This is a genomic window from Catonella massiliensis (assembly GCF_016651435.1).
Classification (GTDB): Bacteria; Bacillota; Clostridia; order Lachnospirales; family Lachnospiraceae; genus Catonella; species Catonella massiliensis.
Genome location: NZ_JAEPRJ010000001.1, coordinates 1,036,756 through 1,094,426, shown reverse-complemented (window position 1 = coordinate 1,094,426; position 57,671 = coordinate 1,036,756). Strand labels below are relative to the sequence as shown.

52 protein-coding genes (2 of these 52 only partly in view) are annotated in these 57,671 nt (G+C 38.5%); 2 read left to right on the top strand and 50 right to left on the bottom strand.

All coding sequences use genetic code 11. The features are described from left to right. The 9 genes from mreC to JJN12_RS04905 form a co-directional block, all read right to left on the bottom strand. A protein-coding gene (gene mreC, locus JJN12_RS04945) for a rod shape-determining protein MreC (protein ID WP_208428640.1) crosses the window boundary here: on the bottom strand, positions 1-589 show its 5' portion. It extends 272 nt beyond the left edge of the window; the window shows 589 of its 861 coding nt (coding positions 1-589); the start codon lies at positions 587-589; the stop codon falls past the left edge of the window. Continuing rightward, complete coding sequence (gene mreB, locus JJN12_RS04940; protein ID WP_208428639.1) at positions 567-1,631, bottom strand: rod shape-determining protein; 1,065 nt, start codon at positions 1,629-1,631, stop codon at positions 567-569. Before mreB ends, mreC begins: the two co-directional genes overlap by 23 nt. A 2-nt stretch (positions 1,632-1,633) precedes the next feature. Beyond that, positions 1,634-2,356, bottom strand: a complete 723-nt coding sequence (radC, locus tag JJN12_RS04935; protein ID WP_208428638.1) for a RadC family protein — start codon at positions 2,354-2,356, stop codon at positions 1,634-1,636. A 48-nt stretch (positions 2,357-2,404) separates the two neighbouring features. Next, positions 2,405-3,151 carry a peroxide stress protein YaaA gene (gene yaaA / locus JJN12_RS04930; protein WP_208428637.1) on the bottom strand — a complete coding sequence of 249 codons (747 nt, stop codon included), beginning with the start codon at positions 3,149-3,151 and terminating at the stop codon, positions 2,405-2,407. Further along, complete coding sequence (locus JJN12_RS04925; RefSeq protein ID WP_236013697.1) at positions 3,148-3,654, bottom strand: CYTH domain-containing protein; 507 nt, start codon at positions 3,652-3,654, stop codon at positions 3,148-3,150. Before JJN12_RS04925 ends, yaaA begins: the two co-directional genes overlap by 4 nt. Further along, entirely contained in the window at positions 3,654-4,664 is a 1,011-nt protein-coding gene (locus tag JJN12_RS04920; protein WP_208428636.1) for a GGDEF domain-containing protein, read from the bottom strand. Before JJN12_RS04920 ends, JJN12_RS04925 begins: the two co-directional genes overlap by 1 nt. An 11-nt stretch (positions 4,665-4,675) precedes the next feature. Then, positions 4,676-6,271 (bottom strand): MBL fold metallo-hydrolase RNA specificity domain-containing protein, encoded by a 1,596-nt coding sequence (locus JJN12_RS04915; protein ID WP_208428635.1) that lies wholly within the window; start codon positions 6,269-6,271, stop codon positions 4,676-4,678. A 118-nt stretch (positions 6,272-6,389) separates the two neighbouring features. Further along, positions 6,390-7,316 (bottom strand): tRNA (adenosine(37)-N6)-dimethylallyltransferase MiaA, encoded by a 927-nt coding sequence (gene miaA / locus JJN12_RS04910; protein WP_208428634.1) that lies wholly within the window; start codon positions 7,314-7,316, stop codon positions 6,390-6,392. A gap of 141 nt (positions 7,317-7,457) precedes the next feature. Continuing rightward, the gene (locus tag JJN12_RS04905; protein WP_208428633.1) at positions 7,458-8,456 is read right to left on the bottom strand and encodes a hypothetical protein; all 999 of its coding nucleotides are present in this window, start codon (positions 8,454-8,456) and stop codon (positions 7,458-7,460) included. Positions 8,457-8,630: 174 nt separating this feature from the next. On the opposite strand from JJN12_RS04905, the gene JJN12_RS04900 reads away from it, so the two are divergent. Continuing rightward, positions 8,631-9,050: a hypothetical protein gene (locus JJN12_RS04900; protein WP_208428632.1), complete on the top strand. Its 420-nt coding sequence runs from the start codon at positions 8,631-8,633 to the stop codon at positions 9,048-9,050. 107 nt (positions 9,051-9,157) lie between these two features. Here JJN12_RS04900 and JJN12_RS04895 read toward each other — a convergent pair whose 3' ends face one another. The 16 genes from JJN12_RS04895 to JJN12_RS04820 all read right to left on the bottom strand — a co-directional run bounded on the left by JJN12_RS04895 (position 9,158) and on the right by JJN12_RS04820 (position 29,357). Next, entirely contained in the window at positions 9,158-10,504 is a 1,347-nt protein-coding gene (locus JJN12_RS04895) for a zinc ribbon domain-containing protein (protein WP_208428631.1), read from the bottom strand. 17 nt (positions 10,505-10,521) lie between these two features. Next, positions 10,522-11,322, bottom strand: coding sequence for a YARHG domain-containing protein (locus tag JJN12_RS04890; RefSeq protein WP_208428630.1), 801 nt, complete (start codon positions 11,320-11,322; stop codon positions 10,522-10,524). Positions 11,323-11,428: 106 nt separating this feature from the next. Beyond that, positions 11,429-12,454, bottom strand: a complete 1,026-nt coding sequence (locus tag JJN12_RS04885; RefSeq protein ID WP_208428629.1) for a hypothetical protein — start codon at positions 12,452-12,454, stop codon at positions 11,429-11,431. An 83-nt stretch (positions 12,455-12,537) separates the two neighbouring features. Next, complete coding sequence (locus tag JJN12_RS04880) at positions 12,538-12,822, bottom strand: GNAT family acetyltransferase (protein WP_208428628.1); 285 nt, start codon at positions 12,820-12,822, stop codon at positions 12,538-12,540. Further along, entirely contained in the window at positions 12,815-16,036 is a 3,222-nt protein-coding gene (gene carB / locus JJN12_RS04875) for a carbamoyl-phosphate synthase large subunit (RefSeq protein WP_208428627.1), read from the bottom strand. The genes JJN12_RS04880 and carB overlap by 8 nt, the downstream gene beginning before the upstream one ends. After that, on the bottom strand, positions 16,020-17,171 hold the full coding sequence (locus JJN12_RS04870; RefSeq protein ID WP_208428626.1) for a carbamoyl phosphate synthase small subunit: 1,152 nt from the start codon (positions 17,169-17,171) through the stop codon (positions 16,020-16,022). Before JJN12_RS04870 ends, carB begins: the two co-directional genes overlap by 17 nt. Positions 17,172-17,349: 178 nt before the next feature. Beyond that, positions 17,350-18,468, bottom strand: a complete 1,119-nt coding sequence (locus tag JJN12_RS14460; RefSeq protein ID WP_208428625.1) for a right-handed parallel beta-helix repeat-containing protein — start codon at positions 18,466-18,468, stop codon at positions 17,350-17,352. A 14-nt stretch (positions 18,469-18,482) separates the two neighbouring features. Further along, a complete protein-coding gene (locus JJN12_RS04860; RefSeq protein ID WP_208428624.1) occupies positions 18,483-19,433 on the bottom strand; it encodes a hypothetical protein in 951 nt (316 codons plus the stop codon). A 118-nt stretch (positions 19,434-19,551) separates the two neighbouring features. Continuing rightward, positions 19,552-21,315, bottom strand: coding sequence for a CDP-glycerol glycerophosphotransferase family protein (locus JJN12_RS04855; RefSeq protein WP_208428623.1), 1,764 nt, complete (start codon positions 21,313-21,315; stop codon positions 19,552-19,554). A gap of 38 nt (positions 21,316-21,353) precedes the next feature. Continuing rightward, positions 21,354-22,382, bottom strand: a complete 1,029-nt coding sequence (locus JJN12_RS04850) for an alcohol dehydrogenase catalytic domain-containing protein (RefSeq protein ID WP_208428622.1) — start codon at positions 22,380-22,382, stop codon at positions 21,354-21,356. 3 nt (positions 22,383-22,385) lie between these two features. Beyond that, positions 22,386-23,096, bottom strand: a complete 711-nt coding sequence (locus JJN12_RS04845; protein WP_208428621.1) for an IspD/TarI family cytidylyltransferase — start codon at positions 23,094-23,096, stop codon at positions 22,386-22,388. 9 nt (positions 23,097-23,105) lie between these two features. Then, complete coding sequence (locus JJN12_RS04840) at positions 23,106-24,872, bottom strand: CDP-glycerol glycerophosphotransferase family protein (protein ID WP_208428620.1); 1,767 nt, start codon at positions 24,870-24,872, stop codon at positions 23,106-23,108. Positions 24,873-24,926: 54 nt separating this feature from the next. After that, the gene (locus JJN12_RS04835; protein WP_208428619.1) at positions 24,927-25,520 is read right to left on the bottom strand and encodes an XTP/dITP diphosphatase; all 594 of its coding nucleotides are present in this window, start codon (positions 25,518-25,520) and stop codon (positions 24,927-24,929) included. Beyond that, positions 25,520-26,809: an N-acetylmuramoyl-L-alanine amidase family protein gene (locus tag JJN12_RS04830; RefSeq protein WP_208428618.1), complete on the bottom strand. Its 1,290-nt coding sequence runs from the start codon at positions 26,807-26,809 to the stop codon at positions 25,520-25,522. The genes JJN12_RS04835 and JJN12_RS04830 overlap by 1 nt, the downstream gene beginning before the upstream one ends. Before the next feature lie 106 nt (positions 26,810-26,915). Continuing rightward, positions 26,916-28,073 carry a THUMP domain-containing class I SAM-dependent RNA methyltransferase gene (locus tag JJN12_RS04825; protein ID WP_208428617.1) on the bottom strand — a complete coding sequence of 386 codons (1,158 nt, stop codon included), beginning with the start codon at positions 28,071-28,073 and terminating at the stop codon, positions 26,916-26,918. Between the two features lie 15 nt (positions 28,074-28,088). After that, positions 28,089-29,357, bottom strand: coding sequence for a S1C family serine protease (locus JJN12_RS04820; protein WP_208428616.1), 1,269 nt, complete (start codon positions 29,355-29,357; stop codon positions 28,089-28,091). Positions 29,358-29,513: 156 nt separating this feature from the next. Here JJN12_RS04820 and JJN12_RS04815 point away from each other — a divergent pair, with 156 nt between their 5' ends. After that, the gene (locus JJN12_RS04815) at positions 29,514-30,914 is read left to right on the top strand and encodes an undecaprenyl-phosphate glucose phosphotransferase (RefSeq protein WP_208428615.1); all 1,401 of its coding nucleotides are present in this window, start codon (positions 29,514-29,516) and stop codon (positions 30,912-30,914) included. 108 nt (positions 30,915-31,022) lie between these two features. Here the strand turns inward: JJN12_RS04815 and JJN12_RS04810 are convergent, their stop codons facing one another. From JJN12_RS04810 to JJN12_RS04710, 25 genes are all read right to left on the bottom strand, one after another. Next, positions 31,023-32,174, bottom strand: a complete 1,152-nt coding sequence (locus JJN12_RS04810) for a CDP-glycerol glycerophosphotransferase family protein (RefSeq protein ID WP_208428614.1) — start codon at positions 32,172-32,174, stop codon at positions 31,023-31,025. 20 nt (positions 32,175-32,194) lie between these two features. Continuing rightward, positions 32,195-32,971, bottom strand: coding sequence for an ABC transporter permease (locus JJN12_RS04805; RefSeq protein WP_208428613.1), 777 nt, complete (start codon positions 32,969-32,971; stop codon positions 32,195-32,197). 21 nt (positions 32,972-32,992) lie between these two features. Continuing rightward, positions 32,993-34,381, bottom strand: coding sequence for a CdaR family protein (locus JJN12_RS04800; RefSeq protein WP_208428612.1), 1,389 nt, complete (start codon positions 34,379-34,381; stop codon positions 32,993-32,995). A gap of 2 nt (positions 34,382-34,383) precedes the next feature. Next, positions 34,384-35,277 (bottom strand): diadenylate cyclase CdaA, encoded by an 894-nt coding sequence (gene cdaA, locus JJN12_RS04795; RefSeq protein WP_208428611.1) that lies wholly within the window; start codon positions 35,275-35,277, stop codon positions 34,384-34,386. A 7-nt stretch (positions 35,278-35,284) separates the two neighbouring features. Further along, complete coding sequence (locus JJN12_RS04790) at positions 35,285-36,229, bottom strand: hypothetical protein (RefSeq protein ID WP_208428610.1); 945 nt, start codon at positions 36,227-36,229, stop codon at positions 35,285-35,287. Further along, the gene (locus JJN12_RS04785; RefSeq protein ID WP_208428609.1) at positions 36,226-36,639 is read right to left on the bottom strand and encodes a hypothetical protein; all 414 of its coding nucleotides are present in this window, start codon (positions 36,637-36,639) and stop codon (positions 36,226-36,228) included. The genes JJN12_RS04790 and JJN12_RS04785 overlap by 4 nt, the downstream gene beginning before the upstream one ends. 15 nt (positions 36,640-36,654) lie before the next feature. Then, positions 36,655-37,398: an ABC transporter ATP-binding protein gene (locus tag JJN12_RS04780; protein WP_208428608.1), complete on the bottom strand. Its 744-nt coding sequence runs from the start codon at positions 37,396-37,398 to the stop codon at positions 36,655-36,657. A 90-nt stretch (positions 37,399-37,488) separates the two neighbouring features. Further along, the gene (gene sdaAA / locus JJN12_RS04775) at positions 37,489-38,352 is read right to left on the bottom strand and encodes an L-serine ammonia-lyase, iron-sulfur-dependent, subunit alpha (protein ID WP_208428607.1); all 864 of its coding nucleotides are present in this window, start codon (positions 38,350-38,352) and stop codon (positions 37,489-37,491) included. Beyond that, the gene (sdaAB, locus tag JJN12_RS04770; RefSeq protein ID WP_208428606.1) at positions 38,345-38,995 is read right to left on the bottom strand and encodes an L-serine ammonia-lyase, iron-sulfur-dependent subunit beta; all 651 of its coding nucleotides are present in this window, start codon (positions 38,993-38,995) and stop codon (positions 38,345-38,347) included. Before sdaAB ends, sdaAA begins: the two co-directional genes overlap by 8 nt. 1 nt (position 38,996) lies before the next feature. Beyond that, positions 38,997-39,608: an NUDIX hydrolase gene (locus tag JJN12_RS04765; RefSeq protein ID WP_208428605.1), complete on the bottom strand. Its 612-nt coding sequence runs from the start codon at positions 39,606-39,608 to the stop codon at positions 38,997-38,999. A 106-nt stretch (positions 39,609-39,714) separates the two neighbouring features. Next, positions 39,715-40,464, bottom strand: a complete 750-nt coding sequence (locus JJN12_RS04760) for a phosphotransferase family protein (RefSeq protein WP_208428604.1) — start codon at positions 40,462-40,464, stop codon at positions 39,715-39,717. Positions 40,465-40,486: 22 nt separating this feature from the next. Then, positions 40,487-43,108 (bottom strand): bifunctional acetaldehyde-CoA/alcohol dehydrogenase, encoded by a 2,622-nt coding sequence (gene adhE / locus JJN12_RS04755; protein WP_208428603.1) that lies wholly within the window; start codon positions 43,106-43,108, stop codon positions 40,487-40,489. A 188-nt stretch (positions 43,109-43,296) separates the two neighbouring features. After that, positions 43,297-44,049 (bottom strand): exodeoxyribonuclease III, encoded by a 753-nt coding sequence (locus tag JJN12_RS04750; RefSeq protein WP_208428602.1) that lies wholly within the window; start codon positions 44,047-44,049, stop codon positions 43,297-43,299. 102 nt (positions 44,050-44,151) lie between these two features. Further along, on the bottom strand, positions 44,152-45,699 hold the full coding sequence (rny, locus tag JJN12_RS04745) for a ribonuclease Y (RefSeq protein WP_408610926.1): 1,548 nt from the start codon (positions 45,697-45,699) through the stop codon (positions 44,152-44,154). A gap of 122 nt (positions 45,700-45,821) precedes the next feature. Then, positions 45,822-46,424 carry a regulatory protein RecX gene (locus JJN12_RS04740; protein ID WP_208428600.1) on the bottom strand — a complete coding sequence of 201 codons (603 nt, stop codon included), beginning with the start codon at positions 46,422-46,424 and terminating at the stop codon, positions 45,822-45,824. Positions 46,425-46,444: 20 nt separating this feature from the next. After that, positions 46,445-47,539 (bottom strand): recombinase RecA, encoded by a 1,095-nt coding sequence (gene recA / locus JJN12_RS04735; protein WP_208428599.1) that lies wholly within the window; start codon positions 47,537-47,539, stop codon positions 46,445-46,447. Positions 47,540-47,681: 142 nt separating this feature from the next. Continuing rightward, positions 47,682-48,662: an Rpn family recombination-promoting nuclease/putative transposase gene (locus JJN12_RS04730; protein WP_208428598.1), complete on the bottom strand. Its 981-nt coding sequence runs from the start codon at positions 48,660-48,662 to the stop codon at positions 47,682-47,684. Beyond that, positions 48,641-48,775, bottom strand: coding sequence for a hypothetical protein (locus JJN12_RS14365; RefSeq protein WP_268905553.1), 135 nt, complete (start codon positions 48,773-48,775; stop codon positions 48,641-48,643). Before JJN12_RS14365 ends, JJN12_RS04730 begins: the two co-directional genes overlap by 22 nt. A gap of 397 nt (positions 48,776-49,172) precedes the next feature. Then, positions 49,173-50,129 carry an Rpn family recombination-promoting nuclease/putative transposase gene (locus tag JJN12_RS04725; protein WP_208428597.1) on the bottom strand — a complete coding sequence of 319 codons (957 nt, stop codon included), beginning with the start codon at positions 50,127-50,129 and terminating at the stop codon, positions 49,173-49,175. After that, the gene (locus tag JJN12_RS14360; RefSeq protein ID WP_268905552.1) at positions 50,108-50,242 is read right to left on the bottom strand and encodes a hypothetical protein; all 135 of its coding nucleotides are present in this window, start codon (positions 50,240-50,242) and stop codon (positions 50,108-50,110) included. Before JJN12_RS14360 ends, JJN12_RS04725 begins: the two co-directional genes overlap by 22 nt. After that, positions 50,221-50,355, bottom strand: a complete 135-nt coding sequence (locus tag JJN12_RS14355; protein WP_268905551.1) for a hypothetical protein — start codon at positions 50,353-50,355, stop codon at positions 50,221-50,223. Before JJN12_RS14355 ends, JJN12_RS14360 begins: the two co-directional genes overlap by 22 nt. A gap of 466 nt (positions 50,356-50,821) precedes the next feature. Further along, on the bottom strand, positions 50,822-51,151 hold the full coding sequence (locus tag JJN12_RS04720) for a hypothetical protein (protein ID WP_208428596.1): 330 nt from the start codon (positions 51,149-51,151) through the stop codon (positions 50,822-50,824). Continuing rightward, positions 51,138-52,082, bottom strand: a complete 945-nt coding sequence (locus tag JJN12_RS04715; RefSeq protein WP_208428595.1) for an Rpn family recombination-promoting nuclease/putative transposase — start codon at positions 52,080-52,082, stop codon at positions 51,138-51,140. The genes JJN12_RS04720 and JJN12_RS04715 overlap by 14 nt, the downstream gene beginning before the upstream one ends. After that, positions 52,061-52,195, bottom strand: coding sequence for a hypothetical protein (locus JJN12_RS14350; RefSeq protein ID WP_268905550.1), 135 nt, complete (start codon positions 52,193-52,195; stop codon positions 52,061-52,063). The genes JJN12_RS04715 and JJN12_RS14350 overlap by 22 nt, the downstream gene beginning before the upstream one ends. Positions 52,196-52,644: 449 nt before the next feature. Further along, positions 52,645-57,671, bottom strand: the 3' portion of a protein-coding gene (locus JJN12_RS04710) for a DUF5057 domain-containing protein (protein ID WP_208428594.1). It continues 205 nt past the right edge of the window; the window shows 5,027 of its 5,232 coding nt (coding positions 206-5,232); its start codon lies beyond the right edge, outside the window; its stop codon occupies positions 52,645-52,647.

The following is a 57,671-nucleotide window of genomic DNA, read 5'->3' as shown; positions in this document are numbered from 1 at the left end:
TTTCAGAGTTATCAAGGAACATACCTCTTACATTACTGCTGTCGTCTATAATAGAGCGTACATCAGCATAGTTCTTACCCGTCTTTGTTATTATGCCTACAAGACCATTGCCGGCCATAACATTCATTCCGGGCTTTATGCCGTCATCACTTCCCTTGTCTATCTTAAATTTACTATACCAGTTGTTGGTATCCTTTGATATTACTCTCGCGGCTACCTTCGGATAGTCGGCGTAGGTCTGATCAAGATTATATAGCTTTCTAAAGTTATCAAGCTCATATTTGCCCTGAAGCAATAGCTTATTCTCATAGCTGACCTCATTTAGTTTGTCTGTCAGCTCTTTGTTTTTTGCAATCAGGTCATCTACTTTTTTAAGATAATCAAGCTTTGACGTAAAAAAACTGCCAATCCTGTTGATTCCCACCTGCATAGGTGTAATAACATTACCTGCCACAGATTTTACCGGTCCTAAGCTATCTGAGAAACGATAGGATACAATAAGTAAAACCAAGCAGATAACAATCATTGCAATAAACAGATATCTTGGAACAATTTTTATCTTAATCTTATTTTTTCTTTGTGATGCCATTATTTACATTCCTTAAATTAACTGAATATCCGGGCTGCCTGTAGATATAAGGCTGCGTCTTAAAGTTATCTTCATCAATAAGCTTGCCAAGACCGTTTATTACACTGTCCTGAGGATCTTCAAGTATATTTATTTTAAGGCTTGTCTCAGCATTGAGGAGCTTATCGAAATTGCCTATACGTGCTGAACCACCCGTTACATATATACCCGCATCTATAATATCAGATGATACTTCCGGTGGAATGTGCTCAAGAGTGCTCTTTATGTTCTCTGTGATATTCTTAAGGTCATCCTTTATCGCTTCATATACGAGATCAGACTCAATCTCCATACGCTTAGGAAGTCCTGTAACCACATCTCTACCGTTTACCTGCATGGTAAGAGACTGTCCGGAAACTGCTCCCGCTATACCCATCTTAAGCTGTTCTGCATTACTCTTACCGATGACAAGAGCACATTTTTGTCTGATATAATTGCAAATCGATTCATCAAACTTATTGCCTGCTGTAGGTAAGAGCCTGCTTCTAACTATACCGCCGAGAGCAATGATTGCTATCTCTGTAGTATCAGCACCTACATCCACGGTCATTACACCCTTTGCTTTCATGATATCGAGGCCTGCTGCCATAGCTACGCAGATAGGCTTATCAACCAGAGAGACATTCTTTGGCTTAAGACCGGACTTATGAACTAAGTCTGCAAATGACCTCTTCTCCACCTCAGTAATATCTGTAGGAAGAGCTATAACAAAGTTGGTTCCTGATGCTCTTTTTGCTTTACCGTAGATTCTGTCAAAGGAAGCATTGAAAAGAAGCTCCATAGCACTTACATTGGCAATAACTCCACGGTTTACAGGATAGATTACCTCTATCGTCTCGGGCGTCCTTCCCACCATCTCTGCTGCCTCATCACCTATGGCCCTTATCTCATCCTTGTTTTCTATCGCAATGCAATTTTCCTCATCAAAGATAATTCCATCGCCTTTTCTATAATATTTGATTCTCTTTGTTCCCAAATCTATCCCAATACTTTTTCCAAGCATAACTAAGTCCTTTCAAATATCTGTTTATTTGTTTCAAAGTCCACTAATCCCTTTTCCCTTAGACTCACATGGCAGCAGTCCCCGATAACGATATGATCAACAAGGGGAATACCAATAAGCTTTGACACTTCAAGTATCATGTCGGTAATCTGTATGTCTGCCCTGCTCGGAGTCGGATCTCCACTGGGATGATTGTGAAGAAGAACAATATTGACCGCCTCGTACTTGAGCGCCTGCATAAAGACCTCTCTTGGCCTTAGAAAAGACTGGTTAACTGTTCCAATGCTAATGGTAATTTCTTTAATTAACCTACACTTGATATCAAGGAGGAGTAATACGACATGCTCCTCTTTAAAGTGCCTCATTTCTTCCATATACCGCTTAGCTATCTTATCTGCAGTGTCTAGTGACTCATCATACGTGCGTTTCGTTCTTGCTATTCTTCTTGCAAGCTCACAGATACAAATAATCTTCACTGCCTTAACAGGTCCTACACCCTCGATATCTTGAAGTTCTTTTTCAGTCTTGCCATATAGGCCTGCCAAAGTACCTCCACTAACATCGAGCACCTTCTTACATAAGTCAATACAGTTTAGCTTCTTTGTACCAGTCCTTAGAATAAGCGCCAGAAGTTCAATGTCAGATAGTCTATCTATACCCTGCTTCTGATACTTCTCAAACGGCTTTAATTCATCCGGTAAATCTCCAATTCTTACAGTCTCCATAATCATCGGTTAGTGTAAAAGGAATAGTCGACTTTTATTTTAACACAATTATTTTTTTCTTTCAAATACAAACTTCACATTATTGGATAAATCTTCCCTAAAAATATAGCTAAGCCTGTCAAACTTCTTAATATCCAGAGGATTATCTATTCTTTTTTCAGCCATAAACCTCACCATTTCGCCCCTTGCCATCTTCGCATAGGTTCCCTTGGTGACAAGCTTTCCCTTCACCTCCTCCACAAAATCGCAGGTAATAAACCTATCTTCATCCGTTAAATACTTGTCAATGCACTTATAATATTCTTTCGAAGCAAGATTTATGATGATTCCACTCTCATCCCTTACCTCCTTATAGAGTTTATCTCCCCAAAACTCATATAAATCTTTGCTTCCATTTACATCAGCCTTTGCCTGCATTTCCAGTCTGTAAGGGCTTACACCGTCCATAGGCTTTACTACACCGTAAAATGCAGACAAAATTCTTAGATTACTCTGTATGTAGCTTAGCTGTTCATCATCAAATACAGCCGGAGCCATATACTGATAAGCTATACCCTCATAAGATAAAATTGCAGGGGGTAGATTGCCCGTTAGCTTCATACCTGCAATTCTTTCATAATTTTCATCAGCAATCTTATCGTTGCACTTCCATAATTTCTTTAATTCTTCTCTGTTTTTTCCCTTCAGCCAAGAGAGGATTATCTTCGTATCGTCAAGAAACACAGGCTTTCCGATAACTCCCGAAAAGTCTGTGTCCATCTTCATTTTCTTGGCAGGAGACAATATAATCTTCATACATTCTCCTCAAAATATGCCTTATTATAACCGCTTAGCTTTATTATCTTAGCATTCTTGTATCTTTTATCATCGCTTACATCCTTGCCTAACCAATGGGGCTTAACAAAACTGTTAGAAGCCTCTATGGAAGGAAATTCCACCTCAGCGAATACAAGACCCTCAAACCTTTCCTTAAATACATCAAGCTCCGCAACAAGTCCACCTTCTAAAGGAATGAGGTATCTCATTTTCTTTAAGACATCCCTTTTTAGTTTTTCTTTAAGGTGATTATATTCCTCTTTGGTTATTTCGAACTCGTGCTCATTATTAACTATCGGACCGCCTTCATTCCCGCTGACTCCAAACTTACTTTTGACAGTTAATAAATACTTTTCATTAGCTTTTCTAATCCTTATAGTAGGCTTATTGCTTATATAACCCTGTTCTATCTCTATTTTTTCATAAGCTTCAAGGTCTTTGGGAAGCTCATTTATAAGGAATTTTCTTTCTATCTCCATCATTATCCCTCTTGAAGCGATTTATAATCAATATCATATTTTACAACAATATTGTATTTGTCAGCAAAGAAAGAATAGTTCTTTACCACCCTTTCAACTACGTCCTGAGGCTTAATCTTATTGGCACCTACAAGCATTACCAGATACTGGCAGGAGCTGTACTTGGTGGCCACATCCCCTATTCTAAGAGACACTTTGATTATATTTTCCAGGTCAAACATAGCCTCTGACAAAGTGAGTGGATCTATCATACTTCCGTCTTTTTTTGATATTGTAAAGAGGATGATTTCTATGCCTGTTTCTTTCCTATCAGAATATCTGGAAATAAACCTGAATATATGCTTAAACCCATCATACTCCACCTTATAGGCCCCAAGAGGTTTATCTTTCTCGGATATAAGGTGCTTAACTATGTCCATATCCGCATCAGTATTGATGGATTTATTCTCTGAATAGTTCTCCTCAGCAATCATAAAACCATTTTTACCGCCCTGCTTAGACTTGGTAAGTGCCTCTACAGCCTTTCTGTATAGCGAGAGGAAATCACTTCCATTTGCAGGTGCTTTGGCTATGCCTATGGATATGGTGAAGTCCTTATCTAACTTCATACCCTCAAAGCTCTCCCTTGATACCTTTAAGAGCTTGGCCGCTATGCTGTTGATGTCTTTGTATGTAAGGGTACCTACCAAAAATACGCCAAATTCATCTGCTGATATCCTCGCAGCCACATCTCTTTCGCGGAATGAGCTGCTAAGAACCCCTGCAAGTCTAACAAGGCAGGCATCACCCATAATGTGGCCATATTCATCATTTATCTTTGCGAAATCATCAATTTCAATGATAAATAAGGCTCCTGAATTAACTTCTCCACCAACATAATCATCTACTTTATCAGCGAGGCATTTTTTATTCCACAGGCCTGTAAGTCCGTCTTTAAGTGATATCGTATCTAACTGACTAAGCTTGTTAGCAATCTCATTGTCTAGAACTACCACATTATTATTTTTTCCCATTTTACCCCCCGTTATTTCCACTTGTTACACAGTGATTCAATCTGTTCCGCAAATTTAATCATGTCTTTGTTGGCTAGTCCGCTGTTTGCATTTATGATGTCAAGCAGTTTCTGACCAGCATTTATGAGCTTATCATACTCTGCCTTATGAGTACCCTGTTTAACTTCTTTCTTAATGAATACAGGTTCTGCAATATACTCCCACTTTCCTGAAGAAAGGTCATATACCGAGCCACTGTATGGGGCATAAGCATTATGGTGATACTCTTCTTCTAGAGCCAGTCTAAAGCTCTCTGCAACCCTGTCTTCTCCGTGCACTATGAACACTGCCGCCGGCTTTGGATTAAAGGCTGAAATCCAAGAAATGAGCCCATTTTTATCCGCATGTCCACTAACTCCTGCAAGCACTTTTACTTCAGCATTTACTTCAATTTCTTCTCCAAAAAGCTTAACCCGCTCTGCACCGTCCACAAGTATCCGCCCTAAGGTTCCCACGGCCTGATATCCCACAAATAGTATAGTACATTCTTTCCGCCAGAGATTATGCTTTAAGTGATGCCTTATTCGTCCTGCCTCACACATACCTGATGCTGAGATAATAACCTTAGGCTTCTTGTCAAAGTTAATTGCAATCGAGTCCGTACTCGTCACAGAGGTTCTAAGCCCTTCAAAGCTGATTGGATTGATGCCGGCGTTGATAAGCTCCATAGCTTCTTCATCAAAGCAGTCAGCATAATTCTCCTTGAATATATTAGTAGCCTCTATAGCCAGAGGGCTGTCAACTATTACTTCAAAGTCGTCATAGCCGTATACCAGCCTGTCCTCTTTTATTTTCCTGATAAAATAAAGTATCTCCTGAGTACGTCCAACTGCAAAGGATGGTATAACTACATTGCCTCCCCTGCTAAAGGTATCGTTTAGGATATCAGAAAGCTCAGACACGTAGTCAATCCTATCCCCATGAAGTCTGTCACCATAGGTTGATTCCATCACTACATAGTCGGCTTCAGTTGTGTAAGCAGGATCCTTTATTATAGGCTGATTGATATTACCTATATCACCAGAGAATACTATGGTCTTGGTGACATTATCCTCAGTTATAATAATCTTTATACTTGATGAGCCTAAAAGATGTCCCACATCAGTAAAAGAGATGGTTATACCCTCACATAATGTCAAGTCTTCATTATAGCTTACTTTGTGGAAATGACTAAGAACTCCCTCTACATCTTCCATAGTATAAGCAGGTTCAAAATGCTCCTTACCTGCTCTTTTATTCTTTCTATTCTTCCATTCAGCTTCAAACTCCTGAATATGAGCAGAATCTCTAAGCATAATATCACAAAGCTCACAGGTAGCAGAAGTAGCATATATCTCACCCTTAAACCCATTCTTATAAAGAGCAGGTATCATGCCTGTATGGTCTACGTGAGCGTGTGTAACCAAAAGATAATCAATTTCTGATGGAGATACAGGTAATGCAGCATTTTCAAATACATTTACTCCCTGCTCCATACCATAGTCTACCAATATGTTTTTGCCACAAGCAGACAAAAAATGTGCACTTCCTGTGACCTCGTGATCAGCACCAATAAAATGTAGTTTCATACCTTGTCTCCTGTAACTGCTGGGAAATACATATAATCCGTCATTTTCTTACTAAAATTCCGGTTCACTCGTATTATAGACTTTCCAAAAGTATACTTAACATTATAACATAAACAAACTATGAATTATATACTCTTAGCATTTCTTTTAAACATTTATCTTCTGCATCAAATTCATCTTTGTCGATATAAGTTACCACCTTTTCCCTCTTAAACCAGGTAAGCTGCCTTTTGGCAAAATGCCTGGTATCCCTTTTGATAATATCTATACATTCTTCAAGGCTCGTTTTACCACTTAGATAATCAATCACTTCTTTATAGCCAATACCCTGCATAGACACCAATGACTTATCATATCCTTTTGCCATGAGAGCTTTAACCTCCTCCACAAGCCCCATATCAAACATAAGGTCAACTCTCTTATCAATTCTCTCATAAAGCTTTTTTCTGTCCATGGTCAACACAAAGTAAGCAAAGTCAAAAGGGGAACTCCTCTCTCTCTCCCTCTTATTATGCTCCGATAGCTTTTCTCCTGTCATTTCAAAGAAAGTAAGCGCCCTCACAACCTTTTTTACGTTATTATAAGAAACCGAATCAGCATATTCCCTGTCAACCAGAGCAAGCTTTTTGTGAAGTTCGCTTTTGCCTAAAGTTTCTGCCATAGCCTCATATTTTTTCCTGACCTTGCTGTCATCACCATATTCATTAAAGTTAATATCATAGATGACGGACTGGATATAAAAGCCTGTACCTCCTACTATGATAGGCACCTTCCCTCTGCTTTTTATATCCTCAATGTATCCCATAACCTTATTTTTAAATATGGTTACATTGAATTCCTCATCAGGCTCTAATTCATCTATCAGAAAATGAGGAATACCGCACTTTTCTTCTTCTGTAATTTTAGCAGTTCCTATGTTCAGGTATTTATATACCTGCATGGAGTCTGCGGATATTATCTCTCCGTCCACAGCCTTTGCAAGGGCTATGGACAGAGAAGTTTTACCTACCGCAGTAGGACCTGTTAAAACTATCAAATCTTTCATTTAATAAAGCTCCCAATTCTATTATTTACCTACTCACGTTTTAATTTTTAATCCCGGCATAATCTTATCTAACAAGGTCTATCCGTTAGGAAATACAGTTCTAAACAACAGCATTATGTTTATAATCGTCTCTATGCAGACTTATTCTGCCGGCGTCCAAGAATGAAGCTCCTTAAGTATCTTTCCGCTTTTATCAAGTAGATATACTTTTATTAAAGACTTCTCAGATGTAACATTTACAATCTCCTTTACCATCATATAGTCGCCCTGAACAGAAAAGTTGATAGTTACGCTGTTGGTCAATATCTTTTTATACTTCCATTTTTTATTTTTATATGTTCCAACCTGAATCTCCCCCTCACCGTATTTACCGGCTTTACGGTATAGAAGCTTAGTTTTTACATTGTAGCTGCTGTCAAGACTGAAGGTATCAAGGCGTATTTCTCCTGCATTTATAAACTTTCTTGACTTAACTACATTACCCCTCATATCATAAACTGTCTTGTTATCAGTAGTATAATAAAACCTCTCGCCACTCTTAAATAATTTCAGCAAGCCATTGTATTCAACGCTGACTCCAAACACCTTCTTTTTATTCTTTCCGTTTAAGTCCATACTTGAGATATAGCCGTCACTTTTGAAATCCTTGAATTTCAGGTTTCCTTCATTAACTGTGTATATCTTACCTGAAAAATAATAGATTTTATCACCTATAATTACAGGCTCTTTTCCAACCGCAAGCTTAGTCTTAGTCTTTCCATCCTTTGAAATGCGGTAAATATAGGGTTCTTCATAGCCTGTACCATATCCAAACACCTTATCAAGTACAGCATAGATATAATTACCCTTTATAGATAGGTTGGTATATCCGTTTCCCGTTTTTTTAGCAATACTCTTGCTTTTAAGAGTCTTAGGGTTAAGCTTTATAATGTCCATACGCTTGCCATCACCCTGATAGGCATAATAGATGTATTTTCCGTCTGAGACTACACTTCCGGGATTCTCTATAGCAATCCTTCCGTCTACAGATATGACCGGAGCTTTATCCTTTGCCAGGACAGGAACTGTGCTGAATACCGAAAAAAATAAATTAAAAATTAAAACAATCGAAAATAATACTGTAATACCCTTTGCTTTCATACCCTGCCTCCAATTTTTATTTAGTGTTGCATGTCTCTTTGTCTATTATACCACTTATTTTAGCTATAGCCAATTCAAAGTTTTTGTGATATAATCTTACGATACAGTTGTCAAGTTATTTGACAAAAAATATTTTGTGAAAGGCAGGTGTTTGGTATTAGCGAGTCAAATTTTATGAGAGCTCTAAGACCTTTTAGCGATTTGAAGGATCCTACCAATACTATCTATGACCATTTGCCTTATAGGAAGGATATAAACCTTATCAAAGAAAGTGATATAAGAATGGTATCCGGCAATGTTGTTAAATATACCCAGCTGGTTGTGGAAGAAGCCAAAATTATAGATACAAATGAACTTGCTGAAATTATCATAGAAGAAGCAAACAGCCTGTATGAGGCACAACTTTCCGAGCGTGAACCGGACGAGACTCTAATGGATGATGTTAGTGAAGATGAAATTGTTGCCGCTGCTGATGATGATGATGATGTGGATGATGATGAACTCTTTACAGGAGAGCTTGATATGGACTCTATCAATGCCCTTGCTGAGGCGGATGAAAATGAAGATGACTATTCTTTCTTAAATGATGAATGATGGCTCTTAAGTATTAAGATTTATAAAACAAATGCTGTAAACACTCTCAGAGCTTCTGCCCTACTGTGTTTACAGCATTTTTACTTCAAATAAATCGAGCATAGATATTAAAAAGCATATATACTTGGTTTTTTACAGCCAAGATCTGTCTGAAGCCATTTACCATCAACATACTTAAACTCTGTTCTTATGTACATACTTCCTGTGTTATTGCTGTCCTTCCATTCCGGATCGCCAAACCAAGGCCTGTAGTAATAAGAAAAATATATTTGATAAAACACGGTTTTTGTCACAACAGGCTCTGTCACATCTATCTCAGTATTCGCAGATGTAAAATCAATCTTAGTAACATGTCTGCTGTCATTATTTAAGCCCTGTGCAAGCTCATCGTACTGGGCCTTAATCGAGTTAAGACTATCCGCATCCTGCACAAAGATATCTTTAATCTTGTCAAAAGAATCACCATTTAACGCAGCCAAATATACCGACTTCATATTGTTTATAGCCAGCTCTTCAAGTGCTTCTGCAGTATCCTTAGACAGTCTCATATCGTCAAGTGAGATATTATCATTATTGCCTGTAACTGTCTCGTTTCTTTTCAATGTTTCTAAACCATCTTTAGATACTTCAATTTTGTGATTACCGGTAAATATTATAGGTATTGTATAAGTACTATCCCCCGGTACTTCACCTGTTGTCAAATACTTCTCAGGAATCTCGACATCATCAACCTTTACCTTAGCTCCCTCAGCCACATTTATCTTGACATTAGAAGCAGCAATTCCGACATAATCTATGCTCCAATCATCAAATATATAATACTTCTTGGCTGATTCCTTTACCAGATTTACAGTGAATGTATGCTCCTTACTATCACCTCGGTTGGTGTAGGATATAACAACTTCTTTACGTATCTCATCATCCTTGTCCATTTTCCAAAAAGGAGAATTATCGTTTACCTTATAATTAAGGACATCAGTCAAGCCTGCAGAAGCACGGTACTGCTTTATTCCGTCTTTTTTAAGCAGGAAATTCTTATCATCCTCTGTATTTATATTAAACAAAGAATACACACTGTCATAATCTTCATTTACAAGAGCAACGAAATACTGTTTTGCCTTATGTTCCGCACTGAAATTATCAAAGATATAAGGGACTAAAAAGTATATCATAGCTCCAAGAATGATAATTTCTAAAAATAAAAACTTGATTACTCCAAATATACCCTTCTTACGCTTGCCGTTGTTCTTCTGAGGCTGCATATTATTTACCGCAGGAGAAGGCTGTGCCTGCTGATTGTTTTCTATAGACACAGGCTCTATCGCAGGCTCTAACGCTTTCTGCTCGTCTTTATTGTCATCAAGAGAAGAATCTGTATCAGGCAGTTTGTGGCCACATTTTTCGCAAAATACCTGCTTCCCGAAATATTCTGCTCCGCAATTTTCACAAAACATATAATCCCTCCATTTAATTAATTCGCTTTATCAATCTCATCAAGTACTTCGATATTCTTTTTTTCAAGTGCACTCATTTTAGAAAAAGCCTTGTCCGTACTTACTTTCTTTTTTATCTTCTTGTACCAGCTTTTTTTATTGAAGTATTTCTGAACCTCTTTATCCTTAAACTTTGCTCCATGTTTTGCGTACATCTCATTTATTATCATCCTTGCAACGGATCTGTCACTCGGCATCTTGTAGTCTTTGCTTTCAATCTTATCTACAAGTGCCTCCGCACTCTTCTTATTCAGTTTCTTTTTAGCACTGTCGGCAAAGAGATATTTTGTGCCTGATTTCTTTTCCTCTTCCTTAACCTCTTTTTTGTCTTCTTCTGTTACAGTACCCTCTGTATTGTTGCTGTCTTCGCCATTTTCGCTATTTTCTTTTGATTCACCAGCTTCAATAGCTCCGTTGGTAGTCGTATCATCGCTGTTTTCACTGCTCTCTGTGGATTCACGTGCATCTTCCTTATTCTCGGTAGATTCCTCTTCACCATCCTTCTTGTCACTATCATCATCCTTCTTGTCTTTATCTTCTGATGACGACATAGTGTTGTCTACAGTGAACTGGTCAAAGCTCTTTGTAAGCTGTGTGTCAGCAACATCTTCTGAGGTATATCCACTGTCTGAATTATCATCTGTATTCTCAGCAGTAACTGATGTTTGTTTTATCGCAGGCACTCCATTGGTGTAGGCAAGTGCACCTGCGGATGCTCCAATCGCAATAATTACAAGAGCCAATATAATTGACAAGAAAACTAATCCGCCTTTTTTCATATCTTAACTCCTATCTTTTATGTGTACTTCTTTCCTCCAGGTATCACTAATTCTTATAGAGAGACCACAGATAATAGTACTTCTGTGGCCTTAATAATCTCTATATTTAATAAACGTTACCAAACATATTCATGTAGTTCATATTGCCAAATATGCTTGAATATATGCCGGATAAGATACTTCTTCCTACAATATCAAGCAACAGTATAACTATACAAACAATAATAAGCTGAAGTAAAAGACCAATTCTATAGGTCTTAACAAAGTTCTCTTCAAAAGCTATGTAAGCAATGACTACTGAGGACATAATGTTGTTTACCAGCAAAAATACAAGACAAATTCCGGAAAGCAGGTATAGTGAAAGCGACATAAATATCACTACAAGAAATAGAATTATCATATCTAATATCGTAGTCAGACTGCAAAGTCCAAGTACTGATAAGTATGACACCGGTTTTGTCTGCTTCTTAGCAAAAATGAATACTCCAAATGCATATACTGCCTTTATAGCTACGTAAGATAAGATTAAGAAAAATGCTATCTTAAACTTTGTAAATGCATCAAATACAGGGTAATTAAACATTATTATGAAAAATATAAACATAATAAAGGCCGATATACCACCTGCAACCAGCTGGCTTAGCTTATCTTTCTCTGCAAATGATGATTTTAATGCCTCAAAAGGGTTCATTAAAAATGATTTGGTTACACCTAAGGTATCTTTCAATATCTTAGCTGCATCAATATTTAAGCTCTTTCCCGCAGAACTTCCAGCCTGTCCGGTACTTCCTGCATTCTGCGCAGGAAGAGGTGCGTTGTTAACTGCGCTTGCTACAGGTGTTTGCTGTGTGCTTTCTGTATTATTTACTGCATTGTTGCTTCCCTTGTTCTCTGAATTTGTTTCATTGTTTACATCAGCGTTTACAGCTGTCTCGTTAGCCATTGCCTTGCTATCTTTAGTTACTTCAGGAGCACTGTTAGCATCAGCATTTACAGGTGCCTCCACTACAGGATTTGCTGACTCGCTTACACTTGATGCAGCCTTCTCCTGTCTCTCCTTTACTGCTCCATCGCAGTTACATTCCTGTCCATCCTCTATAGGATTTCCACAAAACTTACAAAACCTTCCCATATCTTTCCTCCAAGAATAATATTCCCAAATTATCTACCAAATGAACCTTATCCAAAGGTAAATAATTTGGGTGTTTAAATCGATTATAGCATTGTTGTATTTATCCAGTCAACCACCTGTTCTAATCCGGAAGGAGTGAAATCAAATTCTTTAGCAAGAATCTCCTCCTCAGGTGTTTTCTCAAAGGCAAGAACATCTTTCCAAAGAAAAGCCTTAAAGACTATCTCCTTTTCAGGCTCAGTCCCTTCTTCTGCCTGTATTTCCTTTTCAAGCCTTACGATTCTGTATCTCTTACCGTTATCACTGCCGGTAAATGGCTTTTTATAGGTATAATAGTTAAAAGAGAGAACATCCTTTATATCAACCATTGGTATTTCCCCTACGTGCAACTGTTGCTATGTCAATCATTTCAAGCTCATCTTTATGAGAGTTTGTTAAGCTCCTAAGAAGGGCTGTCGCTGTATCAAGCGCAGTAATGACAGAAACTCCGGTTTCTATGGCAACTCGTCTGATAAGGAAACCATCCTTAGACTTTCCTGCACCCTTAGAAGGTGTGTCTATAACAAGGTCAATGTTGTGTGCAAGTAAAAGGTCCATAAGTGTAGGCGCTGCCTGTTCAAGCTTGTTTACCTGAGTTACTTCCACACCGTTATTCTTAAGCACTTCTGCAGTCCCTCTTGTTGCATATATCTCATAGCCAAGCTTACTAAAGCCTGCGGCTATAGGCACAATTTCCTTCTTGTCCTCATCACAAACCGTAATTATCATCTTCTTGTGGATAGGAAGGTCAATTCCTGCCCCAAGGAAGGCCTTAAAGAGAGCCTCATCAAAGGTCTTTGCTATACCGAGGCACTCTCCTGTAGACTTCATCTCAGGTCCTAAGGAAATCTCAGCTCCTCTTAGTTTTTCAAAGGAGAATACAGGCATCTTTACTGCCACATATGGAGCTTCCTTCTGAAGTCCAGGCTCAAATCCAAGGTCTCTAATCTTATCTCCCATTATGACCTTGCAGGCAAGCTCTACTATAGGTATGCCTGTGACCTTGCTTATATATGGTACTGTACGGCTTGAACGAGGGTTTACCTCTATGACATATACTTCATTCTCGTAAATGATGAACTGTATATTTACAAGTCCTATTACGTGAAGGCTCTTTGCAAGCTTTCCGGTATAGTCCTCAATCCTTTCTATAAGCTCTGCCGAGATATTCTGTGAAGGATAAACTGATATACTGTCGCCTGAGTGTATGCCTGCTCTTTCAATATGCTGCATAATGCCCGGAATTAAGATATCTTCTCCGTCACAAACCGCATCTACTTCAAGCTCCTCACCCATTAGATACTTGTCTACAAGGATAGGATGCTCCTGAACATTACGATTTATTATGTCTATATACTCCCTTATATCAGAGTCAGATATGGCTATTCTCATGCCGGCACCGCCAAGCACGTAAGAAGGGCGGACAAGCACAGGATATCCTAGTCTACCAGCAACTTCAACCGCTTCATCTGCGGTAAATACTGTACCGCCTGATGCCCTTGGTATGCCTGTTTCATTTAAGATATTGTCAAATAACTCTCTGTCCTCTGCTGCATCCACATCTTCTGCGGATGTTCCCAGTATCTTTACTCCCATTTCCATAAGAGCCTTGGTAAGTCCGATGGCTGTCTGGCCTCCAAACTGAACTACTGCTCCGTAAGGCTTCTCAAGCTCAACTACATTTCTTACATCCTCTGGAGTAAGAGGCTCAAAGTAAAGCTTATCAGCTATATCAAAGTCAGTACTTACGGTTTCAGGGTTGTTGTTTATGATGATGGTCTCATAGCCTGCCTTTGAAAACGCCCACACACAGTGTACTGAGCAGAAGTCAAACTCGATGCCCTGACCGATTCTTATAGGACCTGAACCAAGTACAAGCACCTTTTTCTTATCAGTAACTGAAGTATTCTCATTTTCTCCATCAAAGCAGGAATAATAATAAGGCGTAACAGCCTCAAACTCAGCAGCACAGGTATCTACCATCTTGAAGCCCGCAATGATATTTTCTTTTATTCTACGCTCGTAGATTTCTTTTTCAGTCTTTCCTGTAAGATTTGCAATTACCTTGTCAGGGAATTCCATACGCTTGGCATCAAATAAAAGCTCCCTTGTAAGCTCTTCATTTTTAAGGCGAAGCTCACATCTTACAAGACGCTCTATCTTATCTATGAACCACTCGTCTATCTTGGTTATATCATGTATGTACTCAGGTGTAATTCCTCTTCTGATAGCCTCAGCTATGAGGAAGATTCTTCTGTCATCCACCTTTTGAAGCTCATCCTTTATATCCTCATCAGTAAAGCCCTCATAGTAATTCACTATAAGACTGTCTACGTGCTGCTCCAAGGAGCGTATAGCCTTCATAAGAGCACCTTCAAAGTTGGTACAGATGCTCATAACCTCACCTGTAGCCTTCATCTGAGTAGTAAGGGTCCTCTTTGCTGTAATGAACTTATCAAAAGGAAGTCTTGGTATCTTAACTACCACATAGTCAAGTGCAGGCTCAAAGCTTGCAAATGTTCTTCCTGTAACGGCATTCTTAATCTCATCAAGGGTGTAGCCAAGCGCAATCTTAGCCGCTACCTTAGCTATAGGATAGCCCGTAGCCTTTGAGGCAAGCGCAGATGAACGGCTTACTCTAGGGTTCACCTCTATAACGCAGTATTCAAAGGTATGAGGGTTAAGGGCATACTGCACGTTACAGCCACCTGTGATTCCAAGCTCATCTATTATGTTAAGCGCAGATGTCCTTAGCATCTGGTGCTCTTTATCAGAAAGTGTCTGAGAAGGGGCTACTACTATACTATCACCTGTATGAACTCCAACAGGGTCAAGATTCTCCATGTTGCAGACAGTAATGCAGTTACCTCTGCTATCTCTCATTACCTCATACTCTATCTCTTTCCAGCCTGCGATTGAACGCTCTATAAGACACTGACCTACTCTTGACAGTCTAAGTCCATTCTCACAAATTAAGCGAAGTGAAGCTTCATCATCAGCTATACCACCGCCTGAGCCTCCGAGGGTATAGGCAGGCCTTACCACTATCGGATAGCCTATTTCTTTGGCAAATTCTACAGCAGCTTCAATATCTTCTACTATTGTAGAAGCAGCTACAGGCTCCTTAAGCTTCTCCATGGTATTCTTGAACTCAAGCCTGTCCTCAGCCTTTTTGATAGTCAAAGCTGTGGTACCTATAAGCCTTACATTATTCTCCTTAAGGAAGCCGCTCTCCTCAAGCTCCATAGCAAGGTTAAGTCCTGCCTGTCCTCCAAGTGTTGGAAGGATACTGTCAGGCTGTTCTTCTTTAATGATTTTCTTAACAACATCTACATTAAGAGGCTCTATGTATACCTTATCTGCAATATCCTTATCTGTCATAATTGTAGCAGGGTTTGAGTTAACAAGTACTACTTCTATGCCTTCTTCTTTAAGGGAACGGCAGGCCTGTGTACCTGCGTAGTCAAATTCAGCAGCCTGCCCTATAACGATAGGTCCTGAACCTAAAACCATTACTTTTTTAATATCAGTTATTCTTGGCATCATTAACCTCCCTTAAAAACTCATCAAACAAATATCCTGTATCAAGCGGTCCTGAGCAGGCCTCAGGGTGGAACTGTACGGTAAATATTCTCTTACCTGTGTAGCGTATACCTTCAACAGTTCCGTCATTTACATTTATAAAGCTTGTAGTTGCCACTTCTTCAGGCATACTCTTATCAACTACCATATAGCCATGATTCTGAGTAGATATGTATACTCTTCCTGTAGAGAGATCCTTTACAGGGTGGTTTGCTCCCCTGTGGCCATACTTCATCTTCTCAGTTCTTCCACCCTTTGCAAGAGCCATAAGCTGATGTCCGAGGCAGATACCAAAGATAGGGATGTCTCCATCAAAGAGCTTCTTAAGCTCCTCTATTATATCAGTACATTCTGCAGGGTCTCCAGGTCCGTTACTTAGCATAATCCCATCAGGCTTATCCCTAAATATCTCTTCAGCCTTTGTATTCTGTGGATATACCGTTACCTCACAGCCCCTTCTTAAAAGGGAATCCACTATATTCTTCTTTGCACCAAAGTCCATAAGTGCAATCTTGTATTTTGTTTCTGTTATAAAATCATTCTTGAACTGGAATTCAGGCTTAAATACCTTGTCTGGCCTTCTTGCAAAACGAGGCTCAAATATCTCCTTTTCCTTACAGGATACCCGCTCAACCACTCCTTCAACCCTGTAGCGCTTAATTTTATTTAAAATATTAGCACTTCCAAGTTTTGTTTCGTCAGTTGTTATCATGCCGTTCATGGTACCACTCTCACGAAGAATCCTTGTAAGTGCTCTTGTATCAATGCCATAAATGCCGGTAATACCCTGGTCAACTAAGAATCTGGTCAGAGAATCGTCATTTCTAAAATTAGAGGCTTTTCCTGCTATTTCACGAACTATAAAGCCATCAGGCTGAGCTTTTTTTGACTCCATGTCCTGATAATTAATACCGTAATTACCAATCAAAGGATAGGTCATTGTAACTGCCTGTCCAGCGTAACTAGGATCGGTAAGCACCTCTAGATAGCCTGTCATGGAAGTATTGAATACTATTTCGCTTATGACTTCCGTTCTGGCACCAAAAGATTCTCCCGTAAATACCGTTCCGTCTTCAAGAATCAAATATGCTTTCATCATTTCCTCCAAATCTTACTTTACAAACTTCACTACTTTTGGCAAAAGAAAAAGGAAGAACAAAAGATTTGATTTCGCTCTTCCTCCTCCTTTCTATTTATGCCCAAATTGTTAGAATTGTAGCACATAAATCTAAATTATTCAAGTACAAAATACAAATTAATTCTCCTGATTTTTATTATTTATCCTTATAAGTCTTAGCTGTATTTGAAGACACAGTTAAGAGGTTGGCACTCTTGTGATTAGCATATACCGCGTTCTTCTTTCCTGCTTTACAGAAAAGCTTGTTGCCACTTATGGTAACCACACCATACTTAACACCTGAATGAGAATAAAACATAATTGCCTGTCTTCCACCGTATACAGTATTTCTGCTAAGAGTAATAACGGAATTGTTCATGTCTTTGTTCTTTGAAAAATTAGCTACATGTAAGCCAACAGTATAAGCATCTGCCTTACCCTTTCTAAGGCTCTTGATTTTATTATTTACAACTGAAGCATTCTTAGTATTGAAAAGTACAACTCCCTCACCCTTAAGACCGGTGATTTCATTGTTTTTAAGCACAATATTATCGTGAATGGTTTCAACTGAATTACCATCTTTTGCAGTATAGTTCGCAACCACTCCTCTATTCCCCGTTATTTTACAATCCTTGATTGTAACATTTCTGCAACCTGCATGATTCCAAAGTTCCTCAGTTAAATCAGTTCTAAATGGAACACTTTTTAAGTAAGGGGCTGTGACTGATGAGGCAATGTCAAGCTGAACAGCTTCTTCCGTCTTAGAATCCGACTCACCAATGCAGGCAATGTCGCACTTAATTATGGTTACATTCCGGCAGGCTACAAATTCTAAACTGTGCCCCACTGCATTAGCTGCTCTGATTTTCATATTTTTAAGTGTTATATTGCTTGCGTGAGTGAACTTAAATGATGATCCGGTATAACCACTGTATTCAGACTTCCAGGTTCCACCAATTATGGTTACATTTGACAATGCACTATAATTGGTTGTTTCAGGGATATTGTAAGCAATAGGTCTTTCACAGATTATAGTCGCACCTTCTGCCTTTATAGTCATATTATCTCTTAATATAATGGATTTATTAAGTCTGTAAGTAGAACCTTTTTTTAGTATAGCAACTCCCATTGTATCAAGTTCCTGCTGAATATTTGCAGTGTCATCTACTCCACTTGCTTCAACTACCACTGCCGCCTTTACGCTATCTGTCTTACCAACGCATAAAGCCGCCATAAGTATAATTCCACCACAAAGCAATATATTTTTAATTTTCACTCTGTAATCTCCTTTTACATATATTCATCATCTTTTCTTACATCTTTTAGCTTATAGGCTGTTATAGACATCTTCTCATCTCTAAATGCTCCAAGCATAGCAGGAACAGCACCAATCAAAGTAAATGCAAACAGCTTTATCAGCTCAACAGCATATTTTGGTTCCTTAAATACTGCATCTGCAAAGTATCTTATCATCTCCTCTATATAAGCTACATCGTCAGGACTCTGTCTGATTACATATATACAGGAATCTAAAATAAATGCCGCAAATGTCATACCCACCATGATGATAAGTGAAATAACAGCACCTTTTTTGGATAATCTACCACCGAGAATAGCATAACCCTTCACGGTACAAACACCCATAACAATTCCCGACAGAACTGCAACATAGCCTAACTGGCCTACTAACACTATAACAATAAGTCCTATGATACTTCCCAAAAATGCTCCTACAATACCTGTAACAACATTTTCACCCTTTTCGCTCTTTGTGTAATGTCTTTCCTTTACAGCGATTTCACGTTTACCGTATTCCTCGTCTGTTAACAGTAATACTTCACCGCCAACCACACAGAATAAGAGGTTGTCAGTTCTTCCACTTGCCTCACAGCAGCTTGTAAAACCTGAGCTTCTAAGAGCTTCAGGAACAGCAGAAACTGCAGCAGAAATGTTTTCAAGATAAGCACCTGTCGTAAGAGGTCTTTTAATAAAAAAGGTAACATCATACTGCTTAACTGTTACTCTTCCTACGGCGTTTATCTGCTTACCAAGCTCCGCCATAGTCTGCTTGTCCGGCATACTTCCATTGGTTACGGGAACTACCAGTTCGTAGTTCTTTCCATCATTTGTACGGACAAGTTTCATACTGTAGCCTGAAACTGTACCATACCATGAAGCAGATGTTTCATCATACTCCATCCCTTTTGTCTGCAAAAGTTCCGTAATCTTGCCATCAATCATCTTTTATACCTTCCCTTCATATTCTAAGCACAAATCCTTTGACGCCCGTAATATTATACACGATATATGAAGAATTTTAAAGCACAAATATTCACGAAAGATGATGAAATAAATTGCACTAATTTTTCATAAGTCTTTTTATGAACTCTGATGCTCTCTTTCCGGACTTACCGTCAAGGTCATCAAAGAAGTCTTGCTTAAATTCTTTTATCTTATCTGCTTCAAAGTCCCCCACCATAAGTGCATCTATTATTTCATCCATGTTTTCCACAAGCTTTCCCGGTATAAAGCTAATATATTCGCAGTAGAAGCCTCTTCTTGATATATACTCATCTAAATCGAAAGCATAAAAGAGCATAGGTATGTCTAAGAGCGCCGCCTCAAATATCACGGATGAATAATCCGTAATAAGAATATCAGTGACAAACAAAAGCTCGTTTAGCTCCTCGTTCTTTGATAGGTCAATCACTCTATCCTTGTACTCATCCTCTATAACAAGCTTATTGTTTACGTGAGGATGGTGCTTAATTATAATTCTGTATTCATCACCGAATCTTTCAAATATCTTCTTATAATCAAAGCGGTAATGAGGATAGTGGCCCTCTTTTTTACTTGACCCCCTAAATGTAGGTGCAAAAAGAATAACCTTTTTATCTTTTAACATAGGATATGCAGAAAATATTTTTGCTCTTATTTCCCTCTTATAGGCTTCATCAAAGAAGATATCGGTTCTTGGAACTCCTGTAGCAATAACCCTGTCAACATTCATCCCAAATGCTTCAGCATAATGCTTTGCTACTTTCCTTGAACTTACCAGACAATAATCATAGGTTCTGTGAGAGCGGCTATCCTGTGGCCAACAGCCTTCTCTGCTTAGTCTGCTAAAACCAAAGGCCTTGAATGCTCCACAGGCATGCCACACCTGTATAAGATAGTTATCCTTACGCTTTTTTATCTCATAGACCGAACGGATATAATCATCAATTAAAATGACCTTTGACGATGCAAGGTAATAGCCGTACTTAAAGCAGGATATGAAGCTTTCCTTTGTATCAAGCACAGTCTTTATATCAATATTTTTATCTTTGATAAGCTCTGCATAAATACTTTCATAGTTACCGCTTATACTATTTCTACGGTTTGATATAAGAGTAATTCGGTTTTCCTTTAGCCTAAAAGGCTTAAACAGATAAAAACCAAGCTTAGTCATCAGATTCTTAAACGTACTGAGTCCTATAGTTCTATCCATAATAAGCTCTGTACGCCATCTGACATGTTCTATAACTCCCATTATTTTCTTATATTTTTTGGGAGAAGCTGTTGTTGTAAGTCCTATAGCCTCAAGAATTGCCTCGATGGTAAAAATTGGCATAAAAATGACAGCCAGAATAAAGAGTATAAAGCTCCACGCAAATGAAATCAGCCCATTTAATAAAACAGGAATCACATTTGCACTACCTTTATCACCTGCTGTCCTTATTAACTTAATACTTAATCCATCGTTAGCGAGTGAAACCAAATACTGTCTTGAAGATATAATCTTTAATTCATCAGGTTTATCTAAGATTATATCGGTATATGTATCACCGCCATAGGTAAGTTCAAGCTTTACTTCTATATTTTCAGGCTTATCATAGTCAATGTACAAGTCTTTTATGGAATAGCTGTAGCCCGCCAGAATAAAGAAGCTTTTCAGGTCCGTTTCCGGCAGGTAAGTCTTTATAGGGACGGGGAGTCTTCTGTATTTGCTGCCTGAGGTAAAAATGATGGTAACGATAGGGTTTCTGACCTCTGGATTATATTTACCTCTTACCTTAACATCTATGTTTAATGTAGTTTCCGTTACATTCAACTTAAGTATATTTATCTCAAAGCGTTCCAAAAACTACCTCCTCATCCCTATAATACATACTTAACAGCTTACTTATCCCATTCCATTATAGTCTTTCCGCCGGGCTTTTGTATATCAAGCTCAAATGCCCGATTCATGTCTGTCATATTCCTTATAGGCACTATATTATTTATTATGTTGCTTAAGTAATTAACCATCCAAGGATTTTCACTAAGCATGTTAACAGTCATCTTGAAGTCCTCGCGCCCGCTCCTGCTGCTTCCAAAAAGCTTAAGTCCCTTTTCAAGCACCATTCTGGTATTGATAGGAACAGGATACTCAGATACTCCGAGTAAAGATATAGTACCTTCAGGATTAATAAAATCGATAATCTGCTCAATTGCCTGTCCACTTGCAGCATTTCCCACGCACTCAAAGGCATGGTCAAAGCTTATGTTCTTTAGTTCACCTGCCACGTTATATGTGTTGTCTGCAAATGAAAAGCTCGCTAGCTTATCATCATTTACGCCAAAAATTGTAAGCTTTGAGTCAGGCAGCATTGACTTTAGGAAGATACCTGTAATAAAGCCTAAGTTACCGTCTCCAAAGATAGCAATATTATCTCTCCTGCCATGTGAGAAATTCTTAAACCTAAGAATCGCATGCACACTTACACTCATCAACTCAATAAATGCAGCCACATGGTTATCAATCCCTTCGGGCACCTTTACTACCCTGTCTGCATCAAGAGCAACCAGGTCCTGCATAAATCCATCAAAACCACTTGCTCTAAACTTAGAACTCCTAAGGTAGTTTTCTGCTATATACTCGTCCTTTTCCACAGGTGTATTGGGTATCATAACAACCTTGTCGCCCACTTTTACCTTGTCAGAGCAGGACTGAACCACCACGCCTATAGACTCATGTATAAGCGCCATAGGAAGCTTTTTACTTAGTATGGCCGCAGGACGCAGTCCCTGATAGTATCTCTGGTCTGCGTGACAGATAGAGAGAAACTGAGGCCTTACTATGACCTGATTCTCCTTAAATAACTGGATATCCGAAAATGCCACCTCAAACCTTCTGGGTGCAACCAATCTATATACGGTATTTAGCATATTTTACTCCCTGTCTGTGTTAATCAAAGTTTCAGCTACTGTTAGATCATAAGGATAGGTAATCTTGATATTAAACACTTCTCCCCTTACAAGATGCACAGCCTCACCCTTAAGGAGGTAAATTTTGGCTGCATCAGTTAGTATAGCCTTTTCCTCATCTGTAAGTGATGAGTAAAGCTCCTTTAGGCGCTTCGCCCTAAAGCTCTGAGGAGTCTGTCCCTGATACACCTTAGAGCGGTCAGGTATGCTGCTTATCTTCTCTCCGTCTAAGCTCTCCACTATTGTATCTGTAGCAGGGATAACTGTATCGCAGGCACCTACCTTAACTGCCGCCTCTATATTATCCATAATTATTCTGTGTGTAACAAAAGGTCTAACCGCATCATGAGTTACAATGATGGTATCATCATCAAGAGTAAACTTCTCTTCTATGTAGTTAATGGCATTCATGATAGTTGAATTTCTGTCACTTCCTCCTGCCATAACCTCAACCTTCTCAATCCCCTGAAGATGCTTGTTGATTATATCCTTTGTATAGCTTATCCAGCTTTCAGGAACAAGAACTATAATCTTTTCAAACTCCTCATTTACCACAAACTTCTCAATAGTATGTAGGATAATCGGCTTGCCGCCTACATTAAGATACTGTTTTGGCTTCTCAGCATTTCCCATTCTACTGCCTATACCACCTGCACAAATAACTGCAAATACCATAATAACCTCCTATTTATCAAGTAAACTAACAACTAAATCGGCTACTCTCTGCCCCGCCTTACCGTCTAACTCATCAAAGAACTTGTGCTTAAATGCATCTATCTTCTCGCTCTCAAAGTCCTTCTTGTCTATGGCTTCAATGAGCGAATCCATATTGTAGACTATCTTGCCGGGTACAAAGGAGTCGTATTCATAATAAAATCCTCTGGTTGCAATATAATTCTGCAAATCAAAAGAATAAAACAACATCGGAATATCAAGGAGGCTCGCTTCAAATACCACTGATGAATAATCAGTGATTAGAATATCAGTGATGAATAAAAGTTCATTTAACTCTTCATTTTCTGACATGTCAATGATTTTACCTTCATATTCCGCAGGAATCTCCACTCTGTTATTCACAAAAGGATGATGCTTAATTATAATAACATATTCTCCTTTAAAATGCTCATATAATTTTATAAAGTCAAAACGGTTCTCAGGATAAAATCCTGATTTTTTACCATTCCCTCTAAAGGTAGGGGCAAAAAGAATTACCTTTTTATCCTTTAGTTCAGGGTATTTACTATAGATTTCACTTCTTGCCTTTTCTTTATATTCCTTGCTAAAGAAGACGTCAGTTCTTGGAACCCCGGTAGGAACCACCTTTTCAAGGGATAGCCCAAATCCTTCCGCATAGTACTTGCATATCTCCGAAGAACTAACTGTACAGAAATCATAGTTTCTATGCGCATTGTTCTTCTGCTTCTGCCCACCCGGTCTTCCAAGTCTGCTAAAACCAAATGTCTTAAACGCACCGCAGGCATGCCACACCTGTATGAGATAGTTGTCTTCTCTTCTTGGAAGCTTGTATATAAGCTCTATGTAATCATCTACTAAAAGCACTTTGGCAGTAGCCATATAATAACCATACTTAAAGCAGGTTAAATAACCCTCCGTAGTATCAAATACGGTTCTTATGTCAAGTTTTTTATTGTCTATTAATTTATCATAGATATATTCGTAGTTTCCGCTTATGGCTTCCCTTCTATTTGAGATAAATACTATTCTGTTCTTTTTCACCTTAAATGCCTTAAACAAATCAAATCCGAGGCTTGCAAGACTAAGCTTTAAGTACGCAAAGCTTAGATTCTTTCTAATTATGCCGCTCACCCTCCACTTTATATGAAAGAGGATTCTCATAAGACCGGTTTTGTTGTTTCTTGGTGCAGGCTTTACACAGTATATAAAGTTAAGCAGTGCTTCAACAACAAATACAGGTATAAGTACAATCGCCGTTACAATAAGTACAATGCTCCAAAGCAGGTTTACTATACTTTGAATAGAATTAACGATGTTATTTCTTATGCTGGTTTCTGTCTCCCCCTGAAGAGGCTTAATCACTATGTCTTGGTGTTTCTTACCAAAGGCTACACCATAAAACTCGGAACCATAGATAAGCAAATCGCTGGATTCAGTCATAACAGGGCTTACAAAGAGGTGTTCACCATAAGCTACTTCGATGCTCATCCTCATTTTTTCATTACCATAGTTTTTAAAAAACACCTGATCTAAAAGATAAGAGTAGCCTGCAAAAAAGTCAAAGGTCTTTAAGTCTTCACTTGGGTAATAAGCCTGAATAGGCATTGGAATCCTTCTGTTTTCCTTTCCATTGTCAAATATGACTGTAACCATAGGCTTCCTAACCTTAGGATCATAGTCCCCTCTAACTCTAAGTCCTATCTTAAGACTTGAATTCTCAACAAATAACTCAAATACTTTAACACTTATATCCACTAATACATCCTCTTTCTTTATACGTCTTCTTTCTATATCAATTCAAAGTCCATATCAATCCAAAGTCACAATCAGCTTCTTCATAGCAGTAAGAGCCTTTCCTCTGTGGCTTATCTTATTCTTTTCCCAAGGAGGGAGTTCTGCCGAGGTCTTTTCGTATTCAGGTAAATAAAAGATAGGGTCATATCCAAAGCCGTTTTCTCCTTTTTGCTCATAGCCTATCAGACCTTCAACAACTCCTCTTTCTACAAACTCCCTGCCATCAGGAAGCACTAAAGAGATAACGCATACAAACCTGGCACTTCTATCTTCGCCCTTTGCCCCACTTAGCTTGTCTATGATATAATTATTCTTATAATCATAGTCTGTATCTCTGCCCAGATATCTGGCCGAATATATACCCGGCTCACCGTTTAAGTAATCTACTTCAAGTCCCGAATCATCGGCAAGTGCAGGAAGTCCGGTAAGCTTCGCTAAAGCCCTTGCCTTGATAAGTGAATTCTCTTCAAAGGTTGTACCATTTTCTTCAATGTCTGCTGTTATGCCCATTTCCTTCATAGACACTACTTCAATGGGGAAATCCCCTAGTATCTCTTTTATTTCCTTAACCTTGCCTTCATTGGTAGTTGCAAAAACTATTTTATCCATTATTCCTCATTTTCCTTAAAAGCCTGAACTATAGCCTTGTAAACAGCTTCTGCACAGGCGGTCATTTTTTTATTATTCTGTATAATCTTTAGGTCGTCTTTGTTGGTAAGATATCCTATTTCAACCAAGGCAGATGGCATATTGGTATGCCCTAAAACATAGTACCCGCTGCCTTCCACCACTCCTCTGTTTTTTGTTTTAAGTACACTGCAGATGCTCTCTAAGATGAGGGATGCAAACTGCTTAGAGCTTACCTTGGTATCTTTAATCTTCTCGTTATAGTGAATCTCAGTTCCCCTTACAGCATTAAAGTCAACAGGACTGCCCATTACAGTATAGTTATTGTTGTGAATGCTTAAAAAGAAGTCAGCATCCAGGCCATTTGCTAAATCAATTCTCGTTCTCCTGTAGAGGAAGGTGTCAGTAAGCCTTGTGTAATACACCTTGATATCGTCCTGTTTATCAAAAAGAGCTTTTAATTTCAACCCAAACTTAAGCACTGTATCCTTTTCATACACCTTACTGTCACCACTAAATGTTCCAGCGTCTTTTCCGCCGTGCCCTAAGTCTATTACAAGTATTTTTTTGTAGACATCTTTAGGCCTTCTAAGTGAAATGTAGTAATTATCATCATCTTCGAAAAGCTCAGGTACATAGAGCCTGTTGAAAGTAAGTACAAATCTGGTGACATCTTTGTCCTTTCGTTCAATCTTGATATTGGCTACCGGGTCTGGGCTTTCATCCTGATTTTTATTCTCTTTTTCATACTTATCGTAGGCCTCCCTATCATTTTCAGAGGGCTCTGCCTCTCCATTTATAAATGCCATAAGATAAGGAGGAAATACCTGTCCCACAGGTTCTCCGGTAAATTTCTCAGATTTGTTGTATCTTACAACAGAGGAAGTACTGTAAAAGTTCTTGCTCTTATCCCTGATATCCAGATACACTGTTCTATAGTTATACTCATCACTAATCATAGCAAGTCCATCCTCACTGTCCTGCTTAGGTATAACTACATAATTCTCAGGCATCTTCTCTCTGTCAAATACAAAGCCTGCTTCTGCCTTTTCAAATTCACCGGCCAGGGCAGTATCATCATTCTCAATCTCTATATGTGTCTCATCAATGGCAGCGATACTGTCATGTACTTCAAAAGGCTTTGCCCAAAGAGTAGTTCTTTCAACTTTGTTTCCCGAAAAAATAGAGGAAAACAACAGAGCCACTGTCATAATCGAGACACCGGCCGCAGTTATTTTCCTAAGTTCCTTCTTCTTATCTTTCGAGTTCATTTTATTCACTCCAAAACTATAGATTTCATCCTTAAAATCCTAAAAAGCTTTAACATATCCATTATACCGCAATTAGATAGTTTTGCAAGTAAAAATGATAATATATTTACTGACCTGCTCTCTGTCTTGGAGGCTTTGCGCCCTGGTATGAGTAAAAATAGGTTTTCATCATGCCATTGTATATCTTTCTGTTCTTATCAGGCTTCCTTCCAAAATACTTTGGCGCATCTTCAAAGCCTGTAATTATATAATATGACCATTCATCAAGCTTTTGGAATGCCTTTCCCATCTCGCGATAAAGCTGTGGCATGGCTTCTTTTTCTTCAAGCCTCTCTCCATATGGAGGATTGGTTATAATAAAGCCGTATTTTTTAGCACTGCTTATATCTCTCATGTCTCTCTGCTGAAAGTGGATATTTCCCTCAAGTCCAGCTAGGGAGAGGTTCCCCCTTGCCGCATCCAGTGCAGATGTATCCAAATCATAGCCCTGTATGGAAAGCTTTGTTTCTCTGTCAATAAGGTCTTCTGCTTCCTTCTTGGCCTCTTTAAATAGACTCTTTGGAAGGATATTATCCCAGGCCATAGCCTGAAAATCCCTTTTCATTCCAGGTGCAATATTAAGGCCTATCAAGGCAGCCTCTATAGGTATGGTACCGCTTCCACAAAATGGATCGATGAGAAGCCTGTCCTTCTTCCAAGGTGTAAGGCTTATAAGTGCAGCTGCCAGTGTCTCAGTGATAGGGGCTTTAACTGTAAGCCTTCTATAGCCTCTCTTATGAAGCGATTCACCAGACGTATCAAGTCCTACAGTAACCTCATCCTTAAGTATGGTTATTCTAATAGGATATTCACTTCCGTCCTCAGGAAACCTAAGTATGTTGTACTTTCCGGAAAGCCTGTCAACTATAGCCTTCTTTACTATTCTCTGAATGTCGGAAGGAGAAAAAAGCTTACTCTTTATTGAAGAAGCCTTCTTTACCCAGAACTTACCATCCTTTGGGATGAAATTCTCCCAAGGAAGCGCCTTAGTTTTCTCAAAAAGCTCATCAAAGGTAACAGCCTTAAAGCTTCCTACTTTAAGCATAACCCTCTCTGTAGTCCTAAGAAATACATTACATCTGGCGATTGCCTCTTCATCTCCCTCAAAAGAAACTCTACCATCTACTACTTCGGTTACCTCATAACCAAGATCTATTATCTCTCTTTTTAGTACTGCCTCTAAGCCAAAGTGGCAGGGTGCAAACAACTCATATTTATTTGTCAAGCAAACCTCCAAAATCTAATTATTTGTTTTCGGTCTTTCGGCAAGCGTTACATTAACATCTTTTTTGACATATTCCCCATTTTCATATCTGCAAAATGTTACCTTGACCTTTTCGCCTTTTTTCTTACCTAAGATTATAGAGTTAATGGTATCAGATTTCAAGGTTTCATTGTCATTTACTGCCACAATTATATCTCCCTTGATAAGACCTGCTTTCTTTGCTCCTCCATTGTCTGCAACATCTGTAATATAGAGTCCGTAAGGCATATTGAAGGCTTCGTGTGAAGCATCATCTATTTCTCTGTAATATATGCCAAGATATCCTCTTTCGGTGTCTGTGATATTTTTCTTGGTTTTAAGCTCATTTATTAGTGGTTTTACAGTTGCCATAGGTATAGCATAGCCCATTCCTTCTACAGCCCTGTCTGAGAATTTGGCGGAGTTGATTCCTACGACTTCGCCGTTAAGGTTTAATAAAGCTCCTCCTGAATTGCCGGGATTGATGGCTGCATCAGTCTGTATGAGCTTCATTGTTATATCATTTATGTTTACTACCCTGTCTTTGGCACTCACATAGCCTACAGTAAGCGACTGACCGTAACCTAGTGCGTTGCCTATTGCCATAACCATCTGACCTACTTTTATTCCGTTCGAATCACCCAGCTCTGCTACCTTTATTCTGTCAAGAGTCTTCTTAGCAAGACTGTCAAGCTTTACTTCCACGAGGGCAAGATCTGTATATGCCGCAGTTCCTTTTACTTCTCCCTTTGCAGTGCTTCCATCCTCGAAAGCCACAACAAGCTTTCTAGCCCCGTCTATAACATGGTTATTGGTTATGATATATAAGCTCCTTTGGTCCTTATCTACTATCACGCCAGAGCCCATATCCTGAGTTTTTCTTGTCTGCTCCCCGAACCAACTTACTATGCTCTCTTCACCTTCAGTAGTTATGGCAACAAGAGAAGGCATTACTTTCTCTACTACATCCGACAAGTCAGAAGTCCTGACAGCTGCAAGCTTTGAATCAGTCTCCGTTTTAGGAAGCTTTACATTTTCTTTTCTGTCCTGATGTTCTTCTTTATCCCCTTTATCCTCGTTGATCTTTACAGGTTTTTCTTCATCCGTATTAGATTTGTCACTTACACCTGTATCCGGGCTCTGCAATATATTAAACTCACTATATCCGGACAATCCAAATCCTACCATGCCTGCAATAATCATGAAAAAAACAACAATGAGTATAAGAAGCCCCTTTGTTGTGCCATTATCCTTTTTCTCTTCCATCTTTATCACTCCTCCTAAAGTAAGAATCATACTATACTAAGCATATCATAAATATATAAATTTAACCATAGTCTTGTGAAATCTTTGTGTCTTTCCTTGTAGAAATATCTGCATAAATGTACTATAATGGTATCATTAAATCTTAGGAGCACTTCGATGATTAGAGAAAATCAAAAAGTACTTAACAGGGTATATTTACTCTGCGACATACTGATAATAATAATATCCTTTGTATATGCCTGGCTTATAAAGTTTGAAGTATTTCCACCTGAACATACCATGTGGTGGCCTTTAGTCCACTATATGAAATTTTTAATCTACCTGATACCTATCTACCTTGTAATATACTCATTTTCAGGAGTCTACACACCTATGAGGCAGATTAGATTAAGGTTTGAGATGTGGAACTTCTTTAAGGCTAATACCATAGCCATTCTTACTTTTCCTGTACTCCTGTATGTACTTAAGGAAAGTGATATTTCGCGTTCTTTCATTACTATATTTTATGGTGTAAATGTATTCTTTGGCTGGACCTTTCGTTTCTTTTTAAGAAAACTGCTTCATGCAGCGAGAAGAAAGGGCCTTAACCAGAAACATATGTTGATTGTTGGCTATAGTTCTGCAGCAGAAAGCTATATTGACAGGCTTATTTCCAATCCACAATGGGGATATACTATATTTGGAATTCTGGACGATGACAAGCAGGAGGGCTCAAAGTACCGCAATATAAAAGTTCTTGGAGCCATTTCGGACCTGGAAGAAATATGTGCTTCACACACCCTTGATGAAATTGCCATTACACTTAGACTTCGTGACTATCATAAGCTTGAACATATCGTGGCAGTATGCGAAAAAAGCGGGGTACACACTCAGTTTGTACCTGATTATAACAACGTTATTCCTACTACTGCACATACTGAGGATATAGATGGTCTTCCCGTAATCAATATCAGGAATGTGCCTCTTAGCAACTCATTTAACAAATTTATCAAGAGGGTTGTTGATATATTCGGGGCAGTATGCATGCTTATTGTATTTGGTATACCAATGCTTATTGTAAGCATACTTGTTAAGCTTACCTCGCCCGGCCCTCTTATCTTCAAGCAGGTAAGAGTAGGCCTGCACAACAAAGAGTTTAACATGTACAAGTTCCGCTCTATGAAGATACAGGACGCAGGAGCCGAAAAGAAGGCATGGACTACCAAAAATGATCCAAGGGTAACCTCAATAGGCAGTTTCATCAGAAAAACCAGTATTGATGAGCTTCCCCAGGTCTTTAATGTGCTTAAGGGGGACATGAGCCTTGTCGGCCCAAGACCTGAACGCCCTTTCTTCGTGGAGAAATTTCAAGAGGAGATTCCGCGCTACAATGTTAAGCATCAGGTACGTCCCGGCATAACCGGCTGGGCCCAGGTAAATGGTTTCAGAGGAGATACCTCCATAAGAAAAAGAATAGACTGTGACCTTTATTATATCGAGAACTGGACACTTGGGCTTGATTTTAAGATACTGTTTTTAACCTTCTTTAAGGGCTTTATCAATAAAAACGCTTATTAAAATACCAAAAATCCTCAAAAAGAGGCCGCCACGTAATACTTATATTATGTAGCAGCCTCTTTATTCCAGTCTGTTAACCTCTCCGAATGTTCTTATGTGGTGAGGCTCTTACTTCTTTTTAATTGCCTCCTCATACACTCTCATCGCAGACTTACCATCTAACCAATCATAGTATTTATCAAGAAACAACCTTCTACTAAGCCTGGTCTCATTGCTTTCGCTTCCCTCTATATCATTTACAATTATCCTTCCAAGTTCGGTCTCATCAGAAGGCAAAATACCTGGAAGCTCATTTCTATAGTCAAGGTAAAAACCTCTCCCATTCGTTTCAAAATCAAGTATATCATCAGCAAAAAAATACATCGGCTTATCAAGTACAACATAGTCAAAAATAATAGATGAATAATCTGTTATTAACCCATCAGAGACAACCATAAGTTCATTTAAGTCCTTATAGTCTGATATATTTATTACCCTGGCGGGTAAATCACTCCCCTTAAATGCCCTGCTCACAAAAGGATGAAGCTTAAGAAATATAAGATAATCGCAAGAAAGCGTCTCTGCAAGCTTTGATACATTCATATGGAGCTTTGGAGCATCCGTTTCATTGTCCCTAAAGGTTGGCGCATATAGGATTATCTTTTTGTCCTTCAAGCTGCCCACCATAAATTTTTCTATCTTTTCTCTTATGTCCCGGATTTTTTTAGCCCTGTTTTTATCAGACAAAAGTGTCAGGAGCCAATCAGTTCTTGGAAGCCCTGTAGCGTATACTTTTGATTCCGGTACGCCAAAAGCTCCGGCATATTCACGTACAAGCCCGGATGAATTAACAAAGAGACAGTCAATGTTTGCGTTATGTCTTCTTTCTAATTCCCTTAATCTCCCTGTATTGCTGTCCTGTCCGAACTTTTTGATGCTTCCTGTTCCATGCCAGAGCTGAAGCACCTTTGTTTCCTTTCTCACCTTAAAGAAGGACATAGGCATAAATGCGTTGTCCATAAGGATAATCTCTGCTCTACTCATTACAAACGGCAGTACAAAAAGGAGATGAAAATAAGCTCTCCTCTCTTCCTTAGCCACGTAGTAAAAGCTATATTTACCCACCTTGCTTAGATACTTGGTAAGAGTCCTGATATTTCCGCTTGGAGATTCATCATGTGTCATTATGGAGAACACAAAATTCTTTTTGATGGGAAGAATCGAACCAAACTTGTAGTTAAACGCAAACAAGGCATAGCTTAATTCTTTTATTTTCATCATTTGCCACTTCTTTAGTTTTGTTAAATATTTAAGATAAACTCATCCTGCTTTTTGTAGAATACAAAAAGACCAACAACCACACTTATAGCTGCGACTCCTACCGAATAATAAAGGCTCCATCTGTCGATGCTGCTGCCATAAATCGCATTTCTAAAGTTGGCTATGCAGGCGTATACAGGGTTATATGTAATAATCCAGCCGTAACCATTCTTAATAACCTTCGCAGGGTTATAGAAGATAGCTGATGAATACATTATAAGCATTAGCATTACATCCCACAGATACTCCAGGTCCCTGAAAAATACAGCCATGGTAGCAAGCACCATACCCACACCTATTGTCATAAACAAAAGTGTTATGAGAGGTATGATTGCAGCAAATATATGTTTTGTAGGATATACACCTAAAACCAGTGAAACAACCACCAGTACAGTAAGCGATATCATAAATATCAGATAGTTGGCTATGATTGAAGCAAATGGATATATGTATTTGGGTACATACACCTTCTTGATAATGGATGCATTACTCCTGATTGACTTGCAGGCCGCCTTTGTACCTGATGAGAAAAAGCTGTACAAAAGCCTTCCTGAAAGGACATATATAGGGAATGACCTGTCACTCTTGCCATAAAACCCGGAAAACACGACAGTTAAAACTATCATGGTTAAAAGTGGCTCAAGCAGAGTCCACAATATACCAAGATAAGAACGTCTGTATTTTAGCTTGATATCCTTCTTCACAAGTTCAAGCAGTAAAAATCTGAACTTTTTAAAATTCTTTATTACTCTAAGCACAAGCTTTCCTCCATATACAACTTATTCATGGTTCTTTCCTTCTTCATTCGTTACAGAAGATGACTCTCCTTCTTTTGACCCCTTTGATTCTTTTGATTCTTTTGTCTCACTCTTTTTGTCATCTGATTCAATGGCGGCACCGCTGGCTTCATCATTTGCATCTTCCCCTGTATTTTCCGATGCTCCTCCACTAATATCGGTTACCCTTATGGTAACAGCATTAGATGTCTCCACTTTTACACCGTCAATGTCTCTAAACTTGAGTATGTAAGAGTAATTACCCGCTTCCTTTGTATTGGATAAATCAATATACGGAGCTATGTCTGAAACTCCAATATCTTTTATTTTATCAGAAAGGCCACTCAAGGTAACAACTAACTTCTCTGTATTAACGAATTCATAATTAAATTTGTCTGATTTATTGTTAAGACTAATATCTGTTGGCAATACTTCAAGTTCTTTAGTTCCAAGCCTTACTATATTGCACTTAGCATTGATGGTTACATCCTTGTCAACAAGGTATATGCCGCTTTCCAAAAAGTCAGAAAGACTAATAGATTCCTCTACATCCGTTATCTTTCCTTCAACATCAAGAGGCACTCTAATACTTGAAATCCTTGAGAGCAGATTCTTATCACCTGCGACCAATACAGACTTTGGCTCATAGTCAATATCCTGAACAGAATATCCCTTATATGGTTCTCCGCTCGCTTCCACAATCACACTAATCCTCTTAGTCTTATACACCTTTACTGCAACACTTACAGGATTATCAGAAAACGTTAGGCTTCCTGTAGTTATTTCGTTGCCGTCAGAATCATAGGCCTTAGGAACACCCTTAACATTAAACGAACTTCCAGCACCATTTATGTCAGCAACCACCTTAACTGATGCAATTTTTTCTATAGAGTTCTTACCTCCGCTTACTGTTATGAGATTAGGCTTGGCGACGGCATCCCCTACAAAGTAGCCCTCCATCGCATTTCCTGACTTTTCAACCGTAACTGAAAACTGCTTGGTTACACGGTCTTCAAGCTTAACTTCAAGTAGCTTTGCACTGCCTATGATGGTTATCTCAACATTGTCCGACTTAGTACATACGACATCTATGTTGGCATGGTCTGTAGGTGAGAGCTTAGATACATCGGCAGTAGCCTTAAAATCAGATGCCTTAAGGTTCTTTATAAGGCTTGCGTTCGCTTTCACCTTTATGGTAATCGTGTCACCTTCAACGACTTCATATACCTTTCCCAAAGATGCTATGGAGTCCCCGTTAATAATGTCTACTCCTATGGTAAATGTCGTAGTTGCAGCGGGATCATATGTGTATACGACCAAAACCCATAGGATAATGGCTATGGCAATAGAGCCAAGCTTAAGTCCTATATTTTCTGTAAACAACTTCTTCATAATCACAATTCTCCATCCTGCTTATTGCGAAACAGATGTTTTTTAACCTTCTGCCATTTAAGCTTAGTTTCCTGTGCAAAAGCATCAAGCTTCTGAAGTTTTACAAGCTCAGACTTGAGCCTTCCACCATCAACATTTCTTAATATTCTACCATCTTGAGCTATAGAAACCTTTCCGGTCTCTTCAGAGACTATGATAGTTAAGCTATCTGTCACCTCACTTACTCCAACAGCGGCCCTATGTCTTGTGCCAAGCTCTTTGCTAAGAGAAAGATTAGGAGATAGTGGCAGGTAACAGGTAGCAGATACAATCCTATCCCCCCTCATGATAACTGCTCCATCATGAAGAGGTGTGTTATGCTCAAATATATTGATAAGCAACTGGCTGCTTACAACTGCATCTATAGGTATTCCGCTTTTTTCATACTCGGTAAGGCTCAAATCCTTTTCTATAACTATGAGAGCACCGGTTTTATTTCTTGCAAGTTCAAATGAAGCCTTCACTAACTCTTCTATCGTCTTATCAGAAAATCTGTCATTTTCATCGGAGTCTGTCAGACTTATAAACTTTGGAAATATGTTTCTTTTGCCCAGTTCTTCAAGTGCTCTTCTTAGTTCCGGCTGAAATAGTATTACAAATGCAATAATACCGACACTGATAGTATTCCGTATAATCCAGAGTATTACATCAAACTGCATGATAGCGGAAAACACAGAAAAGGCAAGTAATACCAGGAGTCCCTTAAACAAGGTCCAGGCTCTGGTATACTTTATCCATTTGATGATATTGTAAATCAAAAAAGCTAAAATAAGTATTTCTAGTACATCTGTAAACTTAAATGCCGGTAAGGTAAGCCACGTAAAATAATCGCTTATCGTTTCTACAATCGTTTCCATTTAACACTCATTCCTTATCTGTTTCGTTACCGTTTATCTTAAGAATATTCAAATTAGGTGATGTGACCGATAGCTTAGGCACTGCAGTAACATAATAAAAATAATCATCATCGTCAAACTGTAAATGCTCGACAGAGGTGTAGTCAAGAAGATACTTAAAGAACTGCACAACAAACGCAAATACGCCCGAAAGCATGGTACCTAAGAATACCCAAAGGACATCTGTTTTAACATCAAATATGAGGCCTCCTATTATCATTACCATAAGATTGACTATCATCCCTGCCAGTATTCCAAGTATATATGCATGTGATATAGCGAGCCTCCTGCATACATACGCTGCAAAGTATACGCAGATAGATGAAACTATGGTAAGTATCATAAGTTTATTCTCAATTAGAGATTTCATCACATAGATGTAAATCTGAAGGTTATCCTCTATCTGGGTATTTCCGGCAGACATTTTTACAGCTTCTTTTATCACATTAAATAACGTAGAGATAAAGACTCCCGGAACCATTGCAAATATAGCTATAGGATTGCCCGTAAGCCCAACTGCCATAGGTGTAAGGGCTTCCATATGGAAAAATGAAAGTACCGGGACTGCAATAATAAGCCCACTGTATTCAGGTGCAAAACGAACCAGCATAAAATAAAGGATAGCTATAATCAGCACAAATATAAGTGCAAGGAACATTGAGGCTGAGTATATGTGTATAGTCATTAAAAGTCCTGCCAAAAACACTGTTACCGCCATTGGTAAAAATGCCGATATAGCTGAAAACATAACAACTACAGATATTCCCGAGAATTTTTCGTTGTAGCCTAGATTATAGTTAATTAATAAAAATGTAATAAAGGCGGCAACGAAACGGAAAATAGGAACAATTGCTGCATTGTACTTCTTTACCACGCTTTTAATGCTGTCTCTAATTAGCAGAAGCTGTATCATTTACTCTCCTCCTCTGTCTCCTCTTCATCGTAAATCCTCTCCATCTGCGACAATAGTTTACGATACTTTACAAACTTTCTTCTGTTTTTACTGTATGTATAGGCAGAATATAGAAAAGTAAATACCAGATAAACCACCATAACCACCAGATATATCCCCAGCGTCTTAACTCCAATGTCCTTATAATCAAGTGAAGTCGCATTCTTAATGAGATATTCAAGATTATACATTATTATTAGAGCCAGTATCAAAGCATAACCTACAGTTACACTTGCACCGGTTTTTAGCAAATCCCATCTGATATGGTCATATCTAAAAAGGCTGATATCTCTAAGTGCCATCTTCCCCTCGGAAGACTTTTCAAACATAGCAAGCTTAGACATAAGACCCACCTTATTTTTAACTATCATATATTACCTCATTTTTTATTTATCTTCGAGTCTTTGCTGATAAAGATCAGCTATCTCCTGTGCGCTTCCATATGCCACAAGGTGCCCCTTATCAAGGAGTATAGCCTTGTTGCAAAGATCTAATACCTGATCTATAGAATGCGATACAAAAAGTACCGTAACATTGTTTTCAATCATCGACTTGATTTTATTGGTACTCTTTTTTCTAAACTTGGCATCACCAACAGAGAGAACCTCATCAAGTACCAGAATATCAGGCTCTACAATAGTTGCTATTGCAAATCCAAGCCTTGATTTCATACCTGAGGAATAGTTCTTAACGGGTACATCAATGAATTCTCCAAGCTCTGAAAACTTAACAATCTCATTATACTTTTCAGTTAAAAAAGCCTTAGAATGTCCAAGCATAGCACCATAAAGAAATATATTCTCTGTGCCCGTATACTGTTTATTAAACCCGGCACCCAGCTCCAAAAGAGGTGCAATATTACCCGATATCTTAACTTTTCCCTCTGTCGGCTTAAGTACTCCTGAGATAACCTTAAGAAGAGTACTTTTCCCGGCACCATTTAGTCCTACAAGGCCAACCCTGTCACCCTTTTCAATATTAAAAGAAATATCCTTGAGTGCCCAGAACTCCTTGTAGTTTAGCTGCCTTTTAAGCAGCTTAATCACATAGTCCTTAAGATCATCCACCTTTTCGGAGCTCATATTAAACTTCATTCCGACATTTTCTACTTCAATTGCGTATTTGCCCATTATCCATCCTTTTATCCAAAATTATTACTCTATAATCTGAAATATATAATCTAAAGGGTTATTTTACCACTATTTTGGTCAGGTAGCAAGCTACTTAACCAGCTCCCTTATTTTAATGCCTTCAGGTGTAATTGCAAGCCCTCCTCTGGCGGTTTCCTTGAATCTGGAGTTAAGGCTGTCACCAACGTCCTTCATTGCATCTATAATCTGATCAGGTGGAATCCTAACACTAATACCTGCAAGTGCTACATCAGCAGCAGAACAGGCATTCACAGCACCTATTACATTTCTTTTCACACAAGGTACCTCTACAAGTCCTGCAACAGGATCACATACAAGACCAAGAAGGTTCTGAATGGCCATCCCCGAAGCAGTTATCATCTGCATAGGACTTCCACCCTTGAGGTACACGAGGGCTGCTGCTCCCATGGCTGCCGCAGTACCCATCTCAGCCTGACATCCTCCTTCTGCACCTGATATAGAAGCCCTTCTTGCAACAACCTCTCCTACGCCTGCCGCCACAAATAGTGCCTTTACCATCTCATCGTCAGACACCTTATATTCATCATAAAAAGGTACCAACACAGCCGGAAGTACACCACAAGAGCCTGCTGTAGGCGCAGCCACTATCCTCTTCATACAGGCATTGGACTCTGAGGTCTCTATCGCAGCCTGTATAACCCTTCCCATATAGTCCCCGCAGATTGTGGTGTTGCTCTCCCTATAGGCCTGCATCTTATATCCATCGCCGCCCACAAGTCCACTCCTTGACTTAAGCTTAGGATCATAGTTCCTGGCTCCGTCTAATATTGCCTGCCACATTACCCGCATCTTTCCTATTTCTTCCTCTATGGTAATATCTGCATCTGCGGCATCTTCCCTTATAATTAAGTCCGGAAAAGAAATATTTTCTTTTTCGCAGACAGATACAATTTCTTCTAAAGAATCATACATAGGTTACTCTAAGCACTCCTTTCAGGTTCTCAACTTCTTTAATCAGTTCAGGTGACATCTTCTGATCCATTTCCACTATCATAACTGCAGTGCCGCCTCTTTTATTGCGGTAGAGCTGCATATTGGCTATATTAAATCCACTCCTTGACAAAGTCCCTGTAACTGCTGCCACATGACCGGGAGCGTCTATATTATTCACTATAAGGGTAGGAAGCACCCCTGAGAAATTGACCTCAATGCCATCTATCTTATTTACCTTAATTCTGCCTCCACCTATGGAAGCCGCCTGTACACAGACTTCCCTGCCTTTATCTCCTATAGCTGTAATTATCGCTGTATTGGGGTGGGCATCCTTGACCTCATTATTCTTAAACTCAAAGTCAAGCCCCATCTCTTTTGCCATTTCAAAGCTATCAGGTATCCTCATATCATCCGGTTCAAAACCCAAAAGACCCGCAACCAACGCTTTGTCAGTTCCATGTCCCTTGCCTGTTGCTGCAAATGAACCAGATAATATAATCTCTGCCTTTACCGGCTTTTCACCCAGCAGCTTGGCTGTGATAAGCCCTATTCTACAAGCTCCTGCTGTATGTGAGCTTGATGGACCAACCATAATAGGTCCAAGTATCTCAAAAACGCTCAATTCAATCCTCCTTCAGAAAGCCAAAAGGCTCTTCATCCTTTATAAAGTGCATAAGCATGTACGCTGTCATTATTGCAATTTTCTCTTCCTTTAGTATTCTTCTAACCTCATCCTTATCAGCTAAGATAATCTCAATTTCTTCGCTATCCTCCTGGTGTTCGTGGGAAGGTTCTCCATCACAATATCCAAATACTGTAGCACAGGATTCATCTGTCATCCCAATGGTTGTGAAAAACGGTCTGTTATAGCCATCAGGTACAGAAATAGGAGTAAATCTCATACCGGTTTCTTCGTATATCTCCCTTCCTGCCGCCTCAGAATAGTCTTCTCCCTCCTCAACCAGTCCTGCAGGAAATTCATAAATATAATCATTAATAGGATACCTATACTGTCTGATTAGCACAACTTTGTCCTTATCTTCTCCCGAAAGCGCATATATAATAACACCATCAGGATTGTTTTTTCCTGTTGTGATTTTTAAGCTGTCTATATCCTTTGCCCTAGAGGCAACAAAATACTTACCCTTTCTGCCTGATTTATGAATATTATCCAGTTCATAAATATTTAAGAACCTGTTATCCGTCTGTTTTTTTATGTTAGTTATCTTTCCCATAATGGTTCTCCTATAAGTTTAATCCATACATCTCCATATTATAACATTTTTTCTTTAAACAGAAAAGAGGCAGTACCAAAAGGTACTGCCTGAAATACAATTTTATTTACATATAGTCAACTACATTTACCCAACGGCTAAGGAGTCCTACTTCCTCCTTATTTCCCTTTACTGACTGTGATGCGGCAACGATAGGGAGCCACTTCTGTACATACTGCTTAGCTGTGTCTGTTCTTTCGCAGAAGAGATTCAGGTACTTGTCAGCAAATTCCTCTTTTCCGTTAAGATAGAACAGCAAGTATGTTCTTGCTACATCAGCGGATGCATTGCCCTGTGTAGCATGTGCCCAGTCAATGATATAAACATCATCATTTGCGGTAACAATGATATTGCTTGGGTTGAAATCTCCGTGGCATAGCTTGTCGTGACGCTTCATTGCATCAAGCCTTGAATGTAAATCATACCTTGTTGTAGCGTCAAAGCTTGAATCGGATATTTTCTTATAAAACTTATCATACTGCCTGTTAAGCATTGGAGCCTTTCTTGAGTGAACATCCGCCTGAATAGCAATAAATCTTTCAAGAAATTCATCCTGCTTCTCAGGGTGCTCATTCATAAGCTGCTCGAAAGTCTTGCCCTCGATATAATCAAGCACGATAGCTGTCTTTCCATCAATCTCAGTCACTCCATGTAATTTAGGTATATTTAATCCTGTCTCCATAACCCTTGCCTGATTGAGTGCCTCATTGAGGATATCAGCCATAGAGTACTGAGCATCAAACAACTTAATTACCTTATTACCATCTCTGTAAACTGTTTTTCCCGGACGCTTCACAAGAACATTCTCAAGTTTCATAATATAAACCTCCCCATTTACATTAAACTGCTTCGTTATTGTTGCCATAGTAAGCATTGAGGTACATCTGCCTCATTTCACTAATAAGCGGATATCTTGGGTTGCAGCCTGTACACTGGTCATCAAATGCTTTCTCTGTCATATCATCAAGAGTAGCAAGGAAATCTTCTTCTTTTATACCATAATCCTTGATACTTCTCTTAATGCCGATTTTATCCTGAAGTTCTCTGATTCCCGCAATAAGCTTTTCTACACTGTCAGCATCGTTTTTACCCTTAAATCCCAAAGCCTCTGCAACCTCTGCATACTTTCTCTGTGTCTTAGGGTATTGATACTGAGGGAAAGTTCCCATCTTGGTAGGTACTTCGGAGGCGTTAAAGCGGATAACCTGCTCCATCATAAGTGCATTTGCAATACCATGTGGTATATGATGGAATGCACCAAGCTTATGTGCCATTGAGTGCATTATACCAAGGAATGCATTTGCAAATGCCATACCTGCCATACAAGCAGCATGTCCTACCTTCTCTCTTGCTTCAGGGTCATTTGGTCCGTTATCATAAGCCCTTGGAAGATATTCAAAAATCATCTGCAGGGACTGTTTTGCTAAACCATCTGTGAAATCTGTAGCCATAACCGATACAAGAGCCTCAAGGTTATGTGAAACAGCATCTATACCTGAGGATGAGGTAAGCCCCTTAGGAGCATTCATCATCATATCTGCATCTATTATAGCCATGTTTGGAAGTAATGCATAGTCTGCAAGAGGATACTTGTTACCGGTTACTTCATCAGTAATAACTGCAAAAGGTGTGACCTCCGAGCCTGTACCGGCAGAAGTAGGTACGGCAATAAAGTAAGCCTTCTCACCCATCTTAGGGAAGGTATATACCCTCTTTCTAATATCCATAAAACGCATAGCCATATCATAGAAGTCAACTTCAGGATGTTCATATAGTACCCACATAATCTTAGCAGCATCCATAGCAGAACCGCCACCAATTGCTATGATACAATCAGGCTCAAAGCTTCTCATAAGTTCTGCACCTTTTTTAGCTGAATTCAGTGTAGGATCAGGAGCTACGTCTGAGAAAGTCTGATGTACTATGCCTAACTGGTCTAACTTATCTGAAACAGTCTTGGTATAGCCATTCTGGAAAAGGAAAGTATCTGTTACTATAAATACCTTCTTTTTATTCATTACATCCCTTAATTCTTCAAGTGCTACAGGGAGACATCCCTTCTTGAAGTAAACCTTTTCAGGTGCTCTAAACCAAAGCATATTTTCTCTCCTCTCGGCTACATTCTTGATATTTAACAACTGCTTGATTCCTACATTTTCGGAAACTGAGTTGCCTCCCCAAGAACCACATCCAAGTGTAAGAGATGGAGTGAGCATGAAGTTATATATATCTCCGATACCTCCCTGTGAAGCAGGTGTATTGACTAAGATACGGCAGGTCTTCATGCGCTCACCAAACTCTGCTATCTTTTCTCTTTCGGTAACTGAGTTAACATAGAGAGAAGAAGTATGTCCGTAACCACCATCTGCAATCAATCTTTCTGCTTTGCTTAGAGCATCTGCAAAATCTTTTGACTTATACATAGCAAGTACCGGTGAAAGCTTCTCATGTGCAAACTCTTCGCTAAGTTCAACACTTGTAACCTCTCCTATAAGAATCTTGGTTGCAGGGTCTACCTTAACTCCTGCAAGTTCAGCTATTGTAGCAGCTTTCTGACCAACTATCTTAGCATTCAGAGCGCCATTTATAATTATCGTCTTACGAACTTTTTCAATCTCATCCTTCTTAAGGAAGTAGCAGCCTCTTCTCTTAAATTCAGCCTTAACTGCATCATATATCTTTGCATCTACAATCACCGACTGCTCAGAAGCACAAATCATACCATTATCAAAGGTCTTTGAATGGATGATCGAGTTGACTGCCATAAGGATATCGGCTGACTCATCAATAATAGCAGGGGTATTACCGGCACCAACACCGAGTGCAGGCTTTCCTGATGAATAAGCACTCTTAACCATTGCAGGACCACCTGTAGCAAGGATACAGTCACATTCTTTCATAACCAGATTGGTCATCTCCAGACTAGGAACATCTATCCAGTCAATGATTCCTTCAGGAGCACCTGCCTTTACAGCAGCCTCAAGCACTACCCTTGCTGCTTCTGCAGTACATTTCTTTGCTCGTGGATGCGGGCTTATGATAATACCATTTCTGGTCTTAAGTGCTATAAGTGTCTTAAATATAGCAGTTGAAGTAGGATTGGTGGTAGGAATAACTGCCGCAAGTATACCAAGAGGCTCTGCAACTCTGGCAAATCCATACTCTTTATCTTCATCAATAACACCACAGGTCTTAGAGTTCTTATATTTGTTATAAATATACTCTGCGGCATAGTTATTCTTGATAACCTTGTCTTCCACGATACCCATGCCTGTCTCTTCGACCGCCATTTTAGCAAGAGGAAGTCTCTGCTGATTGGCAGCAGTTGCGGCTGCAAAGAAAATCTTATCTACCTGCTCCTGTGAATAGGTAGAAAACTCTTCTTGTGCTGCACGAAGCTTCTTAAGAGCCTTCTCAAGCGATTCAACACTGTCAATGATGTCACGAGTCTTTTTTTCCATCGTAATTCTCCCTTCAATCTGCCGGTTTACCGGTGTGTATTTTTTAGGATAAAACAGCCTTGTTATTTTTTTAACTAGCTTGTTAAAATTTTATCATTCTTTCTTTAATCTGTCAATCTCTTTTTCTAATATACCACGAAACTCTTACACTTTCCAGCATTAAAACAATAATTTATATATTTAATGCACTATTCAAAATCTAACTCTACCGGACAGTGGTCACTTCCCAATATCTCAGAGTGAATCTTAGCATCCCTAAGTCTGTCCTTGAAATCATCAGAGGTAATAAAGTAGTCAATACGCCAACCTGTATTCTTTTCTCTTGCCTTAAATCTGTAAGACCACCAGGAATATACATTTTCAAGTTCAGGATAAAAATATCTAAAGGTATCGATATAGCCGGCATCTAAAAGCTCCGTCATCTTTCCTCTTTCTTCATCTGTAAAACCTGCATTTCTACGATTTGTCTTTGGATTCTTAAGATCTATCTCCTTATGTGCTACATTCAAGTCTCCGCAAAGTATAACAGGTTTAGTTTTCTTTAGTCCGTTAAGGTAGGCTCTAAAGTCATCCTCCCATACCATTCTGTAGTCAAGTCTTTCAAGCTCCTGTTTTGCATTAGGTGTGTAACATACAACAAAAAAATGGTCTTCATATTCTGCTGTAATTACTCTTCCCTCGTGGTCGTGTTCGTCTATTCCCATATCGTATGTTACATTAATTGGTTTCACCTTAGTAAACAACGCAGTGCCTGAGTAACCCTTTTTCTCAGCATAGTTCCAGTACTGATAGTAGCCAGGCAAATCAAGCTCCAACTGACCTTCTGAAAGCTTAATCTCCTGAAGTCCGAAAGCATCTGCATCTATGTCATTAAAAAAATCCATAAAACCCTTTGTAAGGCAGGCCCTTAGACCATTAACATTCCAAGATATATACTTCATTTTATTTCCCTTCTTTACTGTTTTAATAATATGATGTGGGTGTCAAAAGTATTTGATACTTCAATCAACAAAAAAAGTCCCTGAAAAAACAGGGACTAAATTTTATTTTGCATAATCAACAGCTCTGGACTCACGAATAATGCTCACTTTTATCTGGCCCGGATACTCTAGAGAAGCTTCTATCTTCTTAGATAAATTACGTGCCAAAAGCACCATCTCAGAATCGGCAACCTGATCAGGAAAAACAACGACTCTGACTTCCCTGCCCGCCTGAATAGCAAAAGATTTGTCAACTCCTTCAAACTCATTAGCTATGTCTTCTAACTCCTTGAGCCTGTTAGTATAGGTCTCTAAGGTTTCTCTTCTTGCACCAGGTCTTGCGGCAGAGATAGCATCTGCAGCCTGAACAAGACATGATATAAGTGTAGAAGGCTCTACATCTCCATGATGAGACTCAACCGCATTGATGACAGTAGGTGATTCCTTATACTTTTTGCAAAGCTCAACACCAATCTGTACGTGTGAGCCTTCCTGCTCTCTATCTACAGACTTTCCGATATCATGCAAAAGTCCGGCCCTCTTAGCAAGTTTAACATCACAACCACACTCTGCAGCCAAGATACCAGACAGCTGGGCAACTTCAACTGAGTGCCTGAGTACATTCTGACCATAACTGGTTCTAAACTTCATTCTTCCAAGAAGCTTAATAAGCTCTGGGTGAATTCCATGAATGCCACACTCAAGAGCAGCCGCTTCACCTTCTTCTCTTATCTGTACCTCAACCTCTTTTTGTGCCTTTTCGACCATTTCCTCAATCCTTGCAGGATGAATTCTTCCGTCTACGATGAGTTTTTCAAGCGCAATCCTTGCACCCTCTCTCCTACCCGGATCAACCCCTGAGAAAACAACCGCCTCTGGAGTATCATCGATTATAAGGTCAACTCCGGTAAGAGTCTCAAGAGTTCTGATGTTACGACCCTCTCTACCTATAATCCTACCCTTCATCTCATCATTAGGAAGCTGTACCACAGATATAGTAGCCTCAGCGATATGGTCAGCAGCACAGCGCTGGATAGCAGAAATAACAATTTCCTTAGCCTTTTTATCCGCGTCTTCTTTTGCTCTGTTTTCAAGATCTTTGACCATAACTGCCATTTCGTGCTTAACATCATCTTCGACAGTTTTAAGGATATAATCTTTTGCCTGATCGGAGGTCATTCCTGATATTCTTTCAAGCTCAGCAAGCTGTTTTGAATGAAGCTCCTCCACATCCTTTTTCCCTTTTTCAAGTTCCGCCTCACGTTCATTAAGCTTAATTTCACGTTTCTCAAGTGCTTCACTTTTTCTGTCTGTAGCTTCTTCCTTTGTTAATACCCTTTTTTCGTACTTCTGTAATTCTGTTCTTCTCTCCTTACTTTCCCTCTCAAACTCATTCTTAGCTTTCAGAGATTCCTCTTTGGCTTCGAGCAAGGCTTCACGTTTCTTAGTCTCAGCTTCTAAATTAGCTTTCTCAATAATCTCCCTGGCTCTTTCTTCTGCAGTTCCAACCTTAGACTCATAGTTCTTAATACGGTTAGAAATTGCAATTTTCCAAACAGTAGGAGCAGTAACCGCAGCAGTAACGAATACAGCAATAGCTGTAACAACAATCGGTTCCACCGGAGCACCTCCTTATTTAATTTTCATTGTACAATAAATCTATGCTAAATTATCATTCCATAATTCAACTGATACATACAACAGTTAAATTTTATACTGTTTGATAAAAAAAGTCAAGTACGAGAGAGGTAATCGCTTAGTACTGAAGCAATCAATTCCGTATTAAAACCCTTCCTGTAAAGATAAACATATATTTTTCTCTTTTTTTCTTCATCTACCTCCTTAGGATTTTTAATTTTCTTCCTAAGTAAGTTGTATAAAGCTTCTTCATCACTCCTGTCATCAACCATCAAATTTTCTATTATAGTTCCTTCTATACCTTTGGCTGCAAGCTCCATTTTTAACTGGCGTTTACTTTTAGACTTACCTCTGTAATTAATATAGTTCTCAGCATACCTTTCGTCATTGACATAATTAAACTTTTTAACATAATTTAGTGCATCATCAATAACACCAGGAGGAAAATCTTTAAGAGACAGTTTTCTTTTTAAATCTGCTTCAGAACAGTCTGCACGGCTAAGAATGTCCAACGCCTTCTTTCTGGCCCTTGGTATAATGGTTTCCTTTATAAGTGCTTCATACCTTTCATCAGGAAATTCGTTTTCTTCTTTTATGCAATACCTTCTTATATCGCTCTGATAAACGTAAAATACCAACGTATCAGCTGTTACACGGAATTTATACTTGTTTACTTTTTCAACATTTTCAATGAACATATCAATTGCTTTCCAAAGAACTACTCTTCATCATATACTTCCTGTTCTTCCGCTTCTTCTATATCTGGCTCTCCACTTTTTGATTCAACAGCTTTATTTGCATGTAACTCTCTAACTTTTTTCTCTATTTCTTCAAACACTGAAGGGTTACTATCGAGGTATATCTTGACATTCTCCCTGCCCTGTCCAATCTTCTCGCCATTATATGAGAACCATGCACCCGATTTTACTACTATGTTATCATCCACTGCAATATCAAGCACATCGCCTGTCCTGCTAATTCCTTGACCAAACATTATATCAAACTGAGCTTCCTTAAAAGGAGGTGCTATTTTATTTTTAACTACCTTAATCTTGGTTCTGTTACCAATGACTTCTCCACCTTGCTTTATAACATCTGCCTTTCTAACATCCATCCTTATGGACGCATAGAACTTAAGGGCTCTACCGCCTGTTGTTGTTTCAGGGTTGCCAAACATAACTCCAATCTTCTCACGGAGCTGGTTGATAAATACCACTATACAATTAGTCTTACTAATAACAGATGTCAGCTTTCTAAGTGCCTGGCTCATAAGACGAGCCTGTAAGCCAACGTGCGAATCTCCCATGTCTCCATCGATTTCAGCTTTTGGAACAAGAGCTGCAACAGAGTCAACTATGACTATATCAACAGCACCACTTCTGACCATGGTTTCTGTTATCTCAAGTGCCTGTTCACCACTATCAGGCTGGGAAATGTAGAGTTCATCGATATTCACTCCAATAGCCTTAGCATATACAGGATCAAGGGCATGTTCAGCATCTATAAATCCGGCTATACCTCCTGCCTTTTGTACTTCTGCAACCATATGAAGAGCAACCGTTGTCTTACCACTTGATTCAGGTCCATACACCTCAATAATTCTCCCCTTTGGGATTCCCCCTAGACCAAGCGCAAGATCAAGGCTTAAGCATCCGGTAGGAACCACTTCTACATTCATCTTGTCCATTCCCGAACCAAGCTTCATAATAGATCCCTTACCAAAGTCCTTCTCAATTTGTGCAATTGCAGCCTCTAGTGCCTTCTTTTTATCACTGTCAATATTTACAACCTTTTCCTTAGTATCTTTTGCCATATTAACCTCACATATATTATATTTAATCCTATTCAAACAAATGTTCGTGTAGTTATTATAAAACATCTGTTCGATATTGTCAACTGCTTTTAATTATTTTATCGTTATTCTTTTAATTTATACCTTAGCACGTAAAACATGACTACTGTATACCATACTCCTTATACAGCCCGTGTCTTATCTCTTCATTCTCTACTACGTCTTTGATTTTGTCATTTTTACCTTCGGACATCAAAAGGCTGATAAGTTTGGCAAGGCAGCTTTCACCTTCTGTTTTACCCTCTGCTCTTCCTTCTGCTCTTCCTCTTGCTTCTCCTTCTGCTCTTCCTCTTGCTTCTCCTTCTGCTCTTCCTCTTGCTTCTCCTTCTGCTCTTCCTCTCGCTTCTGCCCTCTCAAACATCGGTTCAAAAAATTTCTCCATGTTATTTCCTCCTTCTTCACATTCTACCTCGAAAGGCAGCTCCTCACCTGTTAGCCTTAGGATGAGTTCACTCACTTCCTCAGGATGGTTTAGATCTATGCGGTCTGCCTTATGTTTGCTTCCTTTTACCATGTAATCCGCAATTAGCTTAAAATCCTTCTTAAACTTATTTATATCATCTTCACTTAGCTTTTTCAAGTCTATCAAATTGATACTGTAGTCGCTTACATAGTGTTTGAGTGCAGAGCCTAGGTTAAGTCTTTTATGCAAGGTTGTCTCATGCCTCCATTCTTCTTCTCCATAGTAGATAACAAAGGTTATTACTGGGAATATGTCCTGAAGCTCCCCATCAATACTGGCATTTTTCTTTCGCTTCCTGCTTTCCTCTTCCACAAGCTGGGTTCTATAAGAAGCTCCATCGTACGAAAGCACTCTAAATACCATGTTTTTATCAGGTATATCCTGATTTTCAATGCCTATTAGTGAAATAACTACATTTTCCTTCTTCCATAATTTTACGACATCTCTGTCCTGAAACCTATGTTTGCTGTCGTCACCCTTATAGTGGCTCCAGCCGGAAAGATCAACAAGTTCATCCTCTTTAACTACATCCTTCCCATCAAACATAATTCCATTCACAAAGTCTGCAAATACGTCGTTAAACATGAGCAGTTTCTTCTCTAAAATATCCTTCTCTCCCAATTGTCCCCCTTTCTGATTAAACAATAAAAACATGATTCAATTCCATCTTCAAAGTCTACAAACACATCATTAAACATAAAGAGCTTTTCCTCTAAAATATCCTTGTCTCTCAATTTTCCCCCTTTCTAAAAAAACAACAGAAAATTAAGTCAAATCTTTGGATTTAACAGCTTGAATATTTCTTTTTGAATTAATAAATACATCTTAGATTGGCGCCAAAAAATCTTAACGAAGTATTACATAATGCATGTACCAAAAGACAAAAACTTATCTTAAAGGCAATCCGATATCGAATGTCTTATCTTTGATACTTATATAAGTATACAATATTTTTTTAGTTTTGTAATCAGCTAAATACACAAAGTTTTTGCGGATTTCCTATACAAAATAGCCAAATTTGAATCATCTAAATAATGCTGTATTCAATCTTGGGATTGCTACTCTAAATTTACTACACAAAAACTATAAGCCTCAAATGTCTACAGCATTTACATTTAAACATTCACAGCTTTAGCTAATACCATACTCCTTATACAGCCCGTGTCTTATCTCTTCATTCTCTACTACGTCTTTGATTTTGTCATTTTTACCTTCGGACATCAAAAGGCTGATAAGTTTGGCAAGGCAGCTTTCTCCTTCTGTTTTACCCTCTGCTCTTCCTCTTGCTTCTCCTTCCGCTCTTCCTTCTGCTCTTCCTTCTGCTCTTCCTCTCGCTTCTCCTCTCGCTTCTGCCCTCTCAAACATCGGTTCAAAAAATTTCTCCATGTTCTTTCCTCCTTCTTCACTTTCTATAGGGATAGGCAGCTCCTCACCTGTTAACCTCAGGATGAGTTCACTCACTTCCTCAGGGTGGTTTAGGTCTATACGGTCTGCCTTATGTTTGCTTCCTTTTACCATGTAATCTGCTATTAGCTTAAAATCCTTCTTAAACTTATTTATATCATCTTCACTTAGCTTTTTCAAGTCTATCAGATTGATACTGTAGTCGCTTACATAGTGTTTGAGTTCAGAATCCAGGTTAAGCCTTTTGTGCAGGGTTGTCTCGTGCCTCCATTCTTCTTCGCCATAGTAGATAACAAAGGTTATTACAGGGAATATGTCCTGAAGTTCCCCATCAATACCGGAATTTTTCTTTCGTTTTCTACTTTCCTCTTCCACAAGTTGGGTCCTATAAGAAGCCCCATCGTACGAAAGCACTCTAAATACCATGTTTTTATCAGGTATATCCTGATTTTCAATTCCTATTAGTGAAATAACTACATTTTCCTTCTTCCATAGTTTTACGACATCTCTGTCCTGAAACCTATGTTTGCTGTCGTCACCCTTATAGTGGCTCCAGCCGGAAAGGTCAACAAGTTCATCTTCTTTAACTACATCCTTCCCATCAAACATAATTCCATTCACAAAGTCTGCGAACACATCATTAAACATAAGGAGCTTTTTCTCTAAAATATCCTTCTCTCCCAATTGTCCCCCTTTCTGATTAAACAGTAAAAATAAGATTTAATTCCATCTTCAAAGTCTGCGAACACATCATTAAACATCAAGAGTTTCTTCTCTAAAATATCCTTCTCTCCCAATTGTCCCCCTTTCTGATTAAACAATAAAAATAAGATTTAATTCCATCTTCAAAGTCTACGAATACATCATTAAACATAAGGAGCTTTTTCTCTAAAATATCCTTCTCTCCCAATTATCCCCCTTTCTAAAAAACAACAGAAAATTAAGTCAAATCTTTGGATTTAACAGCTTAAATATTTCTTTTTGAATTAATAAATACATCTTAGATTGGCGCCAAAAAATCTTAACGAAGTATTACATAATGCAGGTATCAAAGATAATATATAATCATACAAGCAAACCGATATCTAATGTCTTATCTTTGATACTTATAATTCATGTATCAAAGAGTAAAAATTAAACTACAGGCAAGCTAATATCGAATGTCTTATCTTTGTTACTTATATAAGTATACAACATTCTTTCAGTATTGTAATCTGCAAAATACACAATGTTTTGCGGACTTTCTATACAAAATAGCCAAATTTAAATCATCTAAATAATGCTGTATTCAATCTTGGGATTGCTACTCTAAATTTACTACACAAAAACTATAACCCTCAAATGTCTACAGCATTTACATTTAAACATTCACAGCTTTAACTAATACCATACTCCTTATACAGCCCGTGTCTTATCTCTTCATTCTCTACTACGTCTTTGATTTTGTCATTTTTACCTTCGGACATTAAAAGGCTGATAAGTTTGGCAAGGCAGCTTTCACCTTCTGTTTTACCTTCTGCCCTTCCTTCTGCTCTTCCTCTCGCTTCTCCTCTCGCTTCTGCCCTCTCAAACATCGGTTCAAAAAATTTCTCCATGTTCTTTCCTCCTTCTTCACTTTCTATAGGGATAGGCAGTTCCTCACCTGTTAGCCTTTGGATGAGTTCACAACTCCTATTGAATGAAGGCGACACTCTAGCTAATACCATACTCCTTATACATCCCGTGTCTTATCTCTTCATTCTCTACTACGTCTTTGATTTTGTCATTTTTACCTTCGGACATCAAAAGGCTGATAAGTTTGGCAAGGCAGCTTTCTCCTTCTGTTTTACCCTCTGCCCTTCCTTCTGCTCTTCCTCTTGCTTCTCCTTCTGCCCTTCCTTCTGCTCTTCCTCTTGCTTCTGCCCTCTCAAACATCGGTTCAAAAAATTTCTCCATGTTCTTTCCTCCTTCTTCACTTTCTATAGGGATAGGCAGTTCCTCACCTGTTAGCCTTTGGATGAGTTCACTCACTTCCTCAGGGTGGTTTAGGTCTATACGGTCTGCCTTATGTTTGCTTCCTTTTACCATGTAATCCGCTATTAGCTTAAAATCCTTCTTAAACTTATTTATATCATCTTCACTTAGCTTTTTCAAGTCTATCAGATTGATACTGTAGTCGCTTACATAGTGTTTGAGTTCAGAAGCCAGGTTAAGCCTTTTGTGCAGGGTTGTCTCATGCCTCCATTCTTCTTCGCCATAGTAGATAACAAAGGTTATTACAGGGAATATGTCCTGAAGTTCCCCATCAATACCGACATTTTTCTTTCGTTTCCTACTTTCCTCTTCCACAAGCTGGGTTCTATAAGAAGCCCCATCGTACGAAAGCACTCTAAATACCATGTTTTTATCAGGTATATCCTGATTTTCAATTCCTATTAGTGATATAACTACATTCTCTTTCTTCCATAGTTTTACGACATCTCTGTCCTGAAACCTATGTTTGCTGTCATCCCCCTTATAGTGGCTCCAGCCGGAAAGGTCAACAAGTTCATCTTCTTTAACTACATCCTTCCCATCAAACATAATTCCATTCACAAAGTCTGCAAATACATCATTAAACATCAAGAGTTTCTTCTCTAAAATATCCTTCTCTCCCAATTGTCCCCCTTTCTGATTAAACAATAAAAATAAGATTTAATTCCATCTTCAAAGTCTGCGAATACATCATTAAACATAAAGAGCTTTTTCTCTAAAATATCCTTCTCTCCCAATTGTCCCCCTTTCTAAAAAACAACAGAAAAATAAGTCAAATCTTTGGATTTAACAGCTTGAATATTTCTTTTTGAATTAATAAATACATCTTAGATTGGCGCCAAAAAATCTTAACGAAGTATTACATAATGCAGGTATCAAAGATAATATATAATCATACAAGCAGACCGATATCTAATGTCTTATCTTTGATACTTATAATTCATGTATCCAAGATTAAAATTAAACTACAGGCAAGCTGAAATCGAATGTCTTATCTTTGTTACTTATCTAAGTATACAACATTTTTTCGGTTTTGTAATCGGCAAAATACACAAAGTTTTGCGGACTTTCTATACAAAATAACCAAAAAAATCCCCCTTCTCGGATTTTATCCTCTGAAGGGGGAAGCATATCATCAAATTGCAGTCCAAAAATACCTGGAAGAGATAGCTCTCCTTTACTTTGCTTAATCAAGGTCAAATAACCCTCGTTTTTGAATAATGTAGGTTGATACCGATTCAGGAGAGTACTTAGGCAGGGTTACGCTTGAACCTCTAAATATCCTTGTCACCCTCGTTCTTGCAGATACCTTAATGTCTATCTTGTTCTTATTTCCACCAAGTTCAGACAGTGGAACTTCAAAATAATAACTTTTTCCCGGCGTTAAGGCATAGCACTCACCAATTTGATCATCTGATTCAGTAAGCACCTTTGTTCCATCTGCCCTATATACATTGTAAAGGCCTCCTTTTGTATCCACAGGCTTAACCAACACACTTGTCATTGAAGGAACGGTGTCCTGTACAAAGCTGTTGTAGTCAACTGGTGTGAAGTAGACTTTCTCCTTGTCACCTGTTACCACCCCTTTGTTAATTGCATCCGAAGACACATCATAAGATATGTAAGATACAGTTTTTTCAGCTGCATCAGGATCGCCTGTTTCCCTAAATTCAATCGAAGGAGGAACCATTGCAGCCTTGTAGGCAGCTATAAGGGTATTTACGTAAAGCTTCATCTCCTCTTTGTTTGTCATTTTTGTATGTCCAACACCTGAATAAGTTATATTACCCTTAGTGTAGATGTAATAGTTATTTCTTACATCTCTAGGAGAAAGATGAAATCCATAATTAGGATTATTTGCTTCTTGCTTCCAACTCTTTAGTGTGTACCATACCGTCAGGTCATTTTCTCCATCCTCATCCTCATCTTCATTTAGGTCTAACTGATATGGTTGAAAATGTGTTTCAGCAATATCAAGAACTTTGTTTATTTTAAATGGATAAGTCGTTATCTGACCTGTATTTACTTGTTCAGCACTATCTGCAAACTTAAAAAATGACATATTCTTAAATACTCTTTTTTGATAATAAAGCATACCAGCATCATCTTTATATTTTTGCCAATAATTTAACATTAAGGCTCCATAGGTAAGACCTTGAACTTCTTTTTCAATTCTTGTCTTATTACTTCTTGGCCTATAAGCTATATCTTTTATATGCTTCTTGTCATTTTCCGCATTGTCTCTTGCTAATTTGTATATCTGTCCTGACGTCAACGAACTCTCATACCTGTTTTCCGCAATTGTAGGATAGTAATATCGACTAAATTTTGTTTCAGTATTATCTTTCTCCGTCCATACACCTACTCTTAATGCCCAGTTATTAAGTACTCCGTATCTGTCAAGACCTACCACTCCTCTAATCATACGGTTAAAATCATAATTCCACGGATTCGCCCCTCTATAGTTTACAAGAGAAGAGCAATCATGAGTATAAAGCACAGGTTTGCCTGAATTTATATACCCCTGAATAGGTTCCAGACAGTCTTTTTCATTTGGTAATTGATATGCGTCCGAAAAGCCAAGGACTAACATATCAATTTGTTTTATTTCGACTCCATTTCCTTTCTCTTTCTCATACGGGTACTCATCAAAAAACTCTTCAGGTCTTTTTTTATTTTTGTTCTTTTGATGCCATTTATCATATTGCTCTATATATTCATAAGCACCAACTGAAACCACGGATATTTCAAAGTCCTCTACCTTACTTAACAATTTCTTAAACTCAGGATCTGTAGCCATATCAAAGTTGTCTCGCAAACCTTTTTCATAGAACCATCGTGGCGCACCTTGTTTATACAAAAAATTATCACGTTCATGTTTGCTGAGAAAAGATATATTATTATTGTATTTATAGTGTTCTATATCGTTATTGTAATGCTGATTATACTTATTTTGAAGAAATTCTCCACTTTTAATCTGTAGTACAGTTATTTTTTGTTTTATTCCTTCACGTTTAACATATCCCATACCAGACACACTTGTCTGCCTCTTAATACCGGATTCACTTATAAGTTCAATCTTCAATTTCCAAGGTAAAACACCTATATAAGTTTTGGGAATCTTATATTTAACCTTGTACCAAGAAGTCTTGGACGCAACCAGATTGTCCTTATATAAATTATTATCCTTAAATAAATTATAATAACTTTTCTTAACAATCTCTCTTGTACCAGAGAACTTACCATCAGAATTGCTATCAATGTAAAGACTTAGCTCAAATTTGGCCTTATCACTTTCAAAACCTTTATTTAAGAGTTTAAAGTTAATTTCCAAGGTTCTGTTGTTAATCCTCGTATAGTCGGTAATACGTTCCGGTATATCAATATCCTTTTCGTAATGCTGTTCTTCCAGCAAAATCTCAGGCTTAGGGAGGTTAATATTAGTAATAAGGGAGTTTAACTCAACTTCATCAAGGCTTTCAGCTGCCCCTTCAAATATAACATTTTTCTTAGAAGGGTTATCTTGTCTGAACTTAATTGCGTATTCAGCAAGCTCGTACATCCTTGAACTGTTATCAATCTTCTCAGCATTAACGGTGATATTGCTTCCCTCCTTATTTACAAAACCATCTGCAAATACAATTGGATATCCTAATTTAATATACTCCTTGAGTTTACTAAGTTTTTCCACAGTTATATCATTACCCGGAAAACGAAAAGTAACAAAATCTGTATTTGTTTTATTATCATATACTCCATTATTATGATAATCTGTTTCCGTCAATCCTTTTTTAAAATTGAACTTTATACCATTAGAATCAGGGTCTGAATCTTCGTATGCTTCAATATTATTATATTTATTATCAATTTGCTTATAATCAGTATCTAAAAGTCCTCCCATATACAATTCACCCGCATCTTTATCCTGAAAAATATCACCTACATTACTGTAGATTAAGCCATTCATATTTGGTTCATTATACACAGTATAATCTTTTACATCTTTCAAAAATGGACTTACCGGTACATGATAACCTGGTATACTGTAGCCTGGTTTAGTATACTCAGGTCTCCAATAATAATACCTATTGTTCTCACGCTTTTTACTCGTGGTTTTAGGTATAATATAACCCGGGATTGTATAACCTGGGATTTTGTACTTTTCATTAGTTCCAGGTATCTTTTCATCCTTTTCAGGTACAGTACTATCATGTACAGGTATATCCGGCTTTTGAATAGTTATCCATTCACCTTCTACCCTTTCAGGAGGCACAACCTTGGAGGGAACTATTTTAGTTACTTTTATCTTTCCGTCCACGGTATTAAAATTACTCGTATTAAGCCCTATATAAATAAGATCATAGTCAAACAGCTCTTCATTCCTTCCAATGAACTCGGTAGTAGGCATGGTAATAGATGTTTGAGTAATGGTAATAGATGTTTGAGTAACGGTCTTCTTATTGCTTTCAAACCAATTATTGACCTTTTTCTTCATCCTCTCACTATCTATATCCTTCTCCCCAACCACCTTCGCTGGCTCGATGTCAAGGATCTTAACTACATCATCTGTAGTTCTCTTTCTTCTCATCTTGTAGCTGATGATGTACTCAAGAGCCCTTGCCTTTGAGATTTCGAGTTTAAACTTTTTAGTATTGTCTGTAGTACCCTCTATTTCCTTGTCTAAGATGTTATTTTCTTCAACTATGCTCTCAGCAACTTCACCAAAACCTTCACCCTTAGCTTTATTTACAAAAGCTGAATCAGATGTCTTCTCATTGATTAAGTCAGATGAAAAACCCTTAAAAATAAATGGTGCTTCACCAGGGAAGTCAAAGTTTATGGTATATACACTCTTATTTACAAAATGATTATCATGATTTCCATCAACACCTGCTCTATTAATTGCAAGTTCTCTTACCAATTTACTTAAGTTAGCAGCATTATCATACGAATATCCATTATTCTCTATAAGCGCAGCAAGATTGTCTATATTTACTCCATTTTTAACTGCATTTAATACATCTGGACTTATATCATTTACACTTGTATACGTTTTAAGCCCGCTTCCCTTTACAAGCGAACTTGAACCAGATATATAGAAAAGCCCAACATTTGACAGATAATTAGGATTGGCAGCAAGAGCAGCTTTAATGCCAGCAGGCGTCAAAGTAACCACCTTTATCTTCATCTTTGCGTCATCGTAGTCAGGGTCGGTGGCAGGAAGGTACTTGTTATCATTATCACTGAAGTTCTTTAAGAACACGCCGTTTTCAAACCAGTTGTTATTCTTAAAGCCTCCCGTGTAGAATACCTTGTCTATAACTAAATCATGGTCAAGCTTGCCGCCTGCCACTTCTACAAGCTTCTTACTTCCTTTACCTTTTCCTACAAATACATACGAAGCTTCGGATGCAACTGCAAAATGTCCCCTGCCTGAGGCAACCTTTTTGTAGCGCTCTACACTGTTTAACACACCGTCATACTCAGCTTCACTTCCCAGATATTCTGCGCTTTCCACCAAGTAATATACTCCACTTGTCCTCTCAGCCGCTGTAAGAGTGGATACATCCACCCCTTCAAAGGACAGCAAAACATAGTCATAGTTAGTAAAATCAAAACTATAACCATCTGCATCCTTATTCGATAGGGCATACTCGTACACTACATTAGAGCCTGTAGCACCTTTAGCCTTTCTGTATATATACCTTGTAAATCCCAGAACCTTTACCTCATCAGCATTGTGAAACTCTCTTATCTCAGAGGCTCTGTATACTATGCTTCCGTCAGGATTACTCAGGTCTGCCTTCTTAAATTTTACGGCATATTTACCGTCTATGTTCTGAGTATATTCATAGCTTACTACATTCTCATCATAGTCTCCGCCTGCATGCTCCTTGAAAGTTGCCTCTAACTTAAAGCTTCCGCCTGCGGCGTCTACCATCTTGTAGGGAATCACTGTACCTTTTTTAATCTCAATAGGTGTAGCCAGGTCAAATGTGGAATACTTAGCTTCATCAGCCGCAGGTACCTCATCAAGAGAATAAGCCTCCTTATATTCAGTATATGTAAGCGGCTTGGTTCCATCGCCTGAAGATATGAGGCTGAGCCTATTCTTAAGGCCATTCATATAGTTAATTCTTTCTCTTTTAGTACGAAGCTTGGAGAGATTGTCACGCCAGTTTTCAGGCTCGCTTCCTTCTACAAAATAACCAA

Coding starts and splice junctions, on each gene's coding strand:
- JJN12_RS04780 (WP_208428608.1), bottom strand. CDS start 37,398: ATGGGCAAATACGCAATTGAAGTAGAAAATGTCGGAATGAAGTTTAAT.
- JJN12_RS04810 (WP_208428614.1), bottom strand. CDS start 32,174: ATGATGAAAATAAAAGAATTAAGCTATGCCTTGTTTGCGTTTAACTAC.
- JJN12_RS04895 (WP_208428631.1), bottom strand. CDS start 10,504: ATGTTTTGTGAAAATTGCGGAGCAGAATATTTCGGGAAGCAGGTATTT.
- JJN12_RS04815 (WP_208428615.1), top strand. CDS start 29,514: ATGATTAGAGAAAATCAAAAAGTACTTAACAGGGTATATTTACTCTGC.
- JJN12_RS04835 (WP_208428619.1), bottom strand. CDS start 25,520: ATGGATAAAATAGTTTTTGCAACTACCAATGAAGGCAAGGTTAAGGAA.
- cdaA (WP_208428611.1), bottom strand. CDS start 35,277: ATGGAAACGATTGTAGAAACGATAAGCGATTATTTTACGTGGCTTACC.
- JJN12_RS04830 (WP_208428618.1), bottom strand. CDS start 26,809: ATGAACTCGAAAGATAAGAAGAAGGAACTTAGGAAAATAACTGCGGCC.
- JJN12_RS04850 (WP_208428622.1), bottom strand. CDS start 22,382: ATGCTAAATACCGTATATAGATTGGTTGCACCCAGAAGGTTTGAGGTG.
- carB (WP_208428627.1), bottom strand. CDS start 16,036: ATGCCAAGAATAACTGATATTAAAAAAGTAATGGTTTTAGGTTCAGGA.
- adhE (WP_208428603.1), bottom strand. CDS start 43,108: ATGGAAAAAAAGACTCGTGACATCATTGACAGTGTTGAATCGCTTGAG.
- JJN12_RS04760 (WP_208428604.1), bottom strand. CDS start 40,464: ATGAAACTTGAGAATGTTCTTGTGAAGCGTCCGGGAAAAACAGTTTAC.
- JJN12_RS04750 (WP_208428602.1), bottom strand. CDS start 44,049: ATGAAGTATATATCTTGGAATGTTAATGGTCTAAGGGCCTGCCTTACA.
- JJN12_RS04905 (WP_208428633.1), bottom strand. CDS start 8,456: ATGAAAGCAAAGGGTATTACAGTATTATTTTCGATTGTTTTAATTTTT.
- radC (WP_208428638.1), bottom strand. CDS start 2,356: ATGGAGACTGTAAGAATTGGAGATTTACCGGATGAATTAAAGCCGTTT.
- yaaA (WP_208428637.1), bottom strand. CDS start 3,151: ATGAAGATTATATTGTCTCCTGCCAAGAAAATGAAGATGGACACAGAC.
- recA (WP_208428599.1), bottom strand. CDS start 47,539: ATGGCAAAAGATACTAAGGAAAAGGTTGTAAATATTGACAGTGATAAA.
- JJN12_RS04880 (WP_208428628.1), bottom strand. CDS start 12,822: ATGGTTGATATAAAGGATGTTCTCTCTTTTAACTATTATACCTATAAA.
- JJN12_RS04720 (WP_208428596.1), bottom strand. CDS start 51,151: ATGGTATTAGCTAGAGTGTCGCCTTCATTCAATAGGAGTTGTGAACTC.
- JJN12_RS04845 (WP_208428621.1), bottom strand. CDS start 23,096: ATGGTATTTGCAGTTATTTGTGCAGGTGGTATAGGCAGTAGAATGGGA.
- JJN12_RS04785 (WP_208428609.1), bottom strand. CDS start 36,639: ATGATAGTTAAAAATAAGGTGGGTCTTATGTCTAAGCTTGCTATGTTT.
- JJN12_RS04920 (WP_208428636.1), bottom strand. CDS start 4,664: ATGGGAAAAAATAATAATGTGGTAGTTCTAGACAATGAGATTGCTAAC.
- JJN12_RS04740 (WP_208428600.1), bottom strand. CDS start 46,424: ATGTTCATTGAAAATGTTGAAAAAGTAAACAAGTATAAATTCCGTGTA.
- JJN12_RS04925 (WP_236013697.1), bottom strand. CDS start 3,654: ATGATGGAGATAGAAAGAAAATTCCTTATAAATGAGCTTCCCAAAGAC.
- JJN12_RS04890 (WP_208428630.1), bottom strand. CDS start 11,322: ATGAAAAAAGGCGGATTAGTTTTCTTGTCAATTATATTGGCTCTTGTA.
- JJN12_RS04870 (WP_208428626.1), bottom strand. CDS start 17,171: ATGAAAGCATATTTGATTCTTGAAGACGGAACGGTATTTACGGGAGAA.
- JJN12_RS04900 (WP_208428632.1), top strand. CDS start 8,631: ATGAGAGCTCTAAGACCTTTTAGCGATTTGAAGGATCCTACCAATACT.
- JJN12_RS04860 (WP_208428624.1), bottom strand. CDS start 19,433: ATGATTGATGGCAAGATTACGGAACTTTTGCAGACAAAAGGGATGGAG.
- JJN12_RS04915 (WP_208428635.1), bottom strand. CDS start 6,271: ATGAAACTACATTTTATTGGTGCTGATCACGAGGTCACAGGAAGTGCA.
- JJN12_RS04885 (WP_208428629.1), bottom strand. CDS start 12,454: ATGGGAAGGTTTTGTAAGTTTTGTGGAAATCCTATAGAGGATGGACAG.
- miaA (WP_208428634.1), bottom strand. CDS start 7,316: ATGAAAGATTTGATAGTTTTAACAGGTCCTACTGCGGTAGGTAAAACT.
- mreB (WP_208428639.1), bottom strand. CDS start 1,631: ATGCTTGGAAAAAGTATTGGGATAGATTTGGGAACAAAGAGAATCAAA.
- JJN12_RS04790 (WP_208428610.1), bottom strand. CDS start 36,229: ATGATACAGCTTCTGCTAATTAGAGACAGCATTAAAAGCGTGGTAAAG.
- JJN12_RS04765 (WP_208428605.1), bottom strand. CDS start 39,608: ATGGGAAAGATAACTAACATAAAAAAACAGACGGATAACAGGTTCTTA.
- JJN12_RS04800 (WP_208428612.1), bottom strand. CDS start 34,381: ATGAAGAAGTTGTTTACAGAAAATATAGGACTTAAGCTTGGCTCTATT.
- sdaAA (WP_208428607.1), bottom strand. CDS start 38,352: ATGTATGATTCTTTAGAAGAAATTGTATCTGTCTGCGAAAAAGAAAAT.
- JJN12_RS04820 (WP_208428616.1), bottom strand. CDS start 29,357: ATGGAAGAGAAAAAGGATAATGGCACAACAAAGGGGCTTCTTATACTC.